Source organism: Halovenus halobia, assembly GCF_051414135.1.
Classification (GTDB): Archaea; Halobacteriota; Halobacteria; order Halobacteriales; family Haloarculaceae; genus Halovenus; species Halovenus halobia.
The window spans coordinates 57672-105505 of sequence record NZ_JBLKOA010000008.1; the positions used below are offsets into that span (position 1 = coordinate 57672).

The 47834-nt window shown below is 53.7% G+C and carries 37 protein-coding genes and 1 pseudogene (1 of these 38 only partly in view); 21 read left to right on the plus strand and 17 right to left on the minus strand.

Annotated features, from left to right (window positions below):
* The 11 genes from ACMGFM_RS15410 to queF all read left to right on the plus strand — a co-directional run.
* Positions 1 to 572: the 3' portion of a hypothetical protein gene (locus tag ACMGFM_RS15410; RefSeq protein WP_436903551.1), read on the plus strand. The gene continues 343 nt to the left of window position 1, outside the view; only the last 572 of its 915 coding nucleotides appear in the window; its start codon lies beyond the left edge, outside the window; its stop codon occupies positions 570 to 572.
* 86 nt (positions 573 to 658) lie between these two features.
* Positions 659 to 1519: a hypothetical protein gene (locus tag ACMGFM_RS15415; protein WP_436903552.1), complete on the plus strand. Its 861-nt coding sequence runs from the start codon at positions 659 to 661 to the stop codon at positions 1517 to 1519.
* A gap of 498 nt (positions 1520 to 2017) precedes the next feature.
* Positions 2018 to 5950: a coiled-coil domain-containing protein gene (locus ACMGFM_RS15420; RefSeq protein WP_436903553.1), complete on the plus strand. Its 3933-nt coding sequence runs from the start codon at positions 2018 to 2020 to the stop codon at positions 5948 to 5950.
* Complete coding sequence (locus ACMGFM_RS15425; protein WP_436903554.1) at positions 5950 to 7059, plus strand: hypothetical protein; 1110 nt, start codon at positions 5950 to 5952, stop codon at positions 7057 to 7059. Before ACMGFM_RS15420 ends, ACMGFM_RS15425 begins: the two co-directional genes overlap by 1 nt.
* 2 nt (positions 7060 to 7061) lie before the next feature.
* Positions 7062 to 8240 carry an ATP-binding protein gene (locus ACMGFM_RS15430; protein ID WP_436903555.1) on the plus strand — a complete coding sequence of 393 codons (1179 nt, stop codon included), beginning with the start codon at positions 7062 to 7064 and terminating at the stop codon, positions 8238 to 8240.
* A gap of 1 nt (position 8241) precedes the next feature.
* The gene (locus ACMGFM_RS15435) at positions 8242 to 8718 is read left to right on the plus strand and encodes a GNAT family N-acetyltransferase (RefSeq protein WP_436903556.1); all 477 of its coding nucleotides are present in this window, start codon (positions 8242 to 8244) and stop codon (positions 8716 to 8718) included.
* The gene (locus ACMGFM_RS15440) at positions 8711 to 9517 is read left to right on the plus strand and encodes a hypothetical protein (protein ID WP_436903557.1); all 807 of its coding nucleotides are present in this window, start codon (positions 8711 to 8713) and stop codon (positions 9515 to 9517) included. Before ACMGFM_RS15435 ends, ACMGFM_RS15440 begins: the two co-directional genes overlap by 8 nt.
* A 30-nt stretch (positions 9518 to 9547) precedes the next feature.
* Positions 9548 to 10123 carry a hypothetical protein gene (locus ACMGFM_RS15445; protein ID WP_436903558.1) on the plus strand — a complete coding sequence of 192 codons (576 nt, stop codon included), beginning with the start codon at positions 9548 to 9550 and terminating at the stop codon, positions 10121 to 10123.
* 2 nt (positions 10124 to 10125) lie between these two features.
* Positions 10126 to 14103 (plus strand): hypothetical protein, encoded by a 3978-nt coding sequence (locus tag ACMGFM_RS15450; RefSeq protein ID WP_436903559.1) that lies wholly within the window; start codon positions 10126 to 10128, stop codon positions 14101 to 14103.
* Positions 14104 to 14107: 4 nt separating this feature from the next.
* A complete protein-coding gene (locus ACMGFM_RS15455) occupies positions 14108 to 16549 on the plus strand; it encodes an alkaline phosphatase family protein (protein WP_436903560.1) in 2442 nt (813 codons plus the stop codon).
* Between the two features lie 147 nt (positions 16550 to 16696).
* The gene (queF, locus tag ACMGFM_RS15460; RefSeq protein WP_436903561.1) at positions 16697 to 17080 is read left to right on the plus strand and encodes a preQ(1) synthase; all 384 of its coding nucleotides are present in this window, start codon (positions 16697 to 16699) and stop codon (positions 17078 to 17080) included.
* Between the two features lie 89 nt (positions 17081 to 17169).
* On the opposite strand, the gene ACMGFM_RS15465 is transcribed toward queF, so the two are convergent.
* Complete coding sequence (locus tag ACMGFM_RS15465; protein ID WP_436903562.1) at positions 17170 to 17409, minus strand: transcriptional regulator; 240 nt, start codon at positions 17407 to 17409, stop codon at positions 17170 to 17172.
* A gap of 187 nt (positions 17410 to 17596) precedes the next feature.
* Between ACMGFM_RS15465 and ACMGFM_RS16675 the strand changes: the two genes are divergently transcribed.
* Both ACMGFM_RS16675 and ACMGFM_RS15475 read left to right on the plus strand, forming a co-directional pair.
* On the plus strand, positions 17597 to 18037 hold the full coding sequence (locus ACMGFM_RS16675; RefSeq protein ID WP_495849261.1) for a DUF8112 family protein: 441 nt from the start codon (positions 17597 to 17599) through the stop codon (positions 18035 to 18037).
* The gene (locus ACMGFM_RS15475; RefSeq protein ID WP_436903564.1) at positions 18034 to 19122 is read left to right on the plus strand and encodes an HNH endonuclease; all 1089 of its coding nucleotides are present in this window, start codon (positions 18034 to 18036) and stop codon (positions 19120 to 19122) included. Before ACMGFM_RS16675 ends, ACMGFM_RS15475 begins: the two co-directional genes overlap by 4 nt.
* A 69-nt stretch (positions 19123 to 19191) precedes the next feature.
* On the opposite strand, the gene ACMGFM_RS15480 is transcribed toward ACMGFM_RS15475, so the two are convergent.
* The gene (locus ACMGFM_RS15480) at positions 19192 to 20181 is read right to left on the minus strand and encodes a hypothetical protein (protein WP_436903565.1); all 990 of its coding nucleotides are present in this window, start codon (positions 20179 to 20181) and stop codon (positions 19192 to 19194) included.
* A gap of 370 nt (positions 20182 to 20551) precedes the next feature.
* On the opposite strand from ACMGFM_RS15480, the gene ACMGFM_RS15485 reads away from it, so the two are divergent.
* Both ACMGFM_RS15485 and ACMGFM_RS15490 read left to right on the plus strand, forming a co-directional pair.
* Complete coding sequence (locus tag ACMGFM_RS15485; RefSeq protein ID WP_436903566.1) at positions 20552 to 20710, plus strand: hypothetical protein; 159 nt, start codon at positions 20552 to 20554, stop codon at positions 20708 to 20710.
* The gene (locus ACMGFM_RS15490) at positions 20707 to 22053 is read left to right on the plus strand and encodes a site-specific integrase (protein ID WP_436903567.1); all 1347 of its coding nucleotides are present in this window, start codon (positions 20707 to 20709) and stop codon (positions 22051 to 22053) included. Before ACMGFM_RS15485 ends, ACMGFM_RS15490 begins: the two co-directional genes overlap by 4 nt.
* 459 nt (positions 22054 to 22512) lie before the next feature.
* On the opposite strand, the gene ACMGFM_RS15495 is transcribed toward ACMGFM_RS15490, so the two are convergent.
* From ACMGFM_RS15495 to ACMGFM_RS15505, 3 genes are all read right to left on the minus strand, one after another.
* A complete protein-coding gene (locus ACMGFM_RS15495; RefSeq protein WP_436903568.1) occupies positions 22513 to 23772 on the minus strand; it encodes a tyrosine-type recombinase/integrase in 1260 nt (419 codons plus the stop codon).
* A 357-nt stretch (positions 23773 to 24129) separates the two neighbouring features.
* A complete protein-coding gene (locus ACMGFM_RS15500; RefSeq protein ID WP_436903569.1) occupies positions 24130 to 24546 on the minus strand; it encodes a hypothetical protein in 417 nt (138 codons plus the stop codon).
* Between the two features lie 158 nt (positions 24547 to 24704).
* Positions 24705 to 25250 carry a winged helix-turn-helix domain-containing protein gene (locus ACMGFM_RS15505; RefSeq protein WP_436903570.1) on the minus strand — a complete coding sequence of 182 codons (546 nt, stop codon included), beginning with the start codon at positions 25248 to 25250 and terminating at the stop codon, positions 24705 to 24707.
* 295 nt (positions 25251 to 25545) lie between these two features.
* On the opposite strand from ACMGFM_RS15505, the gene ACMGFM_RS15510 reads away from it, so the two are divergent.
* Both ACMGFM_RS15510 and ACMGFM_RS15515 read left to right on the plus strand, forming a co-directional pair.
* The gene (locus ACMGFM_RS15510; RefSeq protein WP_436903571.1) at positions 25546 to 26295 is read left to right on the plus strand and encodes a hypothetical protein; all 750 of its coding nucleotides are present in this window, start codon (positions 25546 to 25548) and stop codon (positions 26293 to 26295) included.
* Positions 26296 to 26427: 132 nt separating this feature from the next.
* A complete protein-coding gene (locus ACMGFM_RS15515; RefSeq protein WP_436903572.1) occupies positions 26428 to 27828 on the plus strand; it encodes an ATP-binding protein in 1401 nt (466 codons plus the stop codon).
* A gap of 96 nt (positions 27829 to 27924) precedes the next feature.
* On the opposite strand, the gene ACMGFM_RS15520 is transcribed toward ACMGFM_RS15515, so the two are convergent.
* The 5 genes from ACMGFM_RS15520 to ACMGFM_RS15540 all read right to left on the minus strand — a co-directional run bounded on the left by ACMGFM_RS15520 (position 27925) and on the right by ACMGFM_RS15540 (position 33777).
* Positions 27925 to 28779 (minus strand): NAD-dependent epimerase/dehydratase family protein, encoded by an 855-nt coding sequence (locus tag ACMGFM_RS15520; protein ID WP_436903573.1) that lies wholly within the window; start codon positions 28777 to 28779, stop codon positions 27925 to 27927.
* 38 nt (positions 28780 to 28817) lie between these two features.
* The gene (locus tag ACMGFM_RS15525) at positions 28818 to 29888 is read right to left on the minus strand and encodes an ABC transporter permease (protein WP_436903574.1); all 1071 of its coding nucleotides are present in this window, start codon (positions 29886 to 29888) and stop codon (positions 28818 to 28820) included.
* Complete coding sequence (locus ACMGFM_RS15530) at positions 29885 to 31078, minus strand: ABC transporter permease (RefSeq protein WP_436903575.1); 1194 nt, start codon at positions 31076 to 31078, stop codon at positions 29885 to 29887. Before ACMGFM_RS15530 ends, ACMGFM_RS15525 begins: the two co-directional genes overlap by 4 nt.
* Entirely contained in the window at positions 31075 to 32619 is a 1545-nt protein-coding gene (locus ACMGFM_RS15535) for an ABC transporter ATP-binding protein (protein WP_436903576.1), read from the minus strand. The genes ACMGFM_RS15530 and ACMGFM_RS15535 overlap by 4 nt, the downstream gene beginning before the upstream one ends.
* Positions 32620 to 32706: 87 nt before the next feature.
* A complete protein-coding gene (locus ACMGFM_RS15540) occupies positions 32707 to 33777 on the minus strand; it encodes a BMP family lipoprotein (RefSeq protein WP_436903577.1) in 1071 nt (356 codons plus the stop codon).
* Between the two features lie 296 nt (positions 33778 to 34073).
* Here ACMGFM_RS15540 and ACMGFM_RS15545 point away from each other — a divergent pair, with 296 nt between their 5' ends.
* Positions 34074 to 34484 carry a hypothetical protein gene (locus tag ACMGFM_RS15545; protein WP_436903578.1) on the plus strand — a complete coding sequence of 137 codons (411 nt, stop codon included), beginning with the start codon at positions 34074 to 34076 and terminating at the stop codon, positions 34482 to 34484.
* 92 nt (positions 34485 to 34576) lie between these two features.
* Here ACMGFM_RS15545 and ACMGFM_RS15550 read toward each other — a convergent pair.
* Positions 34577 to 35717, minus strand: a pseudogene (locus ACMGFM_RS15550) (mechanosensitive ion channel family protein).
* 309 nt (positions 35718 to 36026) lie between these two features.
* Between ACMGFM_RS15550 and ACMGFM_RS15555 the strand changes: the two are divergent.
* On the plus strand, positions 36027 to 36854 hold the full coding sequence (locus tag ACMGFM_RS15555; RefSeq protein ID WP_436903579.1) for a hypothetical protein: 828 nt from the start codon (positions 36027 to 36029) through the stop codon (positions 36852 to 36854).
* A gap of 23 nt (positions 36855 to 36877) precedes the next feature.
* Here ACMGFM_RS15555 and ACMGFM_RS15560 read toward each other — a convergent pair whose 3' ends face one another.
* Complete coding sequence (locus ACMGFM_RS15560) at positions 36878 to 37204, minus strand: putative quinol monooxygenase (RefSeq protein ID WP_436903581.1); 327 nt, start codon at positions 37202 to 37204, stop codon at positions 36878 to 36880.
* 116 nt (positions 37205 to 37320) lie between these two features.
* On the opposite strand from ACMGFM_RS15560, the gene ACMGFM_RS15565 reads away from it, so the two are divergent.
* On the plus strand, positions 37321 to 40314 hold the full coding sequence (locus tag ACMGFM_RS15565; RefSeq protein ID WP_436903582.1) for a PAS domain S-box protein: 2994 nt from the start codon (positions 37321 to 37323) through the stop codon (positions 40312 to 40314).
* A 9-nt stretch (positions 40315 to 40323) separates the two neighbouring features.
* On the opposite strand, the gene ACMGFM_RS15570 is transcribed toward ACMGFM_RS15565, so the two are convergent.
* Positions 40324 to 41088 carry an SDR family NAD(P)-dependent oxidoreductase gene (locus tag ACMGFM_RS15570; protein ID WP_436903587.1) on the minus strand — a complete coding sequence of 255 codons (765 nt, stop codon included), beginning with the start codon at positions 41086 to 41088 and terminating at the stop codon, positions 40324 to 40326.
* 112 nt (positions 41089 to 41200) lie between these two features.
* Complete coding sequence (locus ACMGFM_RS15575) at positions 41201 to 42520, minus strand: cytochrome P450 (RefSeq protein WP_436903583.1); 1320 nt, start codon at positions 42518 to 42520, stop codon at positions 41201 to 41203.
* 176 nt (positions 42521 to 42696) lie between these two features.
* On the opposite strand from ACMGFM_RS15575, the gene ACMGFM_RS15580 reads away from it, so the two are divergent.
* Positions 42697 to 44406 (plus strand): Hvo_1808 family surface protein, encoded by a 1710-nt coding sequence (locus ACMGFM_RS15580; RefSeq protein ID WP_436903584.1) that lies wholly within the window; start codon positions 42697 to 42699, stop codon positions 44404 to 44406.
* Here the strand turns inward: ACMGFM_RS15580 and ACMGFM_RS15585 are convergent.
* The 3 genes from ACMGFM_RS15585 to ACMGFM_RS15595 form a co-directional block, all read right to left on the minus strand.
* Positions 44403 to 45308, minus strand: a complete 906-nt coding sequence (locus tag ACMGFM_RS15585) for an MBL fold metallo-hydrolase (RefSeq protein ID WP_436903585.1) — start codon at positions 45306 to 45308, stop codon at positions 44403 to 44405. The genes ACMGFM_RS15580 and ACMGFM_RS15585 overlap by 4 nt on opposite strands.
* 60 nt (positions 45309 to 45368) lie before the next feature.
* Entirely contained in the window at positions 45369 to 45728 is a 360-nt protein-coding gene (locus ACMGFM_RS15590; protein WP_436903586.1) for a thiol-disulfide oxidoreductase DCC family protein, read from the minus strand.
* A gap of 99 nt (positions 45729 to 45827) precedes the next feature.
* Positions 45828 to 47699 (minus strand): methyl-accepting chemotaxis protein, encoded by a 1872-nt coding sequence (locus tag ACMGFM_RS15595; RefSeq protein WP_436903588.1) that lies wholly within the window; start codon positions 47697 to 47699, stop codon positions 45828 to 45830.
* Positions 47700 to 47834 lie beyond the last annotated feature (135 nt).

Here is a 47834-nt window from a genome sequence, read left to right on the forward strand (position 1 = left end):
CTTATGAGCACGTGACCGAGTGCGTTGAGACATACGCTGAACTCGATAAGGTACAGACTGTTGGATTTGGAAGCTTCGAAACCTTCGGTAATAACAACGGCGTGAACATAATTTCCGAGGACGTTGCCACAACACTCCGGTACGCTGTGAATCTGGCTCACGAACAAGAGCTTGAAGTTCATGCTTTCGGCGTCGGCGGCCCGACAGTAATCCCCGTTCTTAACCACCTTGGAGTTGACTCATTTGATTGTTCAAGTTGGATACGCGCAGGTGGTTACGGAGAAATATACTTTCCTTTTAAGTCACCAATGCACGTCTCCCACGACACTGATCGGAATGGACCAAAGGTATTCCGAGAAGATCTCAATCAGTTGAGATCAGAATCTGGACATAGTTGCCCATTCTGCAGGTCTTATACTGAGCTACGAGAGTCCCGTATTTCTCGTATCCTTCATAATCTGATTGTTTTGAAAGAGATGAGCAGAGGGGTTGGTGATTATACGACAGATGAGGTACTTACACAAATGAACGATCAATCTCGGTATACATCTTTGCTACGTTCGCTCGCCTAAATCACTACTAATGGATAGGTGTTTCTGAAGATCTCCTGGACTCAAGAGTTGCATTTATCACCCACTGGTGTCTTCTCCATACTGATATGGCCCAGATATCTTTTCATATTCGGGATGGAGCTAACCCTGAATGGATATACCAATATTTAGACATATTGGCACAGTATCCACAAATATCAAGCGGGAAAGAGGCATATAAGAAAGCTAAGGAATACGGCTATGAAGTTGGGTACCAAAGCGAACGAGAGGTTCCCACAATCTTAAAAAAGATTGGTGTTCTCTCATCTTCAACCTCATTGACTGATCGTGGTGAAGAGCTGAAGGATGTGATGTATTATGATATGAACCTCTTCAAGAACATTCTCCACCACCTATTCTACACTCGGGACCGAATTGCATCCGCACGCGACATTCCACCGCGAGAACGTGAGATGACCGCCTGGAGCTATGCAGCAATCGTTGATTACCTAATTGATAATAGCCCATACAATGCGATTTCACTCAAAAAGTCTCGTCAAGAGGTCGCGAATGCCGTTTACGACCAAGCTCAAAAAGAACTCCCTTCAATCCAAGATGAAGTCTCTATTGGTCCTCGTAGTGTATCTGGCGCTCTACAATTTCTTCGGGAATTGACCCCGCCCGTTATACAAGAATCACAGCATACTAACAATGAACAGGTCGCGGATTTCAAAATTAGGAGTTTCGCTCCTGGCGAGATGCTCTTATTAGCGATCGATTCACGTTATCGGGAAACCGATACTGATTATGGGACGCCACTCCTCCTAAACAACAAGACAATCGACGCACTTTGCAGGGTACTTGTTTTGGATGAGTCCGGGTTTGATGAAGTGCTTGAGTGGGCTGCAGAGTATGATCAACTAGATGTCGAAGGAGTCTCTAAACAGGTTCGTCTGGTCGAAAGGGTGGCACTAAATGACCTCATATAGTTTAGCACCCCTCCTCAGCTTATTTAATACATTAAAAACGGGTGCTAAGGAGGCTGACTTAGTCAAGTCCCAGTCAGAAGCTTTGGACCAAATCCGGGCACTACTACAGGATGAACCCCTCGTAGCATTAATCGGCCCGAAAGGAGTCGGGAAAACGTTCATAGGGTGGGTGCTTTGTAATGAGTTGGACTACAAATACAACACATGGCCTATTGAGTCCCTATCTGGACCGGGTGTAGTTGTTGATGATGCCCCATCAGAACGGGTTGACGCACGGGCTGTCCGGGCCCAGTGCCGATTAAGTAACGTGAGTAACTGCGTATATATAACCGAACATCGGATGCATAAGGCGAAAACTATACCAACTGTGACCCTAAGTCTTTCAAGCGACGAAGAAAACTCGATTATTCATAAGTGGGAGAAAATAAGTAACCGCTCTATGGAACTAACCTCTAATTCTATATTGTCAGCTAGAAAGGAGTTAAACGAATATCAATAATGAGTTCTTCAAACCAACTATCACGTCTGGAAGAGATCGCAAAAAAAGAGGAAGTTGTAGACACGGTCCAAGCACGCCATTTACGAGAGCAACCTCGGGAAGTAGAGCAGACGTATCGTGATCATCTACGGACACATTTATCGCTTGGAGACAGTTCTGGCACCGAGGATCAACTCCTCTCTAATCTTGAAAACCAAGAGGGATCGATAGGAATAATTGCTGGCAAATACGCGTACGGGAAAACAAGTACATCAATTAGCTTCTGGGCAAGCTGCGAAGACGCGGGATATGTTGCCGTCCCGCCGTTTATTCTATCGTCGTTAGCCGATCTGATGGATGCGACCACCGGATGGCTAAACCACAAGCTGGGGGACCGTTTCTCGAACCGCATCCAGCAAATCCATGAGAAGTACCAGCAGAAAGGGGTTCAACAACTTGCGAACGAAACCGGCGAGGAGCACGACATTGACCCTGACAAAGCAAGTGAACTCATCGCTGATCTTAGCGAAAGTGGTCGAATGAACGAGGACATCCCAGCTGAAGTACTCGTTGAATATTATCTTGATGCAACTGAACTTGTACAAGACGCCGGTTACGATGGATTAGTAGTGTTCCCGGATGAGGTTCAGCAGTTTTTCAAAAAGCACTCTTACTCGGACGCTGAAGAAGAGCTACGCTCACTGATCTGGGGATTTAACCCACGGTCTGTTCCTTTTGGGATGATGTTCTCAATTCCCGATGAGCAACTTGCAGTAATAAATGAGCGGGGGGCAGACATCCTTGACCGCGTGCGGGAAAATAATCTGCTGCTGAATCTAACATCCACTTATGATCACGATTTTCCCAAAGAGCTCTGGAACCATTATGCCAAAAAATACGATTTTGAGGAGATTAAAGACGAAATTATCCCCGAAGAGACGCTGACCTCTATTGGGCAGTACGCCACGCGAGATGATCTAAGCCGCGGACCAAGAACTGTTATTGACGCGTTCGGTTTAGCGGTGACCGAATACCGTGAATCCGGCTCAACGTTTACTCCTATTAGCTTTATTGAGGCATACATCGATAACCGTCTCCGGTTTACTGAACCTCAACAAAAAGTCCGTGGTGCAGTTTCCGAAGTCGAAGCCGCTGACGTTGTCCAGACACCCAATCACAAACGCGCGATCAAGCTGATGGCCGCGTTCCCAAAGGGGGTGACAGAAGACATTGTTAGTACCTATGGACTACAGGGCGAGATGAGCGAGCTCAGTTCGGAGCTCCACGGAACGCTTCTGACATTCTATGCAGATGGATATACGCTCGTCCAAATCGTCAAAGGGGATCCAGATGTGAGTGTCGGTGGGGAAATTTTGAAAAACTTTTGGCGTGAATTCCAGGAAAATGATGAAGACGTAGCAGACGCAATTGTGGCGTTCGACAAACACGTAGTCCCAAAATTATTTCCCGAAAAGGGGCGCGGCCAATCACGAACCGGGTGGACGGTTCGTGAGTCGAACCAACTCCACAAGCATACTATTGAAAGTTATCGTGAGGGAACCTTTGATCCCTCTTATCCACAGCGCAGCTGTTACATCCGTGTCAGTGGACGTAACAAGGACCTTGGCCGTGTAGAGTCTGAGAACAATCTTGACCGTGATGCAGATCTCACTCTCGGTTTGTTCCTTGACCATCAGTTTGTCACAGAAGAAAATATCACTGAGATTGAGAAAGACACCAGCTATCAGTTCACTCTAAATTTAAAAGAAAGTTTGATGAAGGGTGACCTTCCTCAACGGATTCGAAAATTGAAGGACTATATGAATCCTCGCTCAGTTACACCACTCTTGATGTTGGCACTCACGTCCCGTATTGACCGTGAAATTGCTGAGTCTGATGATAATATGACGCTAGCTGAGAAGCAGTCACTTGAGAACCTGCGTGAGAACCTGATAACGGAAACTATCGAAATTCTGTTCGACGATGAGCTGCGCGAAAACGCTCCAAATTCCCTCGATATTAGGCGTCTTCGAGACCGAATGGCTGAGGACCTGTTTCGGTCGGTGATGCGAAATCGCTATCCAGAGTATAAAACACTATACAAGGGACGGAGTATCACAAAGCTCGTTGGAGAATATATCTCTGCGCTGGAGAGCGGCTCGCTTGATTTGGCTCTTACACAAAAACAAGGGCGTCGCCCTGTAGTCATCTCAAAGGATGCCCTCGGGGAAGCATTCAATGTAAAAAACCATTCCTCGCTCAGAAATAAGGTAACTGATAAATACGCCCAGCTTGCAGAGCTTGAGTGGGATTACGGGGATAGTTCAGATGAAGTTCGGATTACATTTGCTTTGCACCCTCTTGAGCAGGAGATTCTGGATACATTTCCCTCAGACGAGGCAGGAGCTGAACTGACGAAATCAAGCGCAAAGTCTATAGCGAGTAATAAAGGGTATCGCGAGGAGGAATTCGAGCAAGTCCTGCGGTTACTGCAAGCTCGCCAATATCTTGACAAAGAAGGAGACCGGTTGGTTCGCATAGAAAGTACCGTCGATAAAGAGGATATTGAGCAGGAATTGGTAGAGGTTCGTGAAACGCTGGAGACACTGACTGCCAGCAGTTCCACTCAGGAAGACCTGGAAGAGCAACTAAAGATAACGAGTACGAACTTAGAGGATACGGCTGCTGAGGAAGAAGAACGACTGGAGGAGATTCGAGAAGAAGTAACGGAACTTCGACGGGCTGTAGAAGAAGAGTTAGAGAGCCAGTTCCGGGATCTTAAGCGAGAAATGGATGATCTGGCAGACCGTGCTTCATCGATTCAGCGTCAGAGCCAGAGTAGTATGCTCAACAAGGTCGAAATCCCTGCCACGTTTTCTCGTCATCTCAATAAGCAGCGGACAAAAATAAATAACCGCTACGAACATATTAGCTCTCAAGCGGAGGAAATCGAAGAACGTATTAACCGCGATCTGGGCCAATTTGACCGCGTTACGCCAGACAGCTTTGAAGAGTTGTCTGAGAAACGTTCTGAGGAAAAGAGTCGCATAGACGATTTACAAGAAGAACTCAAAGACGAAAAGAAATACAGTGACGGCTACTCAAGCTGGCGGTCATTAGCTGGTAAATCGCATGATCTTGATGAGCGAGTTATGAGGTTTACTGACCGGTCGGGTGAAGAAGAATTTGAGACTCGGGTGAATAACCTGCTGTCCGAAATTAATGAGCGATTTTCGGAGCACGGAAAAGAATTGCTACTGCGTGCTGACACGTATGAAGACGAGCTTGCGGAAATCACGAACGACTTCGATGATCGGGTAGGCCAACAACGGCAAGCTTTCCAGTCAAAAAAGACGACTCTTGAGAACATCCTCAGCACGGCAAAAGGAAGTCATCCTGGCCTTCGTGCTCAATTTTCAGAGGCGAATCCACAACAATCCTACGAGAATCTAGAAAATGGCTTTCGGAAGGCAATTCGGGATGAAATTCTCGCGGAACTGAGCGACTCCATTGAGGAATTGCTGAGGACCGCTAACCGTGCAGATCGGTTTCAAACGATTCCAGAAAATATTAGCTTAGATTCACTTCGAGAAGATCTAAACAATGCTAAGGAAGAACTGGAATCCTTGATGACTGAGGTTGAAACCTGGTCAATCGATGACCAGGATGAATCAATCACAACTACGGCAGAGAACATTGCTAACCTTCGTGAAAATATATCCGAACTTGAAAATGAAGTAGAGGGATTGAACCGTCCGGTTCGACCCGATTCCGATGCCCAAATTGACCTCTATAATGAACTAGAGTACGGAAGGGAAATTCAGTTAGATGAGATTCTAGAAGAGGATGACCAAAACCCAGAAAATCTTGCGAAAGATCTCGCAGGACTATTCCAACGAAACCTGCTTGATATTAAAGTTCAAAAGCGATTCCGTGATCTCCCAGAGGAATAATGCCTACAATTGATGAAGTGGTAGCGGAGGCAAAATTGCACCCCGTCGAGGTAGATGTACCGCACACATTGAGTTATCTCTTTTTAGAAGATTACGTGAATGTATTTCATGACGGTGACGTTCTGGAGTCTTACCTCAACAATCCGTCGTATGAATTTAACAAAAACGTCGTATTAAAAACACAGTCTGATGTTGGGGTCGGAAGCCAATATCCTAAGCTGAAGTTGGATCACTCCCCTATTTCGCCGCTTCTCAACAATATCATTGCAGAAAAATACGACCGACTTTCTGACCACCTAATCACACAACGTGATATTAAATCACAAATATTGCAGCGAGTGACTGATGAAACGGTAGTGGTACTACTTATAGCGGATGGGCTTGGATATGATGACGTTCTGGGGACACAGTTGGAGGGTGAACCTTGCTTAGTGAATGGGCCGACTATAACACCAGTTGGATATCAGAATGTCGTTTATGGTCGAGACAATACCCCAATTATAGACGAACTGATAAACCGAGGGTTTGTCCAAGTTCGTGGTTATAGCTACTGGGACGAATCAACGTACAACGATTTGAATTCAAAGGTCTTTGAGAATTTCCACGAAGTGAATAGAGTTCGTACTACGGAGGAAATTCTAGAAGATCTACAAAAGAATCCGATCGGTGATGATAGAACATATATCCAAATAAGTCGACAAGTATTAGACCGACAGGCACACGACGGAAAAGAAATTCGTACGTCTGATCATGAGCACGAAATTTCAAAACTCAATAAAGATATTGGACAATTAAATGAAATTTTAGAAGAGCAGGTTGATTCCCATCTCATTGTCGTAACAGGCGACCATGGTATATTGTGGCGAAAAGATTTTGAACAAGATATGCAAATAGTTTCTACGAATGGAAAAAGCAGTATGCGATATGCCGGTCAGCAGATCGGCTTCGATGGTGGAGCGAAGCTCATTGACGCATTTGATAGTACGTATACTGTGTTTGATTACCCGTATGCAGCATCGTCATTCGATGCAGATGAAGCAGGAACCCACGGTGGGTTATCATACTATGAGTCTTTGGTTCCCCTACACTTTCGAGGATCACGGTGGTAAAAATGGAGAATAGCGTCGACTTATTCATTGGAAAAGACGCAGAGGACGACTCAGAAACATATATCGATGGCTCACACTCACGGGCAGTCTTCATCTGTGGCAAGAGAGGGAGTGGGAAAAGTTATTCTATGGGCGATGTGATGGAAGAGGTTACGGATCACACTGACAACGTGGTCCCGTTGGTAGTGGACCCGATGGGAATCTACTGGACGATGGTGGAAGGCAACGAAGAGCAGCAGGACTTGTTGTGGAACTATGGACTTCAGACACAATCTTATGATGTAAATCTGCTTGTTCCAGGCGATCCTAGCGCCCGCTATGGGGATGATATTCTGCGAGAAATGGAACGTCGTGGGCTCGAAGTGAGTTCAGTTCGGATTAATCCGTCCGACATCTCTCCAGATGGTTGGTGCGATCTTTTTGACCTAAATATAAATAAGCCAATGGGTATCACTCTATACCGAGCTATTAGAGATCTATCTCGGAAGCACGGGGACGAATTCTACCTTGACGATATCATCTCGGCAGTAGAGGGTGATGCGAATGCGAATGAGAGAACCCAAGAGGCACTACTGAACCGTCTGGAGATGGCCCGGGACTGGGACTTATTCAGCACTTCCTACGAGCCGATCTGGGATAGATTAGATGAAAACAGCGTAAATGTTCTGGATCTTAGCATCATTGAGCCTGGTAAATATGGACTACGCAACCTCGTGGTATCTGTCCTAACTAGAGATCTGTTCAATCGTCGGATCGAAGCACGCAAACGAGAAGAACTCAATATTGGTGTCGATATTCCCAAGGTGTGGCTGTTTATTGACGAGGCACATAATTTCGTCCCCAGTGGACAACAGTCCTTGTCAAAAGATATCCTGATTCGTTGGGTAAAGGAAGGGCGCCAGCCTGGGGTGTCAATTACGGTGGCAACGCAACAACCGTCCGCCATCGATCACGAAATGTTATCTCAGTGTGATATAATTCTCTGCCACAAGATTACAACGAGGGAGGATATTAAAGAAATGAACCGACTTTCACAGGACTATATGGGCAGCGAACTCAAGACATATATTCAAAAACTGGATCGCGTCGGGGAAGCAGTCTACGTAGATGACGAGGATGAGAGCGTATCGATTGTGCAAATGCGACCTCGTCGAAGTCGCCACGGTGGTGGGGAAAGCTAAAATGTCGTTACAGGGACCAACTATTGAAGTAGCGGATCACCCACAGATTGACGAGATTCAGTCCTTGTTTAACCAAGAGCAAATCAAAGAAGAGATTCATTGGTTCACGTACCGGGATGCCCTAGAACGAGCGGTACGTCGAGGTGACCGGGCGATATTTTATATAGCTAATGCAGACAATGATATCATAGCTGCATCCATGGTTTGGTGCGAATCGAGGGTTTTGGAAAAAAACCAAGGTCAAATCAGGCTGATTGCCGTCCATCCGGACGCTAGAGGCCAGGGTCTTGGCCGAGCCTTGGTCCGTGAGTCTGAACGATTTGCAGCCGATCATAATAAACAAACAATGATTGCGGAAGTGAGCGCTGGCACTAGGGCAAAGGATTTTTGGGAGAAGGTTGGGTACAGCGAAGTCTCCCATCGATCAACAGAGAATGGCCGTGAAATGGTACTTATGGAGAATGATTTGAATGACTGACCTACATTTTGCAGGTATTACCGAGTCTGCAAAGTCACAGCACGTCCGAGCGCGGAGTCGGGAGAACCTTCGTCAGTATATCGAAGTAGTTCATCATACCGGTGAAGAAGTGAATTATGACCGAGATGCAATGTTGGACCGATTCCAGTCATATGCTGGTGAGACGCGAGAATCAGCAAAAGAGACAAATGCATTCATAAAAAAACTAGGCTTTCTTGACAGAAAGAATAAGCCAACTACGGCAGGGAAATTTGCGGGAGAGGTAGCTGCGCAAAGTCGGATAGATCTCCTTAGAGATATATTTATTCAGCACTTTCGCGCGATGCCAACAATTGCCTATACTCTTGATATTATGCTGGATTTTGGTGGAGTCTTAACTTCCGAAGAGATCCATAGCGAGATGGTTAAAATTGCGACCACGGATTCAAGCTCCCAGTCCAATTCGGTTCGAAATGCGCTGAACCTATTGGAGGAATTCACAGCTGTAAAAAAAGTTGATAATGGCTATGAATACATCCAACGAACTCAACCTACACTAGAGGCAGTCCCCTATGGCATTTTCCTTCTGGGTATGGACAAGACGACGATCGATGCACCCGTACTCAGAGAAAGGCTCCCTCGTCTGGTGCATTGTGAAGCGGAGAGTTGTGAAAGATTGATGAAAAAAGCCCAGAAGAGATACAATCTATTTACTTATCGAACAACGGGAGACACCTCCCGGACAACTCCATTCGGAGGGGTTTTTGAAGTTCAAGTTGGTGATGGATTGTTCAATTCACTAAGGGATAATTTATTATGATAGGCTGTGGAAGTTATATTCGGCTTAATAATGCGAAGCGAACTCTGGAGCCGCCCTGAGCAATACTCTTTGACGGAGCATCAACAGGGTTTGATTTCAAGTCTTTCCCCTGAGGAAGACACCAGAATTGTCGGTGACATTGGCGCAGGAAAGACGTTTGCAGTTAGGCATTTTCTCCGAGAAAAGGATATAAATTTTAGGTACTTTACGGCGTCAGAGCTATACCGCAAAAACCACAATATTGGTGATGAAGTTGACGACACGATTGATGTCGTTGTGGTCGACAACTTTGATGTGATTCCCGAGCAGCGCTCTTATTTGGAGGCAATACACGAAACGGTCGAACTTGAGCTTGCAGCATTTGACAGATCGATCTGGTTAATTCTACCATCTTGGTACCAGAATGACTGGTTCGATACCGTTATCGAAAATATGCTGTGCATTGAACTCGACCGTTCGCAGATCAATCGATTAACAATAGATCATGTCGTGAAAAATCTGAATAAATTGCACGATGGGCGCGAAGTCAGCCTTGACCTGAGTGCTCCGAGTGTTGCCTACGGTTACCACACAATCGTTCAAACCTTCGAAGAAATTGTAGAATAATCATGGTTGATTCACAGACTGAGACTCCAAGTCGATACTTCAAAGACAATCGTAGCGCCTTCCAAATAGTTGTTCGTTTAGGTAATACGCGTCCTGGAGAATATGAACAAGAAGAGATCCGAAGCAATATTGAGGAATATGCTCGCGTAACCTCTTTGGGAGACGTTCATCGGGAGGGGCTGCAAGAGATACAAAAATTACTGGCAAAATATAAGAATACGAGTGAAAATTACCCTGAGACAAAAGGATATGGTGTTGTTGGGCAGTATGGTGATGGAAAAACCCATTTCTTGACTGCTATCCATGACCTCCTCAGTAATGACTCAGACTTGGTTTGCCCAGAGGATATGCGCCTATTGGTTTTAGATCCGTTCCAATTCACGAGAAATCCGGCAGATATCGTGGAAGCTCTCCGTGAACGTGTGAAAGTGGAGCTAGGTCCAGATGCCTCAGATCGGATACCTGAAGTCAAAACTGACGAGACTCAGGACGTGATTGAGGATCTCATTCAGCAAGGACATTCTCGGGAGAAGGCCGAAGAGATTTTTTCAGGGAGGGAGGTTTCTGGGATTCGGGGTGAAGCTGCTGGCCATGCCTTCTCATCGGGGTGTAAAGAGACGATACAGAAGGAAAAATACGACGCAATCGTCGTATTAATGGATGAAATCGAAGGTATTGCCCGAGGAGAAGACATTGATTATCAGGACTTAGACAAGTACCGTGAATTTTTTGATCAGATTGATGCGGATACTCCTGTCATGATGGTTATGACAGCACCCAGAGATCAGTGGAACCGGTTCGAGAGTGTTCATCGAGCCATGATGGACCGAGCATTTGGACCGAAACCACGTCAGCACACTCGTCTCCGCCCTCTTAATGAAGAAGAGCTTGCAGAAACTTGGACGGAACGTCGAAATAAGTATCTTGTACGTGAGGATGTCTCCCTACCAAATATTGCGGACAACGAGTATTTCCCTCTCCACATGACCACACTGCGGGCAATCCACCAGATTGCCCGGCGAGGGAACTCTAACCGAACAGCTATCAAGCTGATGGAAGAGGCTTTTGAAACCTTTTTGCAACGTGACGATCTTCGTTGGGTTACCCCAGGAGATATTTTAACAGATACCTCAGCACGGAATACTGGAGAAGGTGGGATTTTTGTTCGTGACCAACTGGATAAATTGGTTGAGCACGATGAACAAGGTATCCTCACTAGTATAGCTGCTGTACTTCAGGAAGGAATTTCTGAGGATGAGTTGTCAGAGATATGTATGATGGATGAAGGTGTTCTGCAGGAGCGGTTAGAAAGTCTCTCTAATGGCGGTTGGATAACCCGCCAACGGATTAACAACGAGACAATATTCCAACTCCATCAGGATCAAATCAGTCAGCTTCTGAATGAGGAAGAACAGCAAGACAGTGGGGAACTGACAAAGACCGTTGCAACGGTAATGGCGAACACGTCTGAAGATGATGAATTCATATACCGCAACTTAGCGAGAATCCTTCGCGAGCAGCCGCCTTTTGAAGCTGACTTCGTTGCCGGAACTTACGACGACGAAGATCATTATTTCTTGCTCAACAGTACGTATGGAAACTTTCACGACCGGAGGATTTTGGTTACTACAGGAGACCACTCGGAAGAGAAGCTCGAATCCTTGCGTATGGAACAAGAAGCTGAGTTGGTTGTCACTGTTAATCTCTCGGGGCGAGCATTCGACAGTAACCGGATCTATAGTATCAATCCCAATCCGCTAACCCAAGACTGGGAATATGAAGTTGAGGAGCTGGAATATTCTGCGAAGCAGTGGATTTGCGCCTATCGCCAGCTTTCGGATAAATTAGAGCAGGGTGGACATACGCTGCTCTCATCGATCAAATCCTACGTTGTGGGCGAACTACTCAATATTGAAGCATTCCAATTTGGTACGAGCCTCTCTGAGCAATTAGAGACGATTTATCCGGAGTATCCTGGCCCACTGGAGATGATGAATGGTAATGCGTTGAAGGCGTATCGAGAAGCCATTGATGAAGGGTTAACCGGCCGTCAATTTAGTTACGATGAAATCAGAGACCTTGGATACGCTGAAGGAAAGCAAGCTATACAAGACTATATCAATGAGTGGAAAAACTATGATCTGGTTGAGTCGTCCGATTCGGACTCATATACCGTGGAAATCAAGATTAGCAACTCAGAGAACTTGATACTTGATGCAGTCAAGGAGCGTGAAGAAGGAATTGAGAAAAGCCAGCTTTACTCGAAATTAGAGAAGCAGGGATATCCAAAGGAAGACATAGTTCAGTTTGTTGAACTCTTGCACGAGCGCGGGAAAGTAAGAACAGAGAACGAAAAAATTCAGCAAACGAGTAACGATCTCTTCGAGGCACGAGAATACCTGAAAGCCGTTGAAGCTGTCGTTGAGTGGTTAACGGATGATACATTCCCTGAGGATTTCCGCGAAAATAACATCCAATCACGGGACGAACTAATGAAACAATTGAGCTACTGCAATCGAGAACTAGATCGGTTGAAAGACCTCAATAATAGTTCCAGTGTATCTAATCCTGTTGAAAGGTTAATTGAAGATATAACTGAGCTTCAGGGATTGGCAATTGATACGATCAACAGCTTTGAGAACACCACGTATGCCCAAGAGCTCGCGAATACCGAGAAATTAATCACCGGGATTCGGGAGGAAGCCCCGGAAGAAGAGCTTCGATCGGATGAATTCTTCAACGAAGTTTCCGACTTGAACTCTGTCGCAGCAAATCTTTCAAACGGGGCTCGTGGCTATATTGAAAGTAATCTGACAGTTGAGACTGGGGACAGTGTATTTGGACAGCTTCAGGCCCTCCAGGATGAATTTGTTGATGAGTTTGCTAAAATTGGACCCTACAGCGATTATAGTGAAGAAACTGAGATTGAGAAGGTAATCACTCAATTTGAGGAGACGAGACCAACCCCAGAGAAGATTCGATCTGCTGTGAGAACTGTTGAAACGTTCAAAAACAAGACAAGATATGCTAAGCAAATTTGCCGAATTGCTTTGGAAGTGCGCGATAGTTTGATAGATATTGAAGAAATAGAGTATGAAAAATACGATATTGAAAGTGAGTTAGAGTTAGCGGAATTAGCACAGGAGGCGGTGGATAATTATGAGAAGGCCGCAGACGAATATTCGACACTTGCATCTCAAGTTAGCGATATAAGTTTCAGTGGTCTGGATGAAGAGAAGGTTGATAACCTACAGGCATCGAAACAGGAGACTGACTCGGTCTTTACAGAGGCCCGTGAGACCAAACAGAAAGTCGATCAGGAGATAACTCAACAGGCAAGTGAAATTTCGTCTGCCGTTGGAGACATGAGCACCGCTGCTCGCAAAATTGACTCAGATCCAAGCTGGGCAATCCTTTCTAAGATCAAGACACCAGAGGTGAGAACAGAAGCTCAGGAATGGCGGAGTGACTTCGAAGGATTCGTTGAGAATCTTGAGCAGAGCAGTGACGAGGTTTTAAAAGTTCGACCATCAACAGTAGAAGAGTTGAGCAAGATGATTGAACGGTATGAGAAGTTCAAGTCATCTGCATCTGAATTTGAGCCACTTGCAAAGCGTATTCTTGAAATAGAGGATGAGTACTTTGAGAGTGAAAAAGATTCCCTTCCGCCAGGAAAGCTTGAAGAAGTCAAAAGTCTGCGTAACAATGAGCCGGGGTCGGAGCCGTCTGACCAGGTCCATGTGTCATTAGACCGTATCGAAGCGATTAATCAGGCTCTTGAGATTGATATTGGCTCCAAGGAAGAACGAATCCAGAATTTAGTGCGGGCCCGCGAGTCTATCACTCCGGATGAACTCGTGGAAGAGGTTCCAGAAGAAGCTTTCCAGGAAACACCGAAAGAAATAGCTGAGGCCCTGAATGCCCTTATTCGTGATGGTGAGCTTGCATTGGGTTATAATGGCAACGTTATCATGACATAGAATTATGAAAATCATCTATGACCCTGATCGATGGTTTGAGCGTCCGTCAGTGGAAACGACCATAGTTGAGTCTCCGGATGAAGAAGCAGCTGAGGTCATCGAGCTGATTAATGATTCAGAACTACGTCAACTACGGGATGATCTAGACAAAAACCAAATCGAAAAAACATACGTCACGAGAGACATAGGTCGGACTCGATCTGAGTGGCCAGCTCTCGTTGCAAGATCAGAAATAAACGAGGCGCCCCGAATAGTTGAGGAATATCAGGATATAGTTGGAGTCATTCTTCGAGCTAATGCTGAACTATGGTTTGAGGATGTTCAGCGACTAGAAGAGTACGTTGGTGAGCCAACGAGGGTCCCGAGAAAAGATCTTATTGAAGCACTGAATCTGATTGTCTCGACTCGGACTGGCACCAATTATTTTCCGTCGGATAAGATGGTGTCAGAGTATCCAGCCTTGGTCGCAGATTGTCTTGGAATTGAAAAATCCCAAAATATTCGCCAACAAGTTATTCACCGACTTCTTGAAGATTCGGAGTTCAAAAATGCACTGGAGGCACCAGATCAAGCAGAAGATAACTATCGGGAGTGGTTGGCTGAACTCAACTGGACTGACGGCGACACTCTCAATGATGGCGGAGTCCAAGCTTTGGAATACGTCGAATCTACTCAAGAAGGTAAAATAGAGTGGAGTGCTCGTGCGCTGTTAGAATCTGCCAAAGAAAACGCCGCCCACCTTCTCGAAACAAAACTTGAAAAAACAGTCTTGTCATTGGGAACTACCGAAGAAATCAGTGAATTGAATAAATCACTTCAAAATGTCTTGGCAACGACAGCCTCTTCCGAAGCGTACGACGCAGCCCAAGAAGCCGCTGATGATCAGCGCCTTCTAAACATTGACGATGATTTATCGGTCGACGAATCAGATATACTTCGGTATATAGAACAAAGTAAGCCTGATGAGCTAAATCAGTCGGTGTTGATGCAGCTTGAGCAGATTCCTCTGGCTCTATACGAGTCCCCGCCAAGTTTCGTGGAACCAGTTGTCTCAGCACTTGACTCTGAAAAGGTGATCGCGTCACTAGATCGGGCTATAGCTGAAGATGCAGCTCAGATTGAGAAAACAATTGACACTCTTGAAAATATAATCCAGGTGTTGAAGCCGTTAGTTGAAGGGAAGGCTGAAACGCTTCAAAACGATATCGATGCTGCTCGGGACATGCTTAAATCGCTGAACCCACCGACCCCTACTTCGCCTGAAGATTGCGTCACGTTATACGATGAACAATTAAACCGTGAGGCATCACTTTCTACTCAGTTTGCGAAATCGGAACCTGAACTAGCAGACAATATCCTTGAAGAGTGTGAGGATTATATTCGTGATAATTATCGGAATTGGGCAAATTCGGACCCAGGAGACAGACCTGTCGCAATGGTTCCTGACGTTCCGTCACGAATTGAAAATTTATTAGACGAACATGATCATATTTTGTTGATTGTTTCTGACGGGTTCGGTCTTCGTCAATGGTTGGAAGCAACTCATAACAACGATCAGATCCAGGCCTGGGAGAGGGCGGGTGTTATTTCAAATACACTAATGACTACTATTTTCCCCTCGGAAACAGGGGCTGGTCACTATTCCCTCTTTACTGGGCAGTTTCCGATGGGCCATGGAAAAGACGATATCGAGTCGTCGCTGCAGCTGGAGAGTGGACACTTGTTTGACAAAGCAAAAAATGCAGGGGCGTTCACACAAGCCCTCTCTTATCTCCCACCACAACCAGGCTTTAGCGGTGTTCTAGGGGAAGCTGCCGATGAATTTCACCATTTAGAAGGCCTGAGAGCAGAGGACGCTGCATTAAAAAAGGAAACTATTGCCCATGTGGCCTCTGCAGTGGCTAACCATGATAAGTCTGTAAGTCTACTCCAACATAATCAAATAGATCAATTGCATGAGGGAATGGATCATGTTGCAGACTCACTTATTCCTGGAGTTGCAGATGATTTGGTGACATTTATAAGACAATTATCGCACCGGTTAGGAGACGATATCCTACCTATTCTGACTGCAGATCACGGGATGCTTCGAACCCGTAATTCGCGAAAAAGTCTGACTCATGGGGAAGCAAAGAATGCGCTGGATCGAATGAATGAGCGTTATACTGACTTGGGACAGAGAGTAGTTGGACTTAAATCTAAATCAGGAGGGCAAAATTATGGAAACCGGACGACTAACCAGTATTTTGAAATTCTATCAGAGCAACAGATGCGCCAGTTTAAGTCACTTACCAAGCAGAAATGTGACGGTCGGACACTTCGATACCGCCGTCGGTACTATTCGCATAATGAGGAACTGACTGCAACACATGGTGGCTTCACATTTGATGAAATGTTTATTCCATTCCTCAAATTCGACACTACGAAGCTCTCAAACTCGAATTAATCGGATAGCGGGATCTATTTTCTGTTTTTAGATCTCTTCCCTATTTACTGGTTGTCAAGATGGATATCTACTACTGACGCTGGGTCCGCAGAAGGCAGTCGGGATGTCGCCAGACTTTTTATTTATTGGATCCTCCTATGAGTAGTTATGAATAAAAACCTCCGTGAGACATCTCATGAAATAATTGAGGTTTTTGATGCACCGGATAGCGAGGGCGATCAAGTATATTCATTTAAAACTGATGAGTTAACTGCCCTTTGCCCGTTCGATTTTGGTGGCCCTGATTATTATGTCCTAACCCTCCGGTACACTCCGACAGACGATTGTATTGAGAGTAAAAGCTTGAAAAAATATATCCAATCCTTTAGAGATACGGAGATATCTGCTGAAAGTTTGGGCGCTAAGATGTTCAATACGATTCAGAAAACTGTCGAACCAAAAAAGTTGTACGTTCGTCTTGAACAAGCTCGCCGAGGTGGGGTTGAAGAAACCGTAGAAATCGGAGATGTGTCGCTCCGCCCCAATTCATGATTAGTTGCTTGCGATAATAGCACTACTTCGATCGGTTGGGTCAAGCCAAGACGTATAGATACCGCTTCAGCTTCAGACACCGATATGAATTAATCTGCCCGTTCAGATAATTCCCACAAGAGTGCGTTTCCGACCTTCTGACTCTGTACTTTTCCTTCTTCTTCAAGCGACTGTAACTTCAAATATGCAGTCCGTCGATCACAACCCACAATATCAGCAATGTCCGTAGTACCCGCAGATCCTAGTTCTTCAAGCGCATTAGTGAAATTCTCTGGGGGGTAAGTCTCGGTAAACTTCCCGCTCCCTTCGTCACGATCCCTACCGCTCATATAGAACTAATCAAGAGCGTCTCACAAATGGTTGCTGGGTATCTGTCCATTAGACAAACAGCCAAAGGTTTTTGCCATTAGACGCTAGACTAATGGTTAGGGGCTCGGTCCACTTGGGAAATTCAGCAATGAATAGCCCGGGTGCTAGTACACCCGGACCGGGTTCTCAACTGTAGGTAAAGAACCCATGAGAAAATCTGAACCAGGAAATAAAGATAGTGTCGACTGCGCTCTTATTAAAGAAATCAACCAATTGTATGGGGTTGTGCTCGGAGTAGGGGCCGTAACGTGCGTAGCGTGCGGTTCGCGCCTTTTTGAGGGCAGAGAAGTCCTCGTGTATGCGTACAAGCCGGCGGGTGGACACCACTTTGGTGTGGGGTACGTCCTCTGTGCTGAACACGATGAGCATAAGTGTATCAACACAACCAGTGAGGACTCGCCATACACGATTGGCGTCCGCGAGCTGGTTGTGGAGGGGCGGATTGGCACGCGTACGGATGTGCGGACACAGGCGGCAAAGTTGGTATTGCTTGACCCGAAGCCGGTGCTGGTGAGCGATGCCACGATGAAGACTGGTCGCAAGGTCTCTGCTGAGGAATACATCCAGCAGGATGGAGGTCAGCAATGACAGATGAGCCGATGACTGCGGACTCGGAAAACCCAGACGCATCGAACGAAACAGTTGACCAGGCCACACGGGAGACGCTGCTTGAGGAGTACGGCCATCGCTGCCAAGGTTGTGGTCGCCGTGGGCCCGGTGCCAGCGGCTTGGCGACGCTGCAGGTCCATCACATTGAACGCAACCCAGACGACATGGACGAACACGACCCGACGAATTTGACCGTCTTGTGCCGGTCGTGTCACACGTGGCTCCATCAACAGGCCAGACCGAACGATTCGCCGGTCGAAATCACGGCGGCTGATGAGAGTGTGTTGCTGCCTCAAGATATCGAAATTCTCCGCTACCTCGCTGACAACGGGCCCACAAAAACGGGCGACATCGCCGCAGAGGTGCAGGGTGACTCAACCGTTGCCTCAGTTCGCCAGCGGTTGTGGCTGTTGATGGGTCTTGACAACTTCGTCGAGCAGCGCGAGAAACAAGTTGTCGATAAAGACATCGAGACGGGTGAGTGGGGGCTTGTTGAACAGGTTGAGAATTCGGCACGCGGCCACATCCCTGACAACCCACAGATACTGGCTCAGCGGGTGGAAGACGAACAGGTCCGGCAGGCACTGGAATGCGGTGTTGACCGCAACACGGTGTCAACAGTGTTTGATGTGTCTCGCCGGACGACGTTTAACAAAGAGAAACGCGCTCGCGCATTCGACTTCCCACTGGAAGCGTTCAGTCGGAGTCGAGGTGGGCGTCCAGCTGCTGACACCACGCCATCCCAGAATGCCACAGTGGCGAGTGTGAGTGCCGAGACGGAAGATGAAACGACAGACGGAACGGCACAACAGCGCCTTGACACAGATACTGAACAACAGCAGTCAGCTGAGCAGTCCCACCCAACGACCTCAACGGCGCCGAACGCTGACGTGCACAACCCACAGGAGGGTGCAGATGAACCTGTGACTGAGGGGAGCACTGACGGCAGCGACAACAGCGAACGCGAACAAGTGGTGATTGATATGACTGACGACGAGGCGCAAATCCGCGAGAAGCTACGAAAATTGCTCGAAACGTTGGACAACGGAGACGTGCCGCAGTAGTCAAGTCACCACTTCGGATCAATTTCTTGCAAACTGAGCCTCATTTCGAGTTGCGAGAGAATGTGTTTATTACTTGGATTCCCAATCACCTTCAATCCAAACGTTCGTGAAGTTATTCTCATCCAGTATGCTAATTTTTGAAACACGATATTTCGCTTCAGATCGATCTTCTGCCACCATCTGATGATTTAGATCAACTATGACAGATTGCGGTGCATAAGTGCTGTGCGGCAATTCTACACCGGACTTCCTGAACAACTCTGCGGGAGTCTCAATCAGTATCTTATCAACATATTCACCACCTTGCCCTTCTTCAAAGAAGTAGTCAATTGGATCTACTTCACCTGCGAGTCTGGCTGTTGTGATATCACGCGTCTGCTCGTAAGTTTCCAGTTCAGCTTTGAACGCTCCAAGCACAGATCTGAGACTCTCATCTCCAGTAGAATTCGTTGACCGGTACGAACGCATTGACTTGATTGCGATTTCTTCGTGCTTGTGATCTGGCCGGGCCTTGATCATCAAGTATTCTGCATCGACGGGGACAATCAACACAAACTCCTCTGTGCGCTGTTGATCAAAGTCCGCCTGATCATACCGCTCTACCTGATTTGAGAACGTCGGAACAAACGTATCCAGGCCTTGTCCAATCCACATTCCACCCTCTCTGGCAATAGTAAACGTAGCTTCATCGGCCTCAAATCCAGGTTGTTGACTTGCTAATTGAAGACTCTTAACAAACTCTTGAAAGCTGAATGATGGTCGTGGATAGCTGAGCCGAACTGCAGTAATCTCGTCGCTGAACCCGATTTTAGGATGAAAAATTACTGGTTTTTCGTATCCAATCTGATGTCTGACTCGTGGTCGTAAAAATATACAATCAAAAGACCCTGGCTCAAATGGCTCGTGCTCAGGGAAAACGGTGTAATCTATGCCTTTACGAACGACCTGAGTATATGCTTCACCAATGCTGACTTGTTTAATTTCTGCCAATCTCTTCATTTCAGCATGGAGCTTCTCCGGGATTTGTAGATTTGGTCGTATTTTATTATCTTCTGACATTTTTGTCTCCGTTTGAGTATGCCTGCATACTGGTTTCACTGAATTAAATACACTGTCAATCTTTTCACCAGCGATGCTCGGATAGACGTAGATATTGATAAGAAGAACCGGTATACTCCTGACCCCATTTAAACAGCCAACTCATTCGTCTGTGAGACGAGCAGCACTGAGTTGCGGTATATAAACTCCTGTTCAGGCCGTCTTAGAGACTCATCTTGCTTATAATTTAACTATGTAGACATTAAATAACCCCCGCGAACTATCAGATCAATACCGATGATGTACCGCTATCGCACAACGGTCTACCACCGTCTGTATCTTAGAAGTAAAATAAATTTGATACAGGTACCGTCAACTGGAGGGAGAAAGAATGAGTGACAATCCGCTTGAATCTCAGCTCCGCGCGGCCGAAAATGTAAGAGAAGATTTAGAGGTGATTGCACAAAGCAACCTCCCTTTTTCAGATGACGCCGCGAAAATCCTGGACGCCATTGATGAGATTGATACTGACGAGGTAACCGACCGATGACTGGCGAACGGATTGATCGGAGTACACTTGAGCAACAACTCCCAGCGATTCTTCGAGAGCAACTACAACGTGATGGGATGCCACCCGGCCACTTGCCATCGTGGGAATATATCACAGCTAATACTCGGTACTCCGCAGAGGGATTAAACCTGAACTGCAAAGAGCTATACGACCAGACCCTCCTCAACTTCCTTCGAGAACAGGGGTTCGGCGTGGGGTCAAGTGGGAAATGGCCAACCGAAGACGAGGCGACGATACAATCTCTGGAATACTATATCCGCAAGCTGAAAAAGAACAGAGGCTTCCGGGACTCCACAATTGAGTCCGTGCACTCTACGATATATAAGATTTATGAAGCAATTGAAGAACAAGAAATTGATGCTGAAATCTTGGATCTCGGGACGTTTGACACCGATGATGAGCGACAGAGGAATGTACAGTGGACCGTCGCTATCATCGAGTATATGGATCAGGTTCTGGCAGACAGTACGATGCAAAACTATCCGTATTACTTCTTAGAATACTATCAGATCGTCAAGAACGAGCGAAAAATCGATTTCAACCCAGTTGAAGAAGCACTTGATGAGTTTGAGTGGGTTAGGAGCAGAGGAGAGACTCACACAATTACCGAAGATCAATTGAGAGACGTGTGGAATGCACTAGAGAATTTGGAGCGGTGTCCTGTTGAGGGTTACCTCCTAAACCGCTGGCAAATGTGGATGAAAAACCTCATTGTATTCCTCGTCGCAGCTGGTCCCCGAGCCGACGAAGTTGAGCGGTTTGACGTACGGATGCAATTCCACTTTGGCGATGATCCACATGTCCATTTCGAGGAAAGAAAGAACTTACAAGCGGATGCCGCACCTGAGTACGTTCCAATCATGATTGGAGCGGACTACCTTTTAGCATATCGGGACTATATTTTAGAGACAGGTGGAAATGGCAGTTTAGTCCCAAGTCCACAGTCTGAATCTGGTTGTCGAAGAGCAAATACGCTGAACGAATGGTTAAAACGGCTGTGCAAAATTGCCAACGTACGACTGCCGGATGAAACTCTTCCAACAATGCAGAATTTCCGACAACTCTGGAAAACACAATATTTGAAAGCACTCCATAAGAACCGGGACCACATTAGATTCGTTTCAGAGGAAAGCGGAACAGACGATGTTAAAGTCGATGAAGAGAATTATGTCGACGATGTCGTTAATCGACAGCATGTTCGAGAACTAGGACGGGAACACTTTGATAATCTGCTTGATCTCAATGAGTTGCCGACGCTTATGCAGGAAGAACTTGATCAAACGGAGTATATCGATCGACAATCCACGTTTTCTGATTTCTGACTCCGGCTACAGTGTTTAAGTCGTAGCTTCCGGTTAGTGAATTGTTTTACTCACCAGCCCCGGTAATCATCTACTATCGAGTATAACCATACAAATCGGGAAATGGTATATGCCAGTAAATCATCTCTAAGTACCTACTAACCTAAATGACAATAATATTATAAAAAACTCTATGGTAAGTAGTCTTACTGCTTGATTTGGGTAGTTTCTACGGGGTCCCCAATAATCCTGATGTCCGCTGTCAGGCGAATTTTGTTGAGGGCGAGTAAAATAGGTTATCGTCTTTATTTAAAAATCCATCGCAGTACCGGGATTTTCTAATTGTATGATTTGGTTCGTATGTGAGGGCTGCAGAATCATATTGTACTGGCTGCCATTATCCATATATAAACTGTCATATTTATGAACCTGGTAAATACTCCAACGGACTAATTTTATATTGAGATACCGAGGAAGATCTCAAACATCCAGTCCAAGTGCTTGGAGTTCCTCAATCTCACTTTGGATGCTCTTGAGTCGTTCTTTCATATCGCCTTCTGCTTCAATCGCAGAGTCAAATAGTCGTTCTCTCCGTTCTTCGATTTTCTGTACACCTTTTTGACTCAGTGCCTGTCCACACCACATACATTGGACCTCGTCTCGGGGCGTCTCACGCTGACAGCGAGGACATTCAATGGGCCCGATTGGGTCTATCTCGTCCTCTGTGACATCTACACCATGAGCCTTGGCGATCTCCCGAGCAGTATCATCGGCAAATACAGCGATATACCGGCGCGCCTCATCACTGTTCTCAACCCACCCATGGTGTTTTTCGAGGTGCTGTTGTGAGACATTTTTCCGAGCAAGATAACTCGCAGACGATTTTCGCATTCTGGTAAACCCCATTTTCGAAGGCGGGTTAAGATCGCCATTCTCCACGGCGCGCTGGACTGGCTTCCGCAACATCTTTTGCTTCATCTTGTAGCTAACTTCTCGACCAGTATCCAAATCGCACCATAGCGGTGCTTCCGGGTCGTCACCTCGTGGGTGTACTTCGAGCCAGCGCTTGAGATATGGGACAGACGAGATCAGAACTACTGGATGCTGTCCCTGTTTTCCGTCAACCATGATTTCCATGCCGTATTTATGATCACCAACATCACCAACCTGTAATTCTCGGAACTCACCAGAACGAGGGCCAGCGTCCCAGTCCACTGCAACTGCTGCTTTGTTTCTAGGGTATTTTGCGTTGTCTAACACCGGCAGAATGTGTTCGTCCCACCGCCACATCTTCGTCGGGTCAGGACTCGGGTCGTAATTGTCTGGCAAGTCGGCCGAGATCCACTCAACGCTTAGCGGTTTCTCGTCATTAGGGTCTCCGGGAGTAAGGTGGCCGCCAAGCATCCGGAGTGCAACCCGATGATCTCGTTTTGACTCCTCGCTATTGTAGTGGCTGTTGATCCAACTGACGTACTTTTTCGCCTCGTCTTTTGCCTGTTTGGAATCTCCAATAATATCCACAAGACTGGGACTTGGAAGTTGGTCCGGATCGTACTTCTGCGAGTCGCCTGCCAGCATCGTGCAGTGTTGGAGGAGTTTCACTCGTCTTCCTGTTGAATAGTTATGAATCCCCAGTTCTTCGGAGAATTGTAACAGGGCCTCTTTTTCTTCAGGAGTTAGTGCTTCGGAGCCCTCGATTCGTGAATGAAGTGCCTCGATTTTCGGTGGCCGATTCGGCATAGCACTAATTGGGCAGATAAGCATTTGAACTTTGAGTTCAATGCCGGGAGGCGGCACTTCACCACTTTTTACGTCGTCGGGTTTCCTCGCGAGCCTTCAGCTCGCTGCGGGAACCGCTCCTCGCAAAAACTTGGGGAAAAACGGCCGGACACTCACTCCGTTCGCGTCCGGTGAAACCGCGACTCGCTTCGCTCGTCGCGGTATGCTGAGCAAAGCGAGCATTTCTGGGCGTAGTTCACAATCCGGGAGGCGGCAGTATACTCACAGTTCAAATGCCGGCGAGCGTAGCGTACGCGCAGTAACTGCGAACCGCTCCCTCTCGAATCACCGTATTCTGTGAACGAATCTCTGTGTCTCTCAATCGAGGTCGGCCAGCCGGTCGCCGAGCGCGTCCAGCATCTCCCACAGAAGTCCGGTGACTGAGCGTGCGCCGAACGAGACCAGTTCGTACGTGTACGCGTCGTTCGCGTCCTCCCGTTTCTGGTAGTGGAGAAACCCATCCACGTGCGGATTCGGTTCACAGTGGAACCCGCAGTCGAGCCCGTCCGGTTCGCTGTAATGGAGGGTGTAGTACGCACGAATCGGGGTTCGCATCCAACTGTCGTTCGCGCGGTCGGATACTTCGGGGCCGGGTGTCGGATCCGGGGTCCACGTTACCCGGAGCGACGCCGTCTCTGTACCGCGACCGAACCACGACGGGTTGAGGGCGGCTCGTAGTTCACGGTACTCGTCCGGCGGTTCCCCTTCGACGGATCGAACAGCGGGATGTTGCACCAACTCACCGCGTAACTCGCGTAAGATGCGGTGACGATCCCGCCCCGAATTCGCACCTCCATCGGAGCGAACACGTTCCTCACGGGAACCAGAACAATGGTCGCTGGTTCGGTGACCGCCGGTGTCGGGTAACTTCTCTGACGTATCCTGTTCGCCCGTCATACCGTGATCGACGACGGATCCGACGTCCAGGTGTCGTAGTTCTCGATGGCGTCCTGCACGAGTGAGAGCCGATATCGGGCGAGTTCCCAGTCGCTCGCAATCCGTACGAACTCGTACGCTTGCTCGGCGGACACGTCGTCAGCAGTCGCCCGCTCGCGTAACACGTCAGGCGAGTGGACATCGTACTCCGTCTCCCAGGCCGCGATGTCGGTTTTCAAATCAGCGGCCTGTTCTGAGAGTTCCTGCTTTGTCGTCTCTCGGAGTAACTCTCGAACATCTCGAAGCCGGGTGTACAGTGGGTCCGGATAGTAGCGACGGGTCCCGTCGTTCTCGGTCGCCGTTACGACGCCGAGATCGATGAGTCGCTGGAGGTGATCCCGTGCCGTATTCGGGGAGACGGCAGCCTCCTCAGCGACCCACGGGGCGGGCTGTGGCTCCGAGAGCGTCATCGTGACTGACTTCACCCGATCGAACGCCGACGCGTGCTTCTTCCACGTCCCTACCCACTCGGGTTCGTCGTTGGACGCCTCTTCGGGTGACATACACGATAATACTCACTCGAACGCAATAGTTCTATTCCTCCGCAAATTATTGCGTTCAGGAGGCTGCAAGTGAAGACGGAGAGATCGAAGACCTGCGAGGCGAACTCGAAGACCGTGTCGATGCCCTCACAAGATCACGTACCGGATCACAGTTGCAGAACTGAATCGTCTCACCGCTTGATGCCTATTAGTCATAACGCACTTCAAATGCTAAGAAGCGGCACATCACGTGGAACGATACTTCCGAATTCGGCTGAAGAAAGTATTTATCAGCGCCGTTGGAACAAATCTGACAGTGAACCGACGTGCTCTCCTCGCTAGCCTGACCAGTGCTCCGCTGTTCGTCGGTGCTGGCTGTACCAGTTCCAGTCCATCGAATCAGTCGTGTGGCTCAGTATCGATTTCCCGCGCTTCGGTCGAGGTAGATTACGAGTGCGATTACGGAACGAGGGTTGATGGAAAGATACTAGTTCGATCCGGGGACTGCGAGACAAATCTCACCCTCGAACTACTCGACGACGGCGACGTCATCCGTAGCGTAGATATCGAGTCGGACGGCGAGTTGTGGTCGTCTTCCTTCGGCTCCGAGACTCCCGGGCCTGACCTCGGGACTGTGGGACCGGGCGACAAGAAGATACAGGTTCGCGGCCCGGACGGCGATGTCCTTGCAACGGACACACTCCGTGTGGACCACTACAAGGACGACCTCGCAGTCGAAGTGCGAGACACCGACTTCCAGCCAGAGACTGTCGTTGTCGGCGAACCCGTCACCGTCTCGTTTACTGTGCTCATGGTCGGGTCGGGAGGTGGGGGTCGCTATACTGCGAGGCTGTTTGTGGGCGATACTGTCGTCGAGAGGCGCAACGGATCGGTAGAAGGTGGTGAATGTGAATACGGCAGGGAAGGGACGGCATTCGAGGCCACCCACACCTTCGAGAAACCTGGCGAATACGAACTGACCGTGGACGTTATCGCTGAAGACGTCACAGAACCGTGGTTTTCGCGGCCAATCGGGACGGTGACAGTCGAAGCGTCGGGCCAGTGAGCAGTGTTGTCGATACCGTTCTCTCGATCATGAGACGCAGGACCGTTCGATCCAAGTAATAAAATCGCAATTAGTAAAATCGAGATTTAGATAATCGGAAGGATGATATTCGCAGGGCATTGAACAGGAGTTATGACCACCCAGCGGTTCGTCGACCGCGAGGACGAACTCGAATTGCTACAGTCGCGGTTCGAGATCGACACCGCAGAACTGCTCGTCATCTACGGGCGGCGACGACTCGGCAAGAGTGCACTCGTGCGTGAAGCAGTTCAGGACCGGGAGGACGCGATATACTGGCAGGCAACCGAGGAGACCACGGCCGCACAACTCACGAACTTCGTCGACACGGCCAGCGAGACGTTTCCACTACTGGAGGACATCCAGCACGACTGGGAAGCCCTGCTCCGGGCACTCGGTCGCGAAGACGCAATCGTCGTCCTGGATGAGTTCCCGTATCTCGTCGAATCGGACGATGCGCTCCCGTCGAAGATACAGCGCGTCTGGGACACGCATCTCGAAGAGACGGCCACGACACTCGTGCTCGTCGGCTCGTCGATCAGCATCATGGAGGACAAGGTTCTCAGCGGAGGCAGTCCGCTGTACGGCCGCCGGACGGGGACTATCGACCTGCCACCACTCGGTCTCACGGATGCACAGCAGCTCTACCCCGGTGACGACCCGGATGAGGTCATCCAGGCCTGGAGTGTCTTCGGCGGGACGCCGTACTATCTTCAGGCACTCGACCCGTCCCGCTCGCTGGCCGAGAACATCCAGTCGCAGGTGCTCTCGGAACACGGCGTCCTCCACAATGAACCGGAGTTTCTCTTGCGGACCGAGTTCGGTATCCGCGAGCCACAGACGTACTACACGATTCTTCGGGCAATCGCGACCGGGAAACGCGCGGCAAACGAGATCGCCGGGTTCGCTGGCGTCGACTCCAACGCGCTGGGTTCGTACCTCTCGAAACTCCGGCGACTCCGACTCGTCGAACGGGACATACCCGTGACCGCTGACCCCAACTCGACGCGGAAGAGTCGCTATCGGCTGAAAGAACCGCTGTTCCGGTTCTGGTTTCGGTACGTCTACGGCCGGCAGGGAGAACTCGTCCAACTCGGCGACGACGCCTACGAGCAACTGGTCGAACCGACCTTCACCGACTACATGGGGACGATGTTCGAGCGTGTCTGCCAGAATGTACTCCCATCGCTGATTCCAAAGACCTACTATGGCATCGGCTACTGGTGGCACAGGCAGCACGAACTCGATGTCGTGGGACTCGCGAGCGACGGGACACTCGTCGCAGGAGAGTGTAAGTACACCAGCCGAGAGATGACCGAAGGCGATCTAGCCGACCTCGAACGGACAGCATCGGAGGTCCAGTGGACGCCATCCAACGAACGCAACCGGACGGAGCAGTACTGTTGTTTCTGTCGCTCCGGGTTTTCCGATGGTCTGCAACAGGTGGCTGCGGAACGTGACGACGTGTTACTGTTCACACCCAGCGATATCGTGCCGGGCGATATCGATGGGTGACAACGAAGTCTCTCCAGTGTCCTCGGGAGTGAGTGCCCCGAACGACCGAGGGTTCGAGGACGCGTCGCGTCTTCTGGCGAAGCAGCGTCCAGACTCTCAGGCGGACCCGACCACGTCTTTCCAGGAGCGAGTCGGCTCCCAGCCGAGCAGTCGTGTCGCTTTCGCCGTGGCGTACGCAGAGGTGTCGCCCTCGACGGTCGCGTCGTCGGGCACTCCGCCGATGTGCTCGTCCATTAGTTCCACCAGCGGTTCGCCGAGAGCGTTGTCCCGGGCCACGCAGTTGAACGCCTCGTGACCGCCAAACTCGGCGTCGAGTGCCGCCTCGACCATATCGACCACGTCGCGGACGTCGACGTACGACCAGTAGTTCCCGGCTCCTGCGTGCGGGTCGTCGACATACTCCGGGTCGCGACAGGGATACTCTTCGGGCAGTTGAATCCACGACGGACGCAGCGACGCGACACTGATACCGTCACGCCGTGCGACCGTCTTGCCAATCTCCTCCGCGACGACTTTCGAGAGTCCGTAGGCGTCCTCCGGCCGTAGCGCGTGCGTCTCGGTGATCGGTAGTTCGTCTGGTACGGGCGTCTCTGCGGCGAAAAAGAAGCCGTACGCGCCGTCAGAGGACGCCTGAACCACGTCCGCACTGACACGGCCGGCGGCCGAGAGTACGTTGTGGGCAGCGAGCGTGTTGTTCTGGTAGAGTTCGGTCCCGGCACGAGTCCCGGCGACCGGTATCGCGGCCCAGTGGACAATTGCGTCAGGTTGTTCTGCGGTAACGATATCGAAGACTGCGCCGGTCTCTGTCAGGTCGACCGCGCGGTAATCGACGTCGTCGCGGCCGTCGTCTGGGTGGTCGTAGTCGAGACAGAGCACGTCGTGTGGCCCTGCGAGTCGGTCGAGTATCCACGACCCCGACGCGCCGAGACCGCCGGTCACGATGAGTTGCATACGGGTGCGAGGAGAGCAACTGGCCAAAATGTGGCGGTTCACTCCTCGTCGTCGTAGTGTTCGCCGAGCGCGGCTGGAATCCGGGTTCGCTTGACGAACATCAACACGAGAATCACAATCACAAAGGGAAGAACCCGGAAGATGGGTCGCGGGATGTCGAGCGCACTGATCTGCTGCAGGCGGAACTGGAGGGCGTCGAAACTCCCGAAGAGTAAGGCCCCGCCCAGCGAGTAAATCGGGTTGTAGTTGCCAAAGAGATACGCCACGATGCCGAGGAAACCTCGGCCACCGATACTCGTTTCGCCGGTGCCGACGAAGCGGCCGAGCTGGCCCAGCGTGAAGCCAGCACCGCCGATGCCACAGAGCACGCCAGAGATCAACACCCCAATGTAGCGGGTCTTGCGAACACTCACGCCGGCCGTATCCAGCGCACGTGGGTTCTCTCCACAGGCGCGGATATACCGTCCGAGCCGTGTCGAGCGGAGCGTATACCAACAGATTGGTGCCGTGACGAGCATCAGGTACACCATCGGCGAGGCGTCGAACAACACCGGCCCGAGGATCGGAATTTCGGACAGGAGTGGAATCTCCCACGTGCCGAACGTGCCGACAGATGGGCTGTTCACGCTCTGGTAGAGCACGAGCGAGACAAAGGGCGCGACACCAAGTGCCACTAGCCACACCGCGAGGCCGGCGATAACCTGATTCGACTGGTAGCGGATAACGAAGACGGCGAAGGCGCCAGCAGCACCGATACTCACGAGGATACCAACGAGAAAACCCAGCCACAGCGCGACCTGTGGCGAGACGCCTGATTCGGTCAGGCGGGCGACGGCAACGACACTACTCAGCGCCGAGAGGATAAGAAAGCCTTCGATGCCGATGTTGATGATGCCGGTCTTCTCGGCGAATATGCCGCCCATGGCTGCGAAGGCAATCGGCACCGCCACCCGCAACACCGCGCTCGCGTAGCCTGTATCGAGTAGCGCGTCGAGCACCTGTCCGGTGGTTGACTCTGGCGGCACCACCACGCTGGCGAGGACGAGCACAGCAAGCAGTCCGATACCCCCACCGAGCCATTTCCCGACCTGTCGAACTGTGTCGTTCATTGCGTCTCACCTCCAGTGTCAATATCGATGACGCCACGCCGGTTCAACCGCCGACCGAGTGCACGGAACAGTTCCGGCGTCGCGACCAGCAGAATGACCAGCCCACGCAACACCCCAACGAGTTCGCCCGGGACACCGGTCTGCAGTTCCACGACCTGTCCCCCGCTCTGGAGCGCACCGAACAGCAGCCCTGCGGGCAACAGTCCGGCTGGACTGTTCCCGGCGAGGATAGAGACGGCAATCCCGTCGAAACCGATCGGCGGTGCGCCGGGTTGCCACCGGCCAATCACCATCATCACGAACAGCGCACCGCCGAGGCCAGCGACGACGCCGGCGGCCGTCATCGAGAACAGCGTTGTGCGTCGTTCGTCCACGCCGCCAAACACCGCCGCTTTCGGCTGGGTTCCCAGTGCCTGGATATCGTACCCGATACGACTGCGCGCGAGCAACCAGTAAAAGCCGACGAGGACGACCACACCAAGCCCAAAGACGAGCAGCGAAAAGTCGGCACTGTTCGGGAACACCACCGGCTTAAATATCGCTTCCTCTGGAATCGCAGGCGTCTGTGTCCCCTGGACAGTGCCGTCGTCGAACCGCCTGTTGACAAAGACGAACGCCACCGCAGTCGCGATGAAATTCAGCAACAGCGTCGTGATGACTTCGTTCATCTCGAAGCGAACCTTGAGATATCCGGGGACTAACCCGTACGCGCCACCGACAACTGCGCCGGCGACAAGCCCAGCTGGGACGAGCACCAGCCGCCCGCCCATCCCGCTCGGGACGGCGCCTGCGAGTCCCACGACTGCGACCGCAGCCCCGAGCGACCCGAGGACGAACTGGCCCTGCCCGCCGATATTGAACAGCCCGGCTTTGTACGGAATTGCGAAGCTCAGTCCCGTGAACAACAGCAGCGTCGTCCACTGGAGGGTTGTTGCGCGCCCGAAGTTACTCCCGAACGCACCGGTGAACAGCACACGATACACCTCTACTGGATTGTAGCAGAACTCGACGCCGAAGATGAACAACACCGGCGTCTCACACGTCGCAACGTACCCCGCTCCGAGAATGACCAGCATTCCAATGCCGGCCGCGACGATGACAGCACTGAGGCTCACCAGCAGCCGTTCACTTGTCGAGAGTCGAACCAGCCCGCCAAACAGTCGCTCGAGCCAGTCGGGAGCGTCACTCATTGTACTGTACCCTGCCCTTCGAGTTGCTGGCCAGCCATGAGGAGCCCAAGCTGTTCTTTGGTCACCGATTCTGGGTCGACAACGTCGACGAACGACCCGTCGTAGAGCACACCAATGCGGTCCGAGAGATTCATCACCTCGTCCAGCGAGGCCGACACTAACAGCGTGGCGACCCCCTGCTCGCGCATCTGCAGAATCTGGTCGTGGATGAACTCCATACTCCCAACGTCGACACCACGTGTCGGATGGGCCGCGACCACGAGTGAGGGGTCACGGAGGAACTCTCGGCCGACGACGAACTTCTGCTGGTTACCGCCGGACAGCGATTCTGCCGTGGCCGTCGGGTCTGGCGGACGGACGTCGTACGTCTCGATAATCTCCTCGGTGTGGTCTCGGATAGCACTCCAATCGAGTTGACTCCCGTCGCGGAACCGGTCAGCGTACTGGTTCCCGAGGACGGCATTTTTCACCAGGTCGAACTCCAGGAGGAGTGCTCGCTCCTGGCGCTCACCGGGAATGAACGACATTCCCATCTCGATACGGTCTCGCCGTGAGTGGTCGGTGATATCCTGGCCGTGAAACTCGACGGCTCCCGCGGACGGCTCACGGAGGCCGGTAACGGCTCCGACCAGTTCGGACTGTCCGTTGCCATCGACGCCAGCGATACCGAATATCTCGCCCTCTCGAATACTGAACTCGACGCCGTCGACGGCAGTGACATCCTGGTCGTCTTCGACCGAGAGGTCCGAAACGGACAGCGCCACGTCTCCGGGGTCGGCTGGCTGTTTGTCGACGCTCAGCAGCACATCGCGGCCGACCATCCGCCTGGCGAGTCCGTTCTTTGTCGCCTCGCTTGCAGCGACTGTGCCAACTGTCTGGCCGTCACGGAGCACGGTAATTTCGTCTGCTGCGGTGAGTGCCTCACCAAGTTTGTGCGTAATGAAAATAATTGTCTTCCCCTGTGCCGTGAGTTCGTCGAATACCTCGAACAACTGCTCGGCCTCCTGCGGTGTGAGCACCGATGTTGGTTCGTCGAAGATGAAGTACTCGGCGCCACGGTACAGCGTCTTGAGAATCTCGACGCGCTGCTGTTGTCCGACACTCAACTGCTCGACTGGCGTGTGGATATCATCTTCGAGGTCAAAGTCGTAGCGAGCGCTCAGTTCTCGAATATCCGCTTCGACGGCGTCGTCGTCGACACTGACCCCGCCGTAGTCGACCGGTTCCCACCCGAGCGCGATGTTTTCGAGTACGGTCATCGGGTCGACGAGGGTGAAATGCTGGTGAATCATCCCGACACCACGTTCGATTGCGTCCTGCGGTGTCGCAAAATCGACCGCCTCGCCGTCGACGTGGACCGTTCCTGCCGTCGGGTCGTAGAGTCCGTACAGGACGTTCATCAGCGTGGTTTTCCCAGCACCGTTCTCTCCGAGGAGCGCGTGGACCGAGCCACGCTCAACTTCGATATCGATGTCGTCGTTCGCGAGAACGCCTCCGGGAAACCGCTTCGTAATGTTTTCGAGGTGAATTGCAGTGCTCATACCAGGTCGTTCTCGGACATGGGGTGGCTATTGTACATGTGTACTCGAACACAGCGGCTGTCGTCTGCCGGGAGGTGACTGCTGCGTTTATGGGAGCTGCGGGACGTCGATTTCGCCGTCGGCAATCTGTTGAATTGTCGTGTCAGCTTGGTCTTTGACGGATTGTGGAATCTCGCTGCCGATATCGACACCCCACGGCACTCTGAAACCACCTTCGCCGGCACCGAGCTGGAAGCTCTTTCCGCCCTCGAACTCGTCGTTGACGACGCGCTCGATTGCTTCGATCACACTCTGGTCGACACCCTTGATGATACTTCCGAGAATCACATCGGAGAAGTCTGCAGCCGTCTCTGACTGTCGCGCGTCGGCACCAAACGCAAAGCGGCCGCGTTGCTGACAGGCCTGGAAGAGCCCAGAGCCACCAGCACCGGCACCGTGCAGGAGCACGTCGGCCCCGTTATCGATCATCGACCGAGCGGCCACCTCAACATCTCCGGGGTTGTCGAAGCCGCCGACGTAAGCTGTCAACAGCTCGAACTTTTCGTCGACACTTTTCATCCCGGCCTCGAATCCGGCCTCGAATGCCTGGACCGGCGGCACCTCGATGCCACCGACGAAGCCAAGCTTCTTTGAGGAAGGGTCAGTCGACCCAGCGCCGGCAGAGAACTCCTGAGAGGAAAGCGTCGCAGCGGCTTCGCCGGCGACGTATGCACCCTCGTTGGCCGCGTACGTCCAACTCTCGACGTTCGGTTTGTCGACGACTGCGTCGAGCAGGGCCCAGTTCTGGTCCGGGAACTCGCCGGCGTTGCCTTCGGTGTCTTCGCTTCCGGCCAGCGGCGGCACCTGCTCGAATCCCAGACAGATAATCAGGTCGTAATCCGGATTCGACGACCGTGCGAACTGCGTCTGGAAATCGTCGAACTCGCCGCTGCTCTGTGGGCCGGCGTCCTCGAAGGCGATATCGAACATCTCGGCCGCTTCGTTGAGTCCGGCGTTGGCGGCATCGCTGAACGACTCGTCACCGGTTCCACCGAGTGCGTATACCATTGCGATATTATATGCTGCGTCCTCGGCCTCGCTGCTCTGTGTGGAACATCCGGCTAAACTAATCGTCAGGCCAACACCGCTTGCTTTCACGATGTCTCGGCGTGTGGGCATACGAAATCCTATAATTGGAATCGGTTATAAGTTGCCTTTTCGACGGCCGCTACTGTCAGAATACCAGAGATTCCGCGCATTATCTTTTTTACGTAGCTTCATACCCGGGACAACTGGACAATCGTCTATTTTAAATCGACGCGGTATTGCTCTGTTCGAAATTATTGTCCTGCTCTGGTCGTTTTTCCTCGCAGCATGCTTGGAGACACTGACCTGGAAATCACCAGCCGAGACCGGCGGTTCGCCTGCGGTAGGCAGTGACTGCTTTTGTTCGTCAATCACAACAACACAAACGTATGGTAGACACTGACAACCTCAATTTGACCGAAGCGGAACAGGAGGCACTGCACGAACTACAACTCGGTGTCGAGAATCTCTACCGGGGATACGGGAGTCTGCTCGATTTCCATCACGCTATCGGACGAGGGATGGACCACCTCCACGATGCCGAAGAGATACTCAGAACCGCTGGACACGAGAGCCGAGCCAACATGCTGCGCGACAACGTGTTACCGACTGGTGTTTTTAAAGACAGGTGGTCCTACGAGATTGTCGAGTCGTTCAGGCGGGAGTTTCTGAACGAGGTGAGTGGATTCGAACAGGCCGTTCGAGACGACCTCGCAGATGGACGCGAGCACATCACGGAACGCAGACAACACCGGGGCTGGCGCGAACGGGCCAGCGCCCGAAAGGAGGACGAACGGTGAGCCGAGCGGAGCTGGCTGAATCGCTGCAGCGGTGCTCCGTTGCGTTCGCCCGCCCGGCCGTCGACCCGACCGAGACCCCGTTTCACCCGTGTTCAGTGTTCGACAGCGTCGCTGCTGGAATCGCTGGCTGCCGGCGTGCCGACCACTGAATCGGCAGAGAGAGTCCCATCGTCCCTACCGCGTGGTCCCGTAAGCGTCACGTCGCGCTTCGGGTACGGAATCTCGATGTCGGCTTCGTTCAGCGCCTTGTACAGCGCCCGGTTGAGTTTGTGCTGTGCGCGACGTCGACGGGTCGGCCCGTTCACCCAGCAGAGCAGTTCGTACTGGAGCGCAGAATCCCCGAATGACCGCAAGCGGGCGCGAGGTTTCGGCGAATCCAGCACGAGTGACTCTGATAAGGCGGCCTCGATGGCGAGGTCCTCGAAGGCGTCGATGTCGGTCCCGTAGGCGATGCCGATGGGAACGCGTACGCGGCGACGACGCTGTGGTGACGATTCGTTGGTCACCTTCGAGGCGTTGAGCGCAGCGTTCGGGACGGTGACGACCACTTCGTCGCGGGTGAGCAACGTCGTCGACCGGACGCCGACTTTGATCACGGTGCCCGCGCTTCCGTCGTCGAGGACGATGTAATCGCCCAGTTTGTAGGTGTCGTCGAAGTAAAGCGCAATCCCGCCGAAGAAGTTCGCAACCGTGTCCTTCGCGGCGAAGCCGATGGCGATGCCGGCGACGCCCGCCGCCCCCAACAGTGGCGTAATCCTGATTCCCCAGACCCACAGCAGGGTACCCACTGCACCGACGAAAACCGCCAGCGTCCAGACGTTCGAGAACACGGGCGCGAAATCGAATTCGGCTCCCTTCGGCGTTGACCGCGGCCACCAGCCGATTCACGACCCTGTTGGCTGCGTAAGCCCAGACGAGAATGATAATCGACAGCGTCGGCCGACCGAGGAGGTCGTCGAGCAACTGCGGTTCGAGCACGACCGAGGCACGAACCACGGGGACGTGAGTGAGGACGAACACGCCGATGAGCGCGGCAGTCACGACGAGTGGGAGCCGAAGCGACGAGATGACGATGTTGTCGTACTCGGTCTCCGTGTTCGAGACGTACCGGTACGCGAGTCGCAAGATGAAAAACTCCATTCCAATCGCGGCGACAATCGACACTGCGACCACCACGAGCGTCGCTTCGAGTGCTGTAAGGCCCTCGAACAGTCCAAGAAATGAGACTAGCATACCACCTGATGGCGATACGTTGAGTTAACTGTTGCTTTTGTTTACATGAAAACCCCCACATATTTGTCAAGCGTTCAACTGTGTACACTCAGTCAGCATCGCTGATACTGCACAGCTCCCGGAACGTGTGTCTGAGCTCGCTGTCGGGGGTTGAGGCCGACAATCGGCACTATCTCACCACGACTGAACGTGTTCACACGAGTCCTTCCAAATGAGTGACAAAATATTTACTCCCCGCGGGTTACTCGCCGACGGTATGCACCAACTGGGTGACGTGGTCGTCAACCGGAATCACGGGGGGTGGTGGCTGTGAGCGCACCAGCACTCGATGGCCTTCTCATCGGCGGCGTGATGTGTTTGCTCGGCGCTGGCCTGCTCGTCGCCGGACTGGGCAAACTCCGCGTCGGACTGTCGCTATACCGGACCGACACGACGCCGTTGCGCGAAATTCCACAGGCCGACGGACCGGTCGAGTTCGACGGGACGGCCGTTGCCCTGGCGGACGAGGGCGCGTTTACAGCACCGTTCTCCGGCGAAGACGCGCTACTCTGCCAGATATGGGTCGAGAAAGCCTCGACGCACTACACCGACGACGAGGAGGGACTGGACGTGGACGTCTCGAACAGTTCCGTCGACGGCGACCCGGAGACGACGTGGGGGCTGGCCGAAACGGCCGATATTCGCCGGGAGTTTGTCGTCAGCGACGGCGGCCGCGTGGCCGTTGACCCGACGGAGGCCGACCTCGATATTACTGGCCACATGGGTGAACAGGTCCACAAGATTGGTCGCGGAGAGAGCCTCTCCGAGGACGTTCGGGACCGACTGGCCGAACTCGACGGTGACGACTTCGACGGCTCAGTTGAGCGGTGGGATGACGAAGAAAGCGCCGTCAAGTATCGCGAAGAACGGCTGGAACCGAACGACACCGTCCACGTCAGCAACGCAGTCGTGCAAGATACTCCCGAGGAGTGGGGCAGTGGTATCGAAGCGACCGTCGGCGGCGAGACACTCATCAGCCGAGGGACCGAATCTGCGGTCATCCGTCGCAATCTCATCCAGTTCGTCACCGGCACAATCGTCGGCCTCGGGCTGCTAGGACTGGGTGTCCGGACCGTCCGACTCGCACTCGGCGGCTGAGTGTCTGCTCACCTTGGCCGTGATTACTTCGCTGCCTCGGCGGCGTCGTACTCGAAGACTTCGACCTTGTCAGTCTCGAACTGGATGGTTTCGAGTTCTCCGTCGGCCAGTTCCGGCAGTGCCCCGGCAAACTCCTCGTAGACCGACGACTCCGTGTGTTGCTCAGCGGCGGTGCGGTCCTCGTACTGCTCGAAAAAGTGCAGGGTTCCCGGCTCTGTGAGGCTCTCGGTTGCTTGGTACCGGACAGTTCCATCCTCTTGGCGGGAGTGCTCAACCAGATTATCGACGAGTTCGAGTGCGCGCTCGCGCTCGCCGGACACGAGCGAGAGGGTGGTCTGAATGACGAACATACACGGAATTTGCTGGAGACATAATATTTCTTGTGCGGGTGGCTCTGACAGTCTCTGTGTCCTTTCGTAACCAACTGACACAACACCTATTTGGATGGATACCCTTATTCGAAAGAATGGGTAACGGTGCGGATTCGGATTTCGTCGAGTCGCTCCTTCCGGGACTTGCGGCGCTCGACGAGCCGATTTTTCTGTTCGACGCTGACTGCCAACTCCGGACGTACAACGACGCTGCCCACGAATTCACGGGACTCTCCGGGTCACCGCCGGCGGAGATAACGCTCACCGATTTATTCGATGAAGCTGACAGCCGAACCCTCCACGGTGCAATTGAGGAGGCCCTGGCCAACGACAGTGCAACGGCACGTGTCACGCTCACTGGTGAACACACGCAGCGACACGTTGTGTGCTCGCTTTCGTCGCTCTCAGTTCACGGCGAGCAACTGGTTGTCTGTCTCTGTCAGGAGGTCGACCAGCAGCGTGACCAGATTCAGACTGAACAGCACCAGCGCTACGAGTCACTCGTCCAGCAGAGCAACGACGGCATCGCAATCGTCCAAGACCAGCAGATTGTCTTCGCGAACGAGACGCTGGCGGCGACCACGGGGTACGACCTCGACGCACTGCGTGGCAAACCCTTCTACGAGCTCTGTACGCCGGAGTATCAGCAGCTGGTCCGCGAGCGCCACCAGCGCCGCCTCGACGGCGAGACGCCGCCCGAACAGTACAAACTGGAAATCGAAACGCAGGCGGGGAACATCAGGGTGGTCGACCTCTCTGTCTCACGGACCACCCACGAGGGCCGACCGGCGACGCTGGTCACCGTCCGTGACCGGACCGACCGGCAGCGCCGTCAGTGGGCAATCGAGACGCTGCAGGACGCCACCAGACGAATCCAGCAGGCCGAAACGACCGACGACGTGGCGAGGGTGGCCGTCGAAGCGGCGACCGATGTCTTCGGACTTCCGTACGCTGTCTGCTGGCTGCACGACGAAGAGACTGACCGACTCGACCCAGCATACGCCACGACAGCGGCCCGCAACGAGGGATTTGTTGGCTCGTTTTCCCCGGACAGCTACGAGCATGAAGTCTTCCGCGCGGGTGAGTTGACGAAATATACACCCGAAGCCGTCTCCGCTGACAATTCGTTGACCAACGCCATCCTGCTGCCCCTGGGTGAGCACGGACTGATTGGTGTCGGCGGCACAGAACACATCGAGTTCGATGAGACGATTATCGACGTGACGCGTTCACTTGCTGACCACACGACGACGGCACTGAAACGCGTCGAACAGACGCGGGAACTCCGCGAAGAACGAGCGCTGACCGAGAGCATCTTTGCTGCCTTGCCTGACGTCTTCTACGCCTTCGACGAACAGGGCAACTTCTTTCGCTGGAACGACCAGTTCGCCGCGGTCACCGGCTACAGTGACGCCGATATCGAATCGATGCATCCGGCGGAGTTTTTCGTTCCTGACGAGCGCGAGACCATCTACAACGCCATCGCCGAGGTGTTCGAACACGACACCACAGTAACTGTCGAAGCGCGGTTTCTCACCAGCGACGGCGAGCGGATACCGTACGAATTTACCGGCGCGAAACTGACCGACGCGACGGGCGAGGTGCTGGGACTTGTCGGAATTGGTCGGGATATCTCCGACCGGAAACAGCGCCAGCGCCGCTTTGAGGCCGTGTTCAACAACACCTACCAGTTTACCGGGCTGATGGAACCCGACGGCACGCTGCTTGAAGCCAACGACGCCGCCCTGGAGTTCGGTGGGCTTGAGGCGGACGATGTTATCGGCGTGAACGTGTGGGAGGCGTCGTGGTTCCAGCATTCTCCAGCAGTCCGTGACGAAGTCAAAGACGCGGTCGAACGGGCTGCAGACGGTGAGTTCGTCCGCAAGGAACTGCCCATCAGCGGGGCTGACCGCGAGGCGTTCATCGATTTCTCCGTGCGGCCGGTCACCAACGAGAACGGCGAGATTACGCTGCTCATCCCCGAAGGCCGAGACATTACGGAACTGAAAGAACGCGAGCGGGAACTACGGCGCGAGCGCGACCACATCCGCCGAACTGAGGCACAGGCTGCTGTCGGTGGCTGGGAACTCGACCTCTCGACAGAAACGGTGTACTGGACCGACGGACTGCGTGACCTCTATGATGTCTCGTCGTCCTTCGAACCATCCTACGACGAGAGTCTTAGCTGGTTCCATCCCGAGAACCGCGAGACGGTTCGCGACGCCATCGACGCCTGCCGGACGAACGGGACACCCTTTGACCTCGAAACGCGGGTTGTCACTGCTGCTGGTCGTACCCGATGGATCCGTATGGAAGGCGAGCGCGTCGACGAGCAAGACACCAAGAAACTCCGCGGTGCGGTCCGGGATATCACCGAGCGCAAAGAGCGCGAACAGCGACTGATGGTGTTCAACCGCGTCCTCCGGCACAATCTCCGGAACAAGCTCACTGTGGTCGGTGGCTACGCGGACCACCTCGAATCGCAACTGGAGACGCTGGCTCACGCTGACGACGACACTGCCTTTGACGAGTTCGCTGTCGAAGAAGCACTCCGGAGCGTCCGCGAGATTCGGGCTGGCTCGGACGACCTGAGCAGCATCAGCCGGAAGGTCCGACAGTTCGGCGCAATCACACAGGAAGTCGACGTTACGGACACTGTTGCTGTTAGGACCATTCTGACCGGCCTCGGCGAAGAGTACAGCGCTGACTATCCCAACGCCACAATTGACCTCACTGTCGAGGACGTTCACATCAAGGGTAACGCCGAGTTTCTCAAACTCGTTGTCGGTGAACTCGTCGAAAACGCAATCGAACACAACGATACTGGCACCCCACGTGTCGAACTCACCGTGACCGCTGACGGCGATGACCGCGTACAGATCTGTGTCGCCGACGACGGCCCAGGTATCCCCGACATGGAACGGGAAGTGCTCCGGGAAGGCCAAGAAGGCTCGCTGTTGCACGGCAGCGGCATCGGCCTGTGGACTATCCACTGGCTCGTGACCCGCGTCGGCGGCAACGTCTCAATCGCCGACAACGACCCGCAAGGGACCGTCGTGACTCTCAGTATTCCGCGAGCAGACGCGTAGACTGAGCGGTCACTGTGCGGTCCAGCCGCCGTCGACGGTCAGACAGCTTCCGGTCACGTACGAACTCGCGTCCGAGGCGAGAAAGACGGCCGGACCGGCCATCTCCGCCGGCGCGGCGAAGCGGTTGAGGGGTGTTCGGTTGAGCAGCGACTCTCTGATCGACTCGTTTTCCAGTGCCTCTTCCACAAATTCAGTTTCGACGTAGCCAGGCGCGATTGCGTTGACACGGACATCCGGTGCCCAGTCGAGTGCCATACTCTTCGTAATCCCGACGAGGCCGTGCTTCGAGGCGACGTAGGGGTGCTGGCGAGGGAGTCCGACCAGCCCGCCGACGCTCGCGATGTTGATTACTGACCCCTCGCCATCCTGTAGATACTCCGCAGCCGTCTGCGCACAGAGGAACGCGCCCCGGAGATTCACCGCGAGCGTCTGGTCGAACCCTTCAACGTCGACTGTTTCTGGCTTGCCAAGCGCGTTCTCGGGATTCATCCCGGCGTTGTTGACGAGCACGTCGATGCCACCGAACTCCGCAACGGTTTCCTCGCACAGGTTTGTGATACTCTCCTCCTCGGCGACGTCTGCGGTGATTGCCAGTCCGGTTCCGCCGGCGGCCTCGACCTCCTCGGCGGTCGCTTCGATATCCTCGGTTGTCCGCGCTGTCGGAACCACTGTTGCCCCCGCAGCACCGAGGCCAATTGCGATTGCCCGCCCAATTCCCCGACTCGCGCCGGTCACGACCGCAACCTTCCCAGTCAGGTCGAACTGCTCGCCAATCTCTACGTCGTCGGCCGTTGTTCGTCCGTCTGACATCACTCGCGATTACTCTCTGCGAGTCCGTTAATCTATGCCGGAACAGTAAGCGGGGCCTGCCAGTGCAAAAAAAGCGTTACTCTCGCGCAGAGATTTCCATCTCCATCCCGTGTTCCGGATGTAGCGTCAGCGTTGGCCGCAGTTCCAGTTCAGGTCCGGTGAACTCGAGTTCGTACTCGTCGGCGACCATCGCGAGAATAATCTGGGCCTCCAACTTGGCGAGATTCTTGCCGATACAGTGTCGCGGCCCGCCGCCGAAGGGGAAATACGAGAAGCGCGTCTGGTCGGTGTCGGCCCACCGCTCTGGCCGGAACTCCTCGGGGTCGTCCCAGTACTCCGGCGAGCGGTGGACTGCCCACTGTGAGAGCATAATCATCGATTCTTCGGGAACATCGTAGTCGAGCAGTTCGACATCCTCGGTCGCTTCGCGGAACAGCGCGTACACTGGCGGATACAGCCGCATCGCCTCGTTGATTGTCCACTCGATATACTCGAAGTCCTGCACATCGTCTATCGTTGGTTGCCCGTCGAGTTCGTCGACTTCCTCGTAGAGGCGCTCGCGTTTTTCCGGATGTTCCGAGAGGAGATACCAGGTGAACACCAGCGTCAGCGCCGTCGTGTCGTGGCCGGCGAGCAGCATCGTCACCACCTCGTCTCGGAGTTGCTTGCCAGACTGTTCGCCGCGGTCCTGTGCGCGCAGGAGAATCGAAAGCAGGTCCATCGGCCCGTCTTCGTCGCCCTCGGTGCCGCGGCGCTGCTCGATGATCTCATCAACGACATCATCGACGGCCCCGACTGCCGACTGGTAGGCTCTGTCGCCGGGCATCGGTACCCACGACGGCAAGGCGAATCGCATCGGGTCCGGCTCGAACTGCTTGCCGATTGGTTCGAGATTCGACCGCAGTTTGCTGAGTTGGGGCTCGCTCAGTTCCGTGCCGAGCATCAGGTCTGCAATCACGTCGATTGTGACACGGGTCATCTCCAGCTCCATATCGCGGGTTTCGCCCGCTTCCCAGCGGTCCAGCAACTCCTCGGTATGGTTCGCGATCCGGTCGTCGAAGGCGGCCAGTCGCCCCATCGTGAATGCCGGATTGGCGAGTTGGCGCTGCGTTTGCCAGGTATCGCCCTCACTGAGCAACAGGCCGTCCCCGAGCAGGTCACCCAGCGTGTCGCTCTGGAAATCAGGTTTGCGGTAACTGTCGGCGTCACTGACCAGAATCTGCTCGATAGCCGACGGCTCGGCGACAAAATACGTCTCCATCGGACCCATATTGAACGCGGCGATGCCGTTGTACGCACGCTCGACATCCTCCACGAACCGGAGCGGGTCCGCGGAGTACTGCCGACCGCTTCCAAACAGCGGTTCGCCCCGCGGTCCTGGTGGCGTGGTTTGCACAACTACGATAGGGAATTCGACTCAATAAATCCTCTGCCGAGATTTCTCCGTGTTTCACGTCGAGAAACGCACCGAAATCACGAAACAATTAGTTGGGTTACGACACATATGCTCACTATGTGCTCGCAACCGGCCGGTCGAACTGTACCGAGAAGAGACGCCGCGGAGGAGACAGGATGAGACGAGTCGTTCAGTTGCTCGCCGTCGTCGTCGCGCTGACGGCCCTCGCCGTTGCCCCCGGAGCGGCAACAGCAATCGATGGCGATACCGCCAGCGGACAGACCCTTGCCGACGGCCACGTCGGGGAGTGTGCGGTCACGCCGCCGTCAGACCACGCCGACCCGGAGAATCCCGACGGTGTCATCGGCTGGGTCGAAGGCTACTGGTACAACGAGCCAGTGTCGGTGACGCCTGACGATGGGTTCAACCAGAGCGAACTCGACCGACTCGCCAGACGCACCGCCGCACAGGTCGAGTCGCTGCGCTGTCTCGACTACGTCGACGGCCTGCCCCCGCTACAGACAATTTCTCGTGACCAATACCGCGAGAACGTCGCAGGGCAGGTTGCCAACCAGACCACCGCGGAGGGCGAACTGTACGAGAACGCGCAGTACGCCGCTCGGATGACCATCGGGAGTGAAGTCGACGCACTGGAAGCGTTTGTCGACGCACAGGCGGCCTTCCCCGCGGCGTTCTACCGACCAGACCAGGACTACATGGCCTTCGTTACTGACGACGAGACTGTCGAGGGGCTGCGACAGTCGACGCTCGCTCACGAACTGGTCCACGCGCTGCAGGACCAGTACTTCGACGTCGGGGCGATTTTCGAGAAGCCGACCAACGACGGCTATCTCGCTGCGGCCAGCGTCGTCGAATCCGACGCCCAGTTCTTCCAGGAGCAGTACACGGCCAACTGTAACAGCGGGGCCTGGGCCGACGACTGTATCACTCCGGCGCGGGGTACTCCGCCAGAGATTCCGAATTGGGCAATCACGCTCAACCAGCAGTTCCAGTACACCTCGCCGCTGATCGACGCGACCTACGAGGAGGGCGGCACTGAAGCTATTGACAACCTGTTCGGGAACTTCCCCGAGACGACGACGGAATCGATCTATCCTGACCGCTTCGGTGAGTTCGAGACCGCTGACATCACCGTCGAGGACCAGAGCGGGTCGGCGTGGCGGCGTGTCCAGAGCGGGAATCTCGCGTACAATACGATTGGACAGGCCGGGATGACGGCGATGTTCATGGCGCCGTACTACGAGACCGACGGGTCGACGAACGTCGTCTCGGACATCCGGGAGTTCATCCCCCAGCGCGGCGTCCTCGATTACGGCATTCCGGAGACTGACGGCTGGCGCGGCGACAAACTGTACGGCTACGCGAACGACGCGAACGAGACGGGCGCAGTCTGGGAGTCTGCGTGGGACAGCAGTGCCGACGCCGCGGAGTTTGCCTCGACATACGAGGCCCTCATCGAGTACCGCGGCGCCAGGCTTGCCTCGGGTTACGAGAACGCCTACACCTTCGACACAGAGGAGTACGACATGGCTGCTGCCGTTACACAGACCGACGAGCAGGTACTGGTCGTTACTGCACCGACTGTCGAGGAGCTCACCGGTGTCCACGAGTCGGTCTCGCTCCAGTCGACCGATACCGACGACTCGGACGCTGGCGACTCCGACGATAGTGGGGCGTCTGAAGATGACGCAGACGATGGCGGCAGTAGCGATGACGGAAGCAGTGAAGATGGCGGCAGCGATGACGGAAGTAGTGAGGATGGCGATAGCGACGACGGAAGCAGTGACGACGGCGGCCCCGGATTCGGGATTCTCGCCGCCGCGGTTGCAGTGCTCGGTTGCGGATTCTGGCTCGCTCGGCGCTAAGACGGCCGAGCGACGATATACGGTCGGCGTTCGATTGTGAGTTTCCCCTGCTCGGCAAGATGAATCGCATACGCCGAGGCAACTCTGGAGAGAAACTGCACGGTTATCTCTGTTGCACCCAGTGCTTCCATCGCAATCTCACCGGCAGCTATCGGTCCTTGTTCGTTGACGACCTGCTCCACCGCTTGCTCGGCCTGGTCGACCTTCTCCAGCGCGTCCGCGACGCGCTCGGCGGGGTTCGTCATCGGGTCGCCGTGACCGGGTAACAGCAGGTCCGGGTCACACGCCTGAATCCGCTGCAATCCGGTCCGATACTCGTCGATATCCCAGTGCACTGGGCCGTACATGAAGTGGCCATTCGTCGAGACGATATCGCCCGAGAGCATCACGCCCGATGGCTCGTGATACAGCGACATGTGCTGGTGTGAGTGGCCGGGCGTGTGGATGACCGTGCAGTCGTACGGCCCGAGGGCAACGGTGTCGCCTGCGGTCACGACGCGCTCGATAGCAACCTCGTCGGTCGCGTAGTCGAGGTCAGTCGGAAAGTACTGGTCGTCTGCGGAGGGGTCGCCGTCGGTCAATCCCGAGGCGAACTCGGCCATCTCTGTTCGCGCCGCCCCGAGATAGTCGTCGAACCCGCGCAGAATCTCGTCAGTCCCCTCGAAGACAGTGTGTGGCAGGTCGGTGAGGCCATCGATACTGAGACTGCCGCCGACGTGGTCGATGTGTGGGTGTGTCAGGACAACGCGTTCGATTCCCGACAGCGACTCGTCGAGTGCCTCGATAAGACGGTCGCGGGAGTCGGGACAGGGATGGCCAGTGTCGACGAGCGTGTCACCGACGCGGTAGACGTTGACCGTCCCGTAGTGTGGCTGGACCAGTTCGAGTCGCTCGTACTCCATAGCCGACCTACTCCCGGCGGCGGCAAAGAAGGTCCGGTCCGTCAGTCGCCGCCGAGTTCGTTACTCGACACTCTTGCACGACCGAAACCGCCCCCAGATGGCTCGCCGGTCGGCAACGAACCGGTAGCCACGCTCGCGCACCCGCGACCAGTATGGGACGACGCCAGCGAGGCGAACCAGTCCGCGGCCGATGGCGCCACAGCGAGCGAGACTCTGCTCGGCGGCTTCGCCACAGGAGTAGACGGCGTCGTCGGTCAGCAAGTGCATACAGTTCTCGTACTCGTCGGGCAGCCGAGCTACCTGGTCCGGTGTCAGTTCGTCGAAGCCGACGGGTTCGAACTCCCCGAACCGGAGCAACCACCGCACGCAGTACATACAGAAGCCGCAGTCGTGGTCGTAGACGAGCCGTGGCGTGGCCATACGTCTCCTATGGGGTCGGTGTTTGTGTGTCCTCCGGAAATCTGCCTGTCTGGAACGAGACGATGGCCCTGCGTCGCAGTACCAACAGCCGCTCAGCAGTTAGGCGGTAGTTGTTTTTTCGACCGTGACGCTGAACTCGGCAAGCAACGACTGCAGTCGCTCGGCCTGTTCGTTGAGCGAGGTCACGCCGCTGCTGATTTCGCTGACGGACGCCGACTGCTCTTCGGCCGCTGCCGAGACATCTGCTGCGTCCTCCGCAATCTCGTCGCCAATCCCCGTGACCTCCTCGACCATCGAGGTTAATTCCTCTGCGCTCGCGGCTTGGTCGTCGGTCGTCTGGCTAATCTCTGCGACTCCAGTCTCGGTCTCCTCGGCGTTTTCCCGCACTGTCTGTAACGCGTCGGCAACGCCACGAACCGCCTCGACGCCGTCGTCCATTCGTTCGGCTGCACCTTGCACGTCCTCGACAGTCGTCGTTGTCTGTGCTTGGGTCTGCTCGATCAGTTCCTCGATGTCGGTCGCCGCGTCGCGAGTCTCTTCGGCCAGCTGTTTGACCTCATTGGCGACGACTGCGAAGCCATCGCCGGCGTCACCGCCGCTGCCGCCAGCGCGTGCGGCCTCGATGTTTGCGTTCAGCGCGAGCATGTTGGTCTGCTCGGCAATCTCGCTGATCAGGCCCGTAATCTCGCCGATTTCGTCCATCCGGTTGTCCAGCGTCTGGATATTCTCGACGGTTGTCTCGACAGTTTGCTCGACAGCCTCGACATCTTCGATTGCCTCTGCAGCGAGCTGCTCGTTCTCTTCGGCGACGGCGGCGGTCTGGGTGGAGCGCTCGGCGACCGACGCCGCGGACGCCGCAACTTCTTCGATGGTCGCCGAGAGGTCGGTTACCTCTCCGCTGACGGCGTCGAGTTTCTGGCGCTGGTCGTCAGTGCCGTCCGCGACGCTCTGGATGGACTCACTGACGCTGTTGCTCGCGCGCTTGATCTCCTGCATCCCCACGTCGGTCTCGGAACTCGTCCGGTCAACCTCCTCGGAAAAGGACTGAATCTCAGCCATCGTAGACTCTGTCTCGTCGAGCATCGTGTTGAACGACTCGGCAATCTGGTTCATCGCGTCACTCTGGCTATCTGCGTCCAGTCGCACCGTCAGGTTGCCGTCCGCCGCTGCGGCCATCTGCGCGCTGAACTCGTCGGCTTTCGTTTCGAGGTGGTTGTTGAGTTTTTCGAGCTGTTGTTGTTCTTTTTCTGCGTTCGCCTTGGCCCGCTCAGCCTCCGCCCGTGCCTCTTCGAGTTCAGCTTGCTTGGCTTCGAGGTCCTCGATTTCGTCTCGCTTTGCCTCGACGTCGGCGAGTTGGTCTTGCACCCGTTCGCGCGAGCGCTCGGTGGAGTACCAGTTTGCGGTCAGCGCTGCCGCCCCTGCGAGGACGAACACTGCGTGCACAATCCCCCAGACGAACGGTCGCTGGATAGCGGCGACGTGGTTGTAGACTCGTGCCGGATTGATCAGCCCGAATATCGAGTGTGATACCGCGACGATTGCGATACCGATCAGGAACGGCAGCCAGTCCTCGTACAGCGCGAGCACCATGATCGCCACGAAGAAATGAAAGTGTGCCTCGATGAATCCACCTGAGAGGAAGACCAGTGACGTCGAGGCGGCAATCACGCCGGCAGAACTGAACGCGGTTCGGGCACGCCGGCTGAACCCTGGGTATGCCGCGAACAGCCCAAGCGCGGTGAGCACACCGAGCTGTGCGAGCACGCGCCACAGCGGCGTTGCGGGAATCTCCGCGCCCGTCACTAGCGTTTCGGTCCCGTCGAACAGTCCAAGTCCGAGCAGAAACGGGATGTGCGCAAAGAGCACGACCAGGATTTTTCGATGTCGACTCTCCCAGACCGTCTCTGGAATTGTATCGCCGCTGGGGATATATCGCAGAAACTCACGGAGTGAGTCCGCACCACCTGCCACCTGCTTGTCGGGTCGATTGACATCCTCCTCCGCCTGAAGGCGGAGGAATCCCGACCGCAGTTGGGATATTACGGTTTGCAGTCCACCACCTCGGCCTGCGGTTGGAATCCGCAGGAGAGGTCGTACAGGTGGACT

Excerpts from the sequence above, each read along its gene's own strand:
- ACMGFM_RS15415 (WP_436903552.1), top strand. The coding sequence starts at position 659 with ATGGCCCAGATATCTTTTCATATTCGGGATGGAGCTAACCCTGAATGG.
- ACMGFM_RS15420 (WP_436903553.1), top strand. The coding sequence starts at position 2,018 with ATGAGTTCTTCAAACCAACTATCACGTCTGGAAGAGATCGCAAAAAAA.
- ACMGFM_RS15425 (WP_436903554.1), top strand. The coding sequence starts at position 5,950 with ATGCCTACAATTGATGAAGTGGTAGCGGAGGCAAAATTGCACCCCGTC.
- ACMGFM_RS15430 (WP_436903555.1), top strand. The coding sequence starts at position 7,062 with ATGGAGAATAGCGTCGACTTATTCATTGGAAAAGACGCAGAGGACGAC.
- ACMGFM_RS15435 (WP_436903556.1), top strand. The coding sequence starts at position 8,242 with ATGTCGTTACAGGGACCAACTATTGAAGTAGCGGATCACCCACAGATT.
- ACMGFM_RS15440 (WP_436903557.1), top strand. The coding sequence starts at position 8,711 with ATGACTGACCTACATTTTGCAGGTATTACCGAGTCTGCAAAGTCACAG.
- ACMGFM_RS15445 (WP_436903558.1), top strand. The coding sequence starts at position 9,548 with ATGCGAAGCGAACTCTGGAGCCGCCCTGAGCAATACTCTTTGACGGAG.
- ACMGFM_RS15450 (WP_436903559.1), top strand. The coding sequence starts at position 10,126 with ATGGTTGATTCACAGACTGAGACTCCAAGTCGATACTTCAAAGACAAT.
- ACMGFM_RS15455 (WP_436903560.1), top strand. The coding sequence starts at position 14,108 with ATGAAAATCATCTATGACCCTGATCGATGGTTTGAGCGTCCGTCAGTG.
- queF (WP_436903561.1), top strand. The coding sequence starts at position 16,697 with ATGAATAAAAACCTCCGTGAGACATCTCATGAAATAATTGAGGTTTTT.
- ACMGFM_RS15465 (WP_436903562.1), bottom strand. The coding sequence starts at position 17,409 with ATGAGCGGTAGGGATCGTGACGAAGGGAGCGGGAAGTTTACCGAGACT.
- ACMGFM_RS16675 (WP_495849261.1), top strand. The coding sequence starts at position 17,597 with ATGAGAAAATCTGAACCAGGAAATAAAGATAGTGTCGACTGCGCTCTT.
- ACMGFM_RS15475 (WP_436903564.1), top strand. The coding sequence starts at position 18,034 with ATGACAGATGAGCCGATGACTGCGGACTCGGAAAACCCAGACGCATCG.
- ACMGFM_RS15480 (WP_436903565.1), bottom strand. The coding sequence starts at position 20,181 with ATGTCAGAAGATAATAAAATACGACCAAATCTACAAATCCCGGAGAAG.
- ACMGFM_RS15485 (WP_436903566.1), top strand. The coding sequence starts at position 20,552 with ATGAGTGACAATCCGCTTGAATCTCAGCTCCGCGCGGCCGAAAATGTA.
- ACMGFM_RS15490 (WP_436903567.1), top strand. The coding sequence starts at position 20,707 with ATGACTGGCGAACGGATTGATCGGAGTACACTTGAGCAACAACTCCCA.
- ACMGFM_RS15495 (WP_436903568.1), bottom strand. The coding sequence starts at position 23,772 with ATGCCGAATCGGCCACCGAAAATCGAGGCACTTCATTCACGAATCGAG.
- ACMGFM_RS15505 (WP_436903570.1), bottom strand. The coding sequence starts at position 25,250 with ATGTCACCCGAAGAGGCGTCCAACGACGAACCCGAGTGGGTAGGGACG.
- ACMGFM_RS15515 (WP_436903572.1), top strand. The coding sequence starts at position 26,428 with ATGACCACCCAGCGGTTCGTCGACCGCGAGGACGAACTCGAATTGCTA.
- ACMGFM_RS15520 (WP_436903573.1), bottom strand. The coding sequence starts at position 28,779 with ATGCAACTCATCGTGACCGGCGGTCTCGGCGCGTCGGGGTCGTGGATA.
- ACMGFM_RS15525 (WP_436903574.1), bottom strand. The coding sequence starts at position 29,888 with ATGAACGACACAGTTCGACAGGTCGGGAAATGGCTCGGTGGGGGTATC.
- ACMGFM_RS15530 (WP_436903575.1), bottom strand. The coding sequence starts at position 31,078 with ATGAGTGACGCTCCCGACTGGCTCGAGCGACTGTTTGGCGGGCTGGTT.
- ACMGFM_RS15535 (WP_436903576.1), bottom strand. The coding sequence starts at position 32,619 with ATGAGCACTGCAATTCACCTCGAAAACATTACGAAGCGGTTTCCCGGA.
- ACMGFM_RS15540 (WP_436903577.1), bottom strand. The coding sequence starts at position 33,777 with ATGCCCACACGCCGAGACATCGTGAAAGCAAGCGGTGTTGGCCTGACG.
- ACMGFM_RS15545 (WP_436903578.1), top strand. The coding sequence starts at position 34,074 with ATGGTAGACACTGACAACCTCAATTTGACCGAAGCGGAACAGGAGGCA.
- ACMGFM_RS15560 (WP_436903581.1), bottom strand. The coding sequence starts at position 37,204 with ATGTTCGTCATTCAGACCACCCTCTCGCTCGTGTCCGGCGAGCGCGAG.
- ACMGFM_RS15565 (WP_436903582.1), top strand. The coding sequence starts at position 37,321 with ATGGGTAACGGTGCGGATTCGGATTTCGTCGAGTCGCTCCTTCCGGGA.
- ACMGFM_RS15580 (WP_436903584.1), top strand. The coding sequence starts at position 42,697 with ATGAGACGAGTCGTTCAGTTGCTCGCCGTCGTCGTCGCGCTGACGGCC.
- ACMGFM_RS15585 (WP_436903585.1), bottom strand. The coding sequence starts at position 45,308 with ATGGAGTACGAGCGACTCGAACTGGTCCAGCCACACTACGGGACGGTC.
- ACMGFM_RS15590 (WP_436903586.1), bottom strand. The coding sequence starts at position 45,728 with ATGGCCACGCCACGGCTCGTCTACGACCACGACTGCGGCTTCTGTATG.